The sequence below is a fragment of the Deltaproteobacteria bacterium genome, from assembly GCA_020848905.1.
GTDB lineage: Bacteria > Myxococcota_A > Polyangia.
On record JADLHG010000074.1, the window covers coordinates 1 to 53,522 of the forward strand.

The following is a 53,522-nucleotide window of genomic DNA, read 5'->3' on the forward strand; positions in this document are numbered from 1 at the left end:
GCGCTCGTCGACGCAGACAAGAACCTCGCGGCCGTGCAGCGGATGCCACCGATAGTGGACGACCCGCACCTCGGTACGACGCGCATTGTGACGTGTTTGTGCTCCAAAACCGACGGAAGCACTGCGTCGAGCGCGGCAAGTGGGTGCCGAGGCGTGAGCTCGATCCGTGCTCCTCGGCGCTCTATCTCGAGGGCGGCTGGAAGGACGTCGCGCCGGTGCCGCCCTCGGGAGAGCCTACGGTCGGCGAGCCACGAACCTGGCTCCTGCAAACGGGGTGGAAGCTTCGAGGGAAGCTGCGTACGGACGAAGTTCCGGGACGCTGAGCTTCGAGAGGACGGCGGCCGCGCTCGCGACCGCCTCCGGCGAAGCGGGGCCGCCTCGAGGCGCATGACCGATCATCGTGGATCACACCCGGCCAGCGCCGGGCCAGGCAGCCGCCACGGCCCCTACTTCGGCCGCACCACGAGCTCGGCGTCCCGGCCCACGGGGCGCGGGATAACCGCGATCACCGTGGCCGTCGCCGCCGTAACTACCGCCCCGAAGGCCGCCACCGCCCACCAGCGTCGGTACCAGGGGAGCTCCCGGCTCGTCAGCGGCCGCACCTTGGGGCGCGTGAGCCGCATCTCGCGGGCCAGCACCGGGAAGGCCGAGAGCGTGACGTCCACCCGCAGCGAGCCGTCGAGCTCCACCTTCACGAAGCGCACGAAGTCGCGATAGGACGGGTGCGTCACGCGCAGGGCGTGCGGCCCGACGGCGAGGCCGCTGAGCGGCGGCGCCGGACTGCGGCCCAGACGTCGGCCATCCACGTAGATCCACGCCCCGGCCACGTCGACCCGCACGTCGAGCGCCCCCACGTAGCGTTCGGGGAGCAGGAGCTGGTAGCCGAGCTCTCGAGCCGCGTCGCGCACCGCCCGCCTCGGGTCGAGCACTCCGCTCACCGCACGGAGCTGCCGCCCCTCTCCGTCGAGGAGCCGGAGGTAGACCACGAACCCTCCGCCCACGCTTCCCACGTCGCCTGTCACCACGAGCTCCGCGCCGACCTGTCGCGCGAGCTGCGCCACGCAGCGAGGTCGCTCGAGGCAATCGAGGTGCGAGCGTTTCTGGAGCTGCCGCTCGACCCGTCCCGGGCCGAGGATGCGGTGCGCGGGCAGCCCGCTGAACGCCGCCTGGAGCCACCGCTGCACCTGCCGCGCCTCGTCGGGTTTGATGCCGAGCTCTCCGAGGGGTGCGAGGAGCACCGTCGCTCCGTGCGCCGCGCTCCCGTGGACGAGCGCCAGCGTAAAGGCGACCGCGACCGCGCGAGCTATCGACATCGCGCGGGCTCCGCGTCGCAGTTGATGGCCCGGCTGCTCGAGAAGGCGAAGCCGAGTCCCGTGCCTAGCCCGGCCGCCACGACCCCTACCGCGGTCCAGAACCACCAGCGGGTGTACCAGGGCACCGGACGCACGCGTGGCCGGCTGGACCGACGCTTCGGCCCGAGTCGGGGCTGCTCGAGCGTCACCACCACCTGCGCCGTCTTCTGGAACCGGACCTGGACGGTCTGGATCGCGTCGGTGTAGCCGTCCTTGCTCAGCCGCAACGTCGCCGAGCCCACCTTGAGCCCGTGCTGCGTGGACAAGGGGGTCACCCCGAGCAGGCGGCCATCCAGATGCACCTGCGCCCCCGGCACGTTGGCCAGCACCGTCAGGGCGCCGAGGAGCTTCTCGGGCGCGACGAGCCCGTAGGCGGCCACGCGCACCGCCTCGATGAGCTGGTCCGGTTCGCCGCTCATGGCCTCTTGAATGCGCCGTACCTCCTTCTGCGACGCGACGTCGACCAGCTTCACGTTGAGCACGAAGCGCTCGGCCAGCCCGCCGACGTTCCCCGAGATGACCTGCTCGACGCCGAGGAGGCGCCCCACCTCGACCAGGCACGCCACCTCACCGGTGCAGTTCTGCAGCCGCGGCGCGCGCGCCATCAGGGCCTGGAGCCGGCGGGGCGACGGCATGGCCGCGTCCACGAGCCGCCCGAGCTCCATGCGCAGAAGCCCCTCGAGCCGCGCCACGATCTGCGGGTCCACGCCGAGCGGATCGATGCGGAAGACCGCCACCCGACCGGCGCGCGCGCTTCCCGCAGCTCCGACGACGAGCAGGAGCCCGAGGGCGGCGCCAGCCAGACTAGAGGGCATCAGCGCGTCCCGGCCTTGGGCACGGGCTTCGAGGCGGGCCCCGGCGCGGGGACGCCCGGGCGGGGCGTCGGCGACGGCGCGGGGACGGCGGGGGGCGGCGCGGGCTGCGGGCCCGGCGCGCCGCTCGGTCCTCCCTCGGCCCCCTCCGGCGGAATGATGTCCTTCTCCTCCTCGCGCCCTCCCTGGGTGCCGCCCCCGTCGGCCTTCACCGCAATCCCCGACGCGCTCGCGAAGCGAAACCAGAGGAGCTTGGTGAGCCACCAGATGCCGCCCCCCGGCGTGGCGTCGAAGCGTAACCCGACGATCTTGTCCGCCCCGAGCTTCTTCGCCTCCGCCACCAGCAGCTCGTTGACCGCCTTCTCCAGGTCAGCCTCGGGGATCCCGAGCGTGAAGAGGTAGAAACCCATGCACGTGGCCTGGAGGCCCGCCACGGGCTCGTAGCCCTTGGGGACGTGCACGACGTCGGGAGGCAGGCGGACCACCTCGAGGCTGCTACAGCCCGTCCCGAGAAGGAGAGCCAGGACGAGCAGCTGGCGGGGCATGGGCCTGGAGGTAGCAGACGGGCCCCGAGGCTGTCAACGCCGGGCCCCAAGGAACCACGAGGGTCAGAGCTCGGCTTCGATGCGCTCCGAGAGCTGGTCGATCGCGGCGCGGTCGAGCCGCGGGACGAAGAGGTGCGGCAGCTCGATCCGCGGCACGGGCAGGCGCACGGCCAGGCGGTCGAGGTACTCGCGATTGATGCGCCGGCGCGCGCGCAAGGTCTCCGCCGACGCGACGAGGTGTCGGAGGTCCCGGTCGTCCCCCACGCCGTCGCGCACGGCGTCCAGCGCCCCCGAGAGCGTCGCGTCCTCGTCGAGCTCCGCGGGATAGAGGGCGTTCACGACCAGCCGGTCCACGTCGATCTGCAGCTCGCTCCGCGCGGAGCGGTAGAGGTCGAGCGATTCGCTCACCGGCATCTCCTCGGCGAGCGTGGTGATCCACATGCAGGTCTGCTCGGGGTCCGAGAGCATCTCGCGGGCCTTGCGCGCGTCCCCCGTGAGCGGCCCCTCGGGGACGGCGTCCAGGATGACCTGCGGGATGCGCAGCATGCTGACCAGATGGCCCGTCGCGGGTCCGTCGAAGACCACCGTGTCGAAGCGCGGGCGGCCGGAGACGAGCTCGGTCGTGTGGTACCAGGCCTTGCCGATCATCGAGTATTCCTCGAGCGCCGGGAGCGCCCTGAGGAAGTAGCGCACCATGCGGTTCTCGAGGACCGCCTTGTAGACCGTGCGGAACTTGAGCACCATGATCCCCATCTCGCGGATCGCGGCCTGGGGGTTCATGTTCACGGCCCAGAGGTTGGGCTCCACGGCGACGATCTCCTCGCCGACCTCGCCGCCGCCGAGGAGCTGAGAGAGCCGCTGCTTGCAGCGCACGTGGGCGAGGAGCGTGCGTCGCCCCCGGCGCGCGAGTGCGGTCCCGAGCGCCACCGCCACGGTGGTTCGCCCCACGCCCCCCTTGCCTCCGATGATGACGAGTCGCCTATCGAGCATGGGACGGTGCGATCGGACCAACAGCCTCTGAGCGGGGTGAAGACGGGGGCGGAGCTTTGCAGCGGGGTCGAGAAGGTGTCAAGCGATCTGCAGCACCAGGCCCTCGTAGGCCGCGAGCGACTCGGGGAAGACCCGCCGACAGTCGGCCTCGATCTGGCGCACCTTGTTGTCGTCGTGGTCCGGGTCGTGGTGGAAGAGCACGAGCTTTCGCACCCGCGCCGCGCGCGCCACCTTGATCCCCTCCTCCCAGGTGCTGTGCCCCCAGCCGGTGCGCGCGAAGAGCAGGTCGCTCCCTGCGTACTCCTGCGGCGTGTACATCGCGTCGTAGACCAGCACGTCGGCCCCGTCGCAGAGGTTCACGAGCTTCTGGTCGAGCACCGAGTAGTGCTCGGTATCCGTCGCGATCACCACCGCGTGGCCGCCGAAGTCCACCCGATAGCCGAAGCAGCCGCCGGGGTGATTCAGCGCGACGGTCGTGATCACCGCGTCCCCACAAGCGACCGATTCCCCCTCGCGCAGGTCGTGAAAGCTCATCTGCGCCGCCATCTCCCCGAGGCTCACCGGGAAGTTCGGGTAGTTCATCTGCCCCGCGAGGGTCTCGGCGATCGTCGACGACAGCTTGCGCGCGCCGAAGAGGTCGAAGCGGTTCCCCTTCATGAAGGCCGGCGCGAAGAAGGGGAAGCCCTGGATGTGGTCCCAGTGGAAGTGGCTGAAGAACATCCGCGCCACGATGGGCATCTCCGGCGCGAGCTGCGCGCCGAGAGCCCGCAGCCCCGTCCCTCCGTCGAAGATCAGGATCTCGGAGCCGGCGCGCACCTCGACGCACGGCGTGTTGCCCCCGAAGTGCATGGTCGAAGGTCCCGGCACGGGGATGCTCCCCCGCACACCCCAGAAGCGGACGAAGAACATGCGCTCCTCCTCGATGAAACTCAGGTTGCCGGACCAGAGGGTGCGACGGTAGCACAGGGGAGCGCGGCTACTCCATGCGAAAGACGGACGGGATCTGGTCCGGGCCCTCGATGCACAGGTCCAGGTCGCGCAGCAGCCCGTCGGCGAGCGAGAAGATCCAGCCGTGCACCGCGAGCTCGCAGCCGCGACGCCAGGCGTCCTGAACGATCGTGGTGTGGCAGACGTTGGCCACCTGCTCGGCGACGTTCAGCTCGCACAGGCGGTCCGCGCGCGCCTCTTCGTCGACGATGGCGTCGAGCTCTCGCCGGTGCGCCATGTGCACGTCGCGGATGTGGCGCAGCCAGTTGTCGATCAGCCCGAGCGGCGTGGGCTGCAGGGAGGCGAGCACCCCGCCGCAGCCGTAGTGCCCGCAGACGACGACGTGCCGCACCCCGAGGACCTCCACGCCGTACTGCAGGACGCTCAGGCAGTTCATGTCGGTGTGCACCACCACGTTGGCCACGTTCCGGTGCACGAAGACCTCGCCCGGGTCCCGACCGATGAGCTCGTTCGGCGAGACCCGGCTGTCGGAGCAGCCGATCCAGAGCAGCGCCGGCCGCTGGATCGCGCTCAGCCGCTCGAAGAAGGCGGGGTCATTCTCGGTGCGCGCCGCGGCCCACGCCCGGTTGGCAGCGAAGCACTCGCGAAGGATGCGCATGACCGTCTCCTACCCGCTCTCGCGAGGCCCGCCCCGTCGGCGCGCGCTCAACTCGTCACCTCGCAGAGGAGGAACTTGAGGTACTCGCCCTCGGGGAAGCCCGGGAGCGTGGGGTGATCGGGCCCCGCCCCGAGGACCTGGAGCAGGCGCACGCGTCGGCGCTCGTCGAGAGCCGCGGCGGCGAGCGTCCGGCGCAGCTCGTCGACGGTCACGAGCTGCGAGCAGCAGGCGCTCGCCAGGAGGCCCCCGTCTCGCACCGTGCGGAGGGCCGCGCGATGCAGCTTGCGGTGCCCCTTGAGCGCGGCGTCCAGCTCGCGGCGCGAGCGGGCGAACTTGGGAGGGTCGACGATCGTGAGGTCCACGCTGCCGCGCGGCACCTCGGCCAGGTAGCGGAACACGTCCGCCTCGACCACGGGGAGCGCCACGCCGTTGAGCTCGGCGTTCCTCTGCGCCGCCGCGACCGCCCGCCCCGAGGCGTCTACCGCCGTGACCTCGAGCGCGCCGCCGTGAAGCGCGTTGAGAGCGAAGCCCCCCACGTAGCTGTAGCAGTCGAGCACGCGCTGGCCACGGGAGAGGCTCGCCACGAGCGCGCGATTCAGCCGCTGGTCGCAGTAGAGGCCCGTCTTCTGCCCCCCGAGGAGGTCCACGCCGTAGCGCACGCCGTTCTCGGACACCACGACCTCGCCCCCCTCGCCGTGGAGCAGGTGCGTGGTGGCAGGGATCCCCTCGGTCTGGGCGTAGGCCCCGGCGCCGATCTGCACGATACGCTCGGGCTCCAGGAGCTCGCGCAGCAGGGTCACGATCGCGTCGGCCAGGCGATAGAGTCCGAGCGCCGTGAACTGCACCGCCAGGCTCTTGCCGTAGACGTCCACGACCAGCCCGGGGAGGCCGTCTCCCTCGGAGTTGACCAGCCGGTAGGCGTCGGTTCCCTGGCCGGGGAGCCCGAGGCGCGCGCGCACCGCCAGCGCCGCGGCGAGGCGGCGACGCAGGAGCTCGCGGTCGATGTGCTCGTTCGGATCGCGCGAAAGGATGCGGGCCACGATGCTCGAACGCGGGTTCGCGAGCGCCCGCCCGATGAAGGCGCCGCTCGGGTCGATGACGTCCACCACGCCCCCCGGCTCGTAGCTCCCCTCCACGCGCTCGACGGCCTGCGCGTAGACCCAGGGGTGCCCGTACCAGAGGGGCTTCGCGCGTCCGCGTTTGACGATGAGCCGCGCCATCCCCCCCTCGTACCGCGGCCAGCCTCGGGTGGTCAACTCTCGCGGCTTCTGCAACACTTCGCGCGTGGCGCTCTTCGTCGATCTCCCCGCGGGCTACGACGCCCTCGCCCTGCGCACGCCGACCCTCCCGCCGGTCGCGCACACCAACTGCTACGTGATCGGGCACCGGCAGGCGATCGTGGTGGACCCCGGCTCCCCCTACGCTCCCGAGCAGGCGCGGCTGCTCGAGCGGCTTCACCGGCTGCGCGGCAGCGGCGGCGCGCTCCAGGCCATTCTGCTCACGCACCATCACAAGGACCACGTGGGCGGCGTTCTGGCCCTGGCGACCGCGCTGAAGGTGCCGGTGGCGGCGCACGCGGAGACCCTCGCGCGCCTCGCGGAGCTGGGTCGCGCGCCCTGTACCCCGCGCGAGCTCTTCGAGGGCTCGGTCCTCGAGGTCGACGGGCGCAGCATCGAGGTCCTGCACACCCCCGGACACGCCCCGGGGCACCTCTGCCTCTACGAACGCGCGAGCGGCGCACTCCTGGCGGGGGACATGGTGCCCGGTATCGGGACGACGTTGATCGATCCCAGCGAAGGGGACATGGGCGAGTACCTGGCCCAGCTCGAGCGGCTCGCCGCGCTCGAGCCGGGCGTGATCCTTCCGTCCCACGGGCCGGTGAAGCGCGACGGCGCCGCCTGGATCCGCAAGCTCATCCAGCACCGCCTCATGCGCGAGGCGAAGGTGCGCGCCGCGCTGGATACCCAGGGCCAGGCCCTCGAGACCGTCGCCCGGCTCGCGTACCCGGAGGTGCCCCCCTTCCTAGGGCCCCTCGCGGTACGCTCCGCGCTGGCCCACCTGATCAAGCTGGAGCGCGAAGGCCACGCGCGCCGCACCGCCCGCGGGGAGTGGCAGGCCTCGCCGCCGCGATCCCCGGCCGGGTGACCGCAGCGGCCAGCTGGCTGCTCGAGCGTCCTCCCCGGTCATCTCCGGCCTCCGCTGGTCGCGCGCCGCCGGCGACCCGCCAAGCAGGCACTGTCCCCGGCCTTTTCGCGCGGGCCCACCCGACGGGGAGCTTCCTCCGGCCCTCGTCCCGCGCGGCACGTCCCTTGCTCAGGGGCCGCTCCAGCGCGGCGCCGGCCTCGGGTTCGGCGTCGTCGCGCACCAGGACCTTCCTCGAGGAGCTCGCATGTCCTTCGCCCGATCGCTCGCCTTCGTGACCTCGGCCGCCCTCCTTTTCGGAACGGCCCAGCTTTCCCACGCCGAGCTGCCCAACCTGCGGGTCCTCGTGGGTCGGGCCGTGCGCACCATCTATTACAAGGGCCAGGTGGAGCGCGCCTTTCGCCAGGCCGAGGCGCTCGCCGCGCGCGTGCCCGGCGAGCGGCAGGCCACCTTCACCGCCGCGCTTGGCGACCTGCGGGCGGCCAGGCTGCCGACGCCGGCCCGGCTGAAGCTGCTCCAGACTCTCCTCGGCGCGCTCCAGCGCCCCGAGACGATCGTCTCCTTCGAGCGCCGCGTGGTGGACCAGTCCTTCGCCGAACGGGACGACCCGCACGAGTACCAGCGCTGGGAGCTCAAGACCCGGGTCGGCGACGCGGTGCGCACCAGCCAGCTCAAGTACAACGCTCGCGAGGTCGAGGCCGCCGTCGAAGGCGCCCTGCACCTCGTGAGCTACGGCACGCTGGGCGGCGCGCGCGGGGACCGCTTCGTCATCCACCCCGACACCGCGTGGCAGTCGATTCACAACGTCTTCGACGCCACGGGGACCTTCCTCTTCCGGGACCGCGTCCACGGCGAGAGCAGCCTCGGGCCGCTCCCCGGCTTCCGCAAGGTCCAGCCGAAATAGCCTTTCCCGCCCTCGCCGCTTCCGTCAGACTCGGAGCGACACTGCGAGGACCTCCATGACGCATTCCGCCCCGCGCGAGCTCGCCTCGGGAAACGCGATGGTGGCACGCGGCGCGCTCGACGCCGGGTGCCGCTTCTTCAGCGGCTATCCGATCACCCCCTCGAGCGAGATCTATCAGGTGATGATGCACGAGCTGCCGCGCCGCGGCGGGCTCGGACTCGCCGCCTCCGACGAGATCTCGGCCCTGGCCTACTGCGTGGGCGCCTCGATGGCCGGCTACCGAGCCATGACGGCTACCTCGGGACCCGGCTTCAGCCTGATGATCGAGACCATCCAGTACGCGGTGATGACCGAGATCCCCGTGGTGGTGGCCTTCGTGCAGCGCCTCGGACCCTCGACGGGCGGCGCGACGCAAGGCGGCCAGGGGGACGTGCTCCTGGCCGAGCACTGCACCTCGGGAGGCTACACGATCCCCGTCTTCGCCCCCGGCGACGCGCGCCAGTGCTACGAGCTCACCACCTGGGCCTTTCACTGGGCCGAGCGACTGCGCTCGCCGGTCGTGCTCCTCTCGGACAAGGAGGTCGGGATGACCATCGAGGGGATCGCCCCCGACGGCCTGCGCGCCCACCCGGTCGCCGCGCGCCGCCCCTTCGTGGGGGCCGTCCCCTACGTCCCGTACGCGTGCGATTGCCCGACAGAGGTCCCCGACTTCGCCCCCGTCGGCGGCGCCTCGCGCGTGGTGGCCACCGGCTCGGCCCACGACCCGCAAGGGCGCCTGCGCAAGAACGCCCCCGAGGTGCTCGCCATCCTGCGACGGCTCGAGGAGAAGGTGCGCGCGCACGCCGAGGAGCTGATCCTCGTGGACGCCGAGCCGGTCGAGAACGCCGAGACCCTCGTCGTGAGCTACGGCGTCTCCGCGCGGGCCGCCCGGCAGGCCTGCCGCGCGCTGCGGGCCAAGGGCCGCCGCGTGGCGTTCCTGCAGCTCCTGACGCTCTACCCGGTCCCCGAGAGGCAGGTGCTCGAGGCCGCGAAGGGCTGCCGGCACGTCGTGGTCGTGGAGGAGAATCTCTCGGGGCTCTACGCGGGTGTCCTCGAGGCCGCCATCGGACGCGAGCGGCTCGTGCGGCACGGCGGCCTCGGTGCGCCGATCACCCCGGCCGAGCTCGTCGCGCGCGTGGAGGTGCTCGGATGACGAACCCCACGCTGCGCACCGACCTCCCCCTCCCCTACTGCAAGGGGTGCGGCCACGCGCTCGTGCTGAAGGCGCTGGGCGCGGCCCTCGACGAGCTCGCGCTGCCGGCCGATCAGGTGGCCGTCGTGACGGACATCGGCTGCGTGGGGCTGGCCGACGACCAGTTCGCCACGCCGCACACCATTCACACCACGCACGGGCGCTCCACCGCCTTCGCCGCCGGGATCTCGCTCGCCGACGCCGTCCTCGGCCCGGCGGGGCTCAAGACCGTGGTGCTGATCGGGGACGGTGGTGCGATGATCGGCCTGCTCCACCTCGTGCAGGCCGCGCTCTACAACCCCGACGTGACGGTCATCGTGCACAACAACTTCCTCTTCGGCATGACCGGCGGCCAGGGCTCGTCCTTTTCGCCCATGGACTTCGTCACGGCCACCACGCCCGTCGGAAACTTCGTGCCGCCGCTCGACCTGGCGCAGGTGCTCCTCGCCAGCCGCGCCCCCTTCGTCGCGCGCAAGGTGGCGGGCGACCGGGACCTGACGCGCACGCTGGCCGACGCTATCGCGCACCCGGGCTTCGCCATGGTGGAGGTGCTCGAGCTCTGCACGGCCCACGCCACGCGCCATAACCCGCTCACGGGCGCCAAGCTGAAGGACGTGGCCGAGCAGGCGGGCTACGGCCTCGGGCTCCTGCGCGACGCGCCGCGGCCCACCTTCGGCACGGCGTATCGCGCGCAGGCCGAGAAGCTCGCCGCGAAGAAGCGGTCACCGGAGCTCCCGGCGGGACCCGTCGCGAGTTTGGACCGCCGGGTGGGCCTGGTCCTCGCCGGCACCGCAGGAGAGCGCGTGCAGTCGGCCGCCGGGCTCCTGGCCGAGGCCGCGCTGGCCGCGGGGCTGCACGTGACCCAGAAGAACGACAACCCCGTCACACAGGGCACGGGCTTCTCTGTCTCCGAGGTGGTGCTCTCCCCCGAGCCGATCCTCTTCACGGGGATCGAGGCGCCGGACGCGGTGCTGGTCGTGTCGCAGGACGGCGCGAAGGAACTGGCTCGTTCCGGCGTCTACGGGCGCGTGACCGCCGCGACGCGGCTCTTCGCCGACGAGAGCGTGACGCTGCCCGAGCTTCCGTGCGCGGTCGAGCGCCACCCGTTCCGCCAGACCGCGGGACCCAAGCGCGCCGCCCTCGCCGCCGTGGCGCGGCTCCTCGGCACCGAGCCCCTCGTGCCGCGCGAGACCTTCCTCGCCGCCAGCGACCTGCGGCACGGCAAGGAGGCCTCCGAGCTGCGCGCGCTCCTCGACCCCTTGCTGGGTTAGTTCCTCGAGGCTCGAACCATCGTGCGCACCACTACCCATCGGACCCTTCCTCTCCTCGCTCTCGGACTTTTCGCCTGCAAGAGCGGGACGCCCCCTCCGGACGCGAACACGACCGCGGACGCCGCGCGCGCCGACGCCCGGGTTCCCGACGCCCGGGCTCCCGACGCCGCCCCCGATAGCGCTCCGCCGGACGCGAACGCGCTGAAGAGCCCCCTCGGGCATCTGGACGCGGGCACCGGGGCGCCGATCTACACGATCTACGCCGCTCCGCTCGCGCGCAGCCGGTACCTCCTCGACGAGGGCTATCAGCTCACCTACGACCGCGTCGGCCTCCCCGTCGCCTTCCAGACCGACTATTCCGGACAGCTCGCCTTCGCCTTTCACCGCGGCGACGAGGTGGCCTTCTACGTCGACGAGTTCGCCGCGCGCCCGCGCGTGACCAAGAACTACGCCGACGCGGTGGAGCTCGTCTACGAGCCGCTCAGAGACCTCCGGGTCCGGCACGCCTTCGTGGTCCATACCTCGGGGCTCGCGCTTCACGAACTCACGTTCCAGAACGCCGGTTCGTCTTCCCTCACCTTCACCGTCTACCCGGTCTACTCCCGCGGCGGAAACGTGACGAGCGCGGCCGCCCGCCCCGCCAAGGACGGCGTCTCCTTCCGCCACAGCCAGGCCATGAACACCTGGACCGAGGCCACGCTGGCTGACTATCAGGTGGAGCGGCAGGACCTGGTGCTGCTGGATCGCCCCGCGGACAGCCTCGGCGGCTACGCGACCGAGCTGGCGCCGTTCTTCGGCCAGGCCAAGACGGGAGCGCTGAACGGCAAGCTCGCCACCACCACCTACGCCTTCGCGCTGGCGCGCAAGCTCGTCCTCGCGCCGGGGGCCACGACCTCGCTCCGCCTCGTGCGCGGCGTGGCCGAGGGCAAGGCTCCCGCCGAGGAGCTGGCGAAGGCCGCGACCGAGGTCTTGAAGAACGTGCGCCCGGCCCTCTCCTTCGCCGAGGCCGACGCCCTCTACGCGCGGGTCCCGGCCCCCGTCGGGCTCGGCCCCGATGAAACGCTGGCCTACTACCAGGCCTTCACGCTGGTGCGGCAAATGATGCTCCCCCCCGAGGGGCGCGCGAAGACCAACTACTACGTCTTCTCGCGCGAGCCGACCTGGAGCTGGGGACACGACGGCCAGGTCTTTCACGAGAGCCTGGTCATGCTGGCCTACGCGCACCTGGACGCCGAGAGCGCGATGGGCTCGCAGCGCGTCTTCATGCAGAACCAGCAGCCGGACGGCTACGTGAACTACCGCATCGGGCCGTACGTGGCGCAGGAGTTTCCGGTCAAGGGCGAGAAGACGAGCTCCGCGCCCTTCTTCGCCTGGACCAACTGGGAGGTCTACCGCATCACCAAGGACCAGACCTTCCTCGCGGAGGCCTACGCCTCGAGCCAGCGCTATCTGGCCTTCTTCATGAAGACCCGCGACAAGGACGGCGACGGCCTCTACGAGTGGGGGGGCCACGCGGTGCTCGAGTGCGTGCGGGATGGGGCCAACGTGGTCTGGCAGATGCTCGGCGGCACGGCCGAGGCCCCGCGCCAGGTCGAGGCGCTGGACCTGAACGTGATGCTGGTGCGCGAGCTGAAGTCCCTCGCCGACATGGCCGACGCGCTGGGCAAGAGCTCCGAGGGGACGGCGTATCGGGCGCAGGCCGAGGCGCTCGCCGGCCGCGTGAACGCCACCATGTGGGATGACGAACGCGGGTTCTATTACCACGTGGACAAGGCCACGAACCGCTTCGTCACCGACAAGGGCCTGGACCTGCGGCGCCAGGAGATCATCGGCTTTCTGCCGCTCTGGGCCGAGATGGTGCCCACGGACCGGCTGCCGCGCCTCCTCGCGCACCTCAGGGACACGACGAAGTTCTGGCGGCGCTACGGCGTGCCGACCCTCGCCGCCGACGACCCGGGCTTCACCCCGGCGGCCACGAGTTGTTGCCGCTGGAACGGCCCCGTGTGGCTGCAGTGGAGCTACCTCGTGCTGCGCGGCCTGCTCAACTACGGCTATACGGCCGAGGCCAAGGAGCTCGCCACGCGCAGCATGGCGGCCGTGCTGGCGCAGCTCCGGCGCACGCATCGCTTTCACGAGTCCTACAGCCCGGACCACGACACGGTCACCACCATCGCCCCCTACGTCTGGGACGGGATCCTGGCGCGCATGGTCATCGACGTGGCGGGGGGGCCGTAAGGGTGCTGGCCAGAACTAGGTGCGCAGGGATCGCGGCCCTGCTGCTCGTCGGCGGCGTGGTCTGCGCGTGCAGCACCTCCGGATCGAACACCGCGGACGGAGGTGCGCCGCTGGCTGACGGGAGCGTGCCCCGCGATGCGCTGTCGCAGACCGGGGACGCCGGCCTCCGCGCGGACGGGCCCGGCGGTTCGAGAGCCGACGGCGCGGTCTCGCCACCGCGCGACCGAGGCGCCACCTCCGACGCGCGACGCCCCTCCGACCTGGGCCCCGCCGGCACCACGCCCCAGGCGGTCTTCGTGCCGAAGCCCAGCGGGACCTGCCCCTCCTTCGCGGCCGGGCTGAACGCCTTCACCGCGGGCGGGCGCGCGCGGCAAGCCAAGGTCTGGATCTCGAGCGCCGCGACGCAGCTCGACGGTCCGCTCGTCTTCTACTGGCACTCGAGCGGCGGAACGCCCGACGAGGCGGCGTACGCGCTCGGCGCGGGCCCAATGAAGGAGCTCACGGACAAGGGGGGCATCGTCGTCGCCCCGGTGCGCGACCCCGCGTCGCAGCCCTTTCCCTGGTACCTGGTGCGCGGCACGGCCGACCACGACCTGCGCCTGGCCGACGAGATCCTCGCCTGCGCCGTGCAGCGCGTGGGGGTGGACCTGCGCCGGGTCCATTCCATCGGCATGAGCGCCGGCGCGGTGATGACCACGCAGATGAGCTGGCGTCGCTCGGGCTACCTCGCCAGCGTGGCCACCTACTCGGGCGGGCAGGAAGCCACGCCCCCGAACCAGGACCCGAGCAACCTCTTCGCTGCGCTCGTCTTCCACGGCGGGCCCACCGACACCTTCGGGAGCTACAGCTTCCAGGCCCTGAGCACCACCTATCACGGCGCGCTCGTCTCGGCCGGGCACTTCGCGGCCATCTGTAACCACGGTAACGGCCACGTCCTGCCCCCGAACGCCGGGACGCTGACCCTGACCTTCCTCCTCGCGCACCCCTTCGGCACGCGCCCCTCCCCCTACGCGAAGGGCCTTCCCGCCCCCTTTCCGGGCTATTGCACGCGGTAAGCGAGCGCGGACGGCATTCCGCAAGGAAGATAGACCGCGGCGCGTGGCTGCGTGACGCCGGACGCCGCTCTGGGCGGGCTGCGAGGTCAAGCCTGCCCCTCCCCGGGAATCGACCCCCGCTGTACCCGCCCCTTCGATCTTCAACGGCCGTTGGCGACCCGGACCGCCCGACGGCCCCGGCTTCTCCGACGGTTGCGCGGCCGACCGGCGTGGCGCAGGGCTTGCTCTCGCGCGAGGGATGCTCGTTCGCCACCGGCCCCTCGCGGGCCTCGCTCTCGGCGCGCTCTTCGGCCTGACCGCCTGCGTCCCTCGGAGCGAGGAGGGGACGCCGAGCGCCACCTGCCCCGGGGGAAAGTGCGACGAGGCGACCCCCGTCGAGGCGCTCTCGCAGCGCGAGAAGGAGCGGCTCTGCGTGCCGCCCTCGATCATGCTGCACTCGAAGAACCTGGCCGGGCTCAAGAGCCAGCTCATCCCGTGGCTCGTCGAGCAGGGCTACGCCACCATCACCTACGCCGATTACGCGCGCATCCTCGACGGGACGCTGAAGCGACCGCGACGCGCGGTGATCCTCTCCATCGACGACGTGCCGACCGACTGGATCCGCTCCGAGTTCAAATCCATGGTGGCAGAGCTCCTCAAGGCCAAGCTCACCACCGCGCTGGCGGTCAACACCACGCAAGCCCCCGAGGCGCAGAAGCCGAGCCCCACAGCCCCGTGGCAGGTTCTGCGCGACTGGCAGGCCGCGGGGATCGAGCTCGACTCGCACGGCACCGAGCACCTCAACCAGAAGTACTGGGCCGCGCGCGCCCTCGAGGGCAGCCGGCTCGGCGACGAGCGCCTGCGCTACCTCATCGACGAATCGTTTCGGCGGCTCGAGGTGGGCCTGGGACGGGCCCCGATGGCGCTCATCCTCCCCTTCGGCATTCCGGAGGCCGAGACCCCCGAGCTCGAGGTGGTGCGAGCGCGCGTGCGCGAGGCCGGCGGCGACCGCGCCGGTCGCTTCATCGTGGGCATCCCGAAGGGCCGCCTCGTGGCCCACCGCCGCGACGCCGCGGGCACGGTCACGATCGACTATCCCGTCTTCGTCGGCCGCGTGGAGATCCAGAGCACCAGGGACCGCACGGCCTGGGAGATCGTCCACTGGTATCGGAACACGCCGGCCTGCCAGGGCCTGGAAGAAGGGATCCGCGACGGCGGGGTTCTCGACGGGGGCCGCTGCGAGACCGGCGCCTGCGATGCGGGTCCGCACGACGCCGCACCGCACGACGCGTACCGGCCCGACGGCGCAAAGCGCGACGCCCGCCGTCCCGACGGCGCACCGCGCGACGCTGCGCCCCGCGACGCAGGCGTGCCCGATCAGGCCCTGCCCGACGCCCGCACGCGCGACGCCGGTTCCCCTTCCGCCCGATAGCCGCTCCTCTCCGAGAACCGCTTCCGCCCCTGCAGCGTCGGAGGCCACACCCCCGCGGACGGGCGACCGCCACACGGTCTTGCCTGGGCCGCTCCACCGAGATCCACCGACTTGCCCGCAGGGCGACGCGCGACCCACGCGGCACGTCGCTTGCTCTCGCCACCGGCGAACACCCTGTTGACTACGCATCCACGTAGGGAGGACTCCCATGCGACGGTATTCGTCTGCGACGGCCCCGAGCCTCGCGCTGCTTCTGGCCCTGACCCTCGGCGCCCCCGCGGCGTCGGCCTTCAGCCCGGCGCCCGGCAAGCGCACCCTTGTCGCTACCTCCGGGCCACGGCTCCTCACCGCCGACAGGAAGGCCTCCGCGCGCCTGAAGCTCGAGGCGCTCCGCCACAACGTATCGACCCTGTTCACGGCGCGCTTTCGGCCGGAGCGGCTGGCAGGCGGCGTGCGCGTAGAGGACCTGCCCGAGAGCACGTATCACGCCCCGCTCCCGGGCACCGCGCCGCAGAACAGCCTCGTCGCGCGCCTCGTGCAGTCGATCCTGGAGCGTCCGGCCCGGCTGGCCGCCGCGCGCCACCTCGAGCACGCCACGGGTCAGGAGGTGCTGGATGCCTGGAGTCTGCGCCTCGGGGGAGTCTCGCCCTTCGTCAGCAGGGCGCGTCCCGGCAGCGCGGGTCAGCTTCGCGAGCTCTGGCTGCAGAGCCACATCATGACGCTCACGCCGTAGCCCTGCCGTCCAAGCTCCTCAGCGCGCGCCCACCGCCGCCTGCCGGAGCAGCCGCGCCAGATAGCTCGCGACCCCCTGCTGCTGCGGTCCCGGCAGGCGACCCCGCGTGACCCCGAGGAGCGCCGGGTTGCCCGTCTCGACGGCGAAGTAGCGCCCCGCCGTGCGCGCGAGAGAGAGGTCGTTCACCTCGTCCCCGAACCCGGTCACCTGGCGCATCGTGAGGCCCATGCTCTTCGCGAGCGAGCGCGTGGCCTGCCCCTTGCTGGCCCCCGGCGCCGTGAACTCCACGAGCTTGCCCGATACCGAGTGGGTGCCGGGGTAGACCTGCAGCTTGGGAAGCGCCTTCGCGACCGCCTCCCGAAACCCGTCCAGGCGCGCGTCGGGGCCTTCGGCCGTGAGCATCAGCACCTTGCCGCCGGCCGCGCCGAGGGGACCTCGCACCTCCTGAACGCTGAGGGTGCGGCGCAGCCCCTCGATGTACTCCACCGCCTCGCGAAGCGGGTGCGGCTTGTACTCGCCGACCACCGTTCCGTCCGGTCGCAGCACCGTGGCCACCAGACACACCCCGTGGCGGTCGGCCTCGCGGGCGATCACGCGCTGCATGCGCCGGCTCACCGCCGCCACGCGCAGGATCTCCCCCGTCTCGAGGTTCTTCGTCAGCGCGCCGTGGAGGAGCATCACGGGCAGCGCGAGCCGCACGTCGCCGAGCACGCGCCGCATCTCGAGCTCGTTGCGGCCGGTAGCCACGCCGAGCTGCCAGCCGCGCCGCACGAAGAGGTTCATGGCCTTCTGGCTGTAGACCGGCAGGGGACGCCCCTTGAAGATCACCGTCCCGTCGAGATCGGTCACGTAGAGGCGGTCCTTGTCGGCCCGCCCGTTCGGCCGGCGTCCGCGCGTGGCGCCACCGCGCTCTGCGGCGAAAGCGCCCGCCGGCCAGCCCGCGCAGGCGAGGGCGAGGACGGCCGCGAGGCCCAGGCCCGTCCAGCGGGCCGGGAAGCGAAGGGCCGGGAGCGCGAACGCGAGATCGGTAGAGCGCGGCACGGATGCAGACAGCGGCATGGTCCTCGGCCCAGGTGCGAAGGGGAGTGCTCGGAGCGCACGAACGCGCCCGCTGGTAGGTAGCAAGGCCCAGGCCGCCTTCGTCGGCGGAGGGCGCCCAATGATTGAGATGAGTTCGACGGAACCACCGCCGCGTCGGCCCCGGTGGTCAGCGCGCGCGCAGCTCGGCTAGCCGGCGAGCCACCCAGATTCGGAGCACTGGCCGCGGAGGCCGGCATGCCGGGGTACGAACAGAACGATCAACCGGGATGGGGTGAGGACGAAGCGGGAGGAAACGGCAGCAGGGCGGGACGGCGAGCTACCACTTGATCTTCGAGAGGCGGGTGTGGTGGTGCGCGTCGTAGATCTTCCAGCGTCGGGCCTCGACCCAGTTGTGCACCGCGTGGATCCCGTTCAGCGGGCTCTTCAGGCCGAAGCGCTGTACCAATTCCGGCTTTGTCGCCAAAACAGGGAATTGCGTCACATTCCGCATTTGCTTCATGTGCAGCACGTAGGCCGCGACGTGCCCCACGGCGTAGGTGGCGAGCCCACCGATCGCGACGAGCACGTGGGGCACCGGGAGCTGCACCCCGAACATGGAGGTCAGGACAGCGCCACCGCCCGCCGCGAGGCCCAGGCCCGCGGCCACCTGGGAGATCTTGTGCCAGACGGAGAGACGCGCGTTGGTCTTGTCCACCTGCGCCATCTGCGGACCGAAGTGCTCGAGCAGCGCCTGCTCCTGCGCGCTCAACGGGCTCTTCTTGAAGGCCTCCCACCCGGCGACGCGACCGACCTGCGCGGGCGTGACGCCCTTCCAGCCCGCCTCGGCAATCTGGGCTGCAAGCTGGCGCTCCCGCTCCGGACTGAGCGGGGCGAAGACCGCCTCTACGTCCGTCGGCGCGGGGGGCTGACCGCCCTTGGCCCGGGCGGGGTGGAGCGGCAGTCCGGCAGTCAGTACCAGAGCGAGCCCCGGCACGAGGAGGCGAAGGATCGATCTCGATGCGCGCATGGTCGGCCTCGATGTAAGGGTCCAGCCGGCGCCGGTGGCGCATGATTGCCGCCTCCGCCGCCTGCAGCGAGGCTCCATAGCAAGCCCTGTGCCCGGACGGCCGTTCGATATCGCAGCGATTTCCGGTCGCGTGGCGCCCGGCGGAGGGCTAGGTGGCAGCCGCGGTGGCCGCTATCTTCCGTGAGCGCGCGAGCCCGCGCCAGCGGTCGAGCAGCGGCCACGGATGCGCCCGCACGAGCTCGTCGAGCGCCGCTTGCATCGTCTCGACGAGCTCCGCGTAGCAGCGCCGCACCGTGTCCTCGTCGCGCGCCGCACGCGCCTCGAAAGCTTCCCAGCGCAGCGGCGGCAAGAAGCGCAACCGAAGCTGCGCGGGCAAGGGCACGGTGGGAATGAAGCCCGGCACCACGCCCCACGGCAGGCCCGCCACGAGCGGAAAGACCTTGCTCCGCACGCGCCCGAGCGAGAGCCGTGCGGCGAGGCCTTCCCCGCGCGAAAGGACGCAGGTCGTGTCGTGGCTGCCGTGACAGACGACCGGCACCACGGGCACACCGAGCTCGAGCGCGAGCCGCGCGACGCCCGTGCGTCCGCCGAAGTCCACGCGACCGCGCTCCCAGATGGGACGGAAGGCCTCCCAGTCGCCCCCGGGGTAAACGAGCACCGAGGCACCGCGTCGCAGCGCGCGCCTCGCGTTGCGCATGCTGGCCGGCAGACCGCCCGCACCCCGTACGAACGCGCCGAAGCGGGGGATCACGAAGAGCAGATCGTGGCCGAGAAAATAGAGGGGCTCCTCGGGCCCGCGATGGGTGACCCACCAGTGCACGAGCGCGTAGGCGTCCGGCGTGTAGAGCCCCCCGGAGTGGTTCCCGACCAGCAGCAGAGGCCCGCGCGCAGGAAGGTTCTCCTCTCCTTCGATCACCGGACAAAACCAGCGCAAAAGCTGACCGATGCGCGGCGCCCACCGCGCGACGAGCGCGGGGTCGCGCTGGAAGCACTCGTCGGCACGGGCCCGTCCCATGCGCCGGGCGATCCCTCGCCACGGTCCACGCTCCCTCGGGGCCGAAGCCGCACGCGCCCCGTCAGCGTCCACGCCCCGGGCTCTCCGCGAGGAAGCGCAGCACCACGTCGTTGAAGCGCGCCGGCTCCTCGAGCATCGGGGGGTGCGCCGACCGCTCGAGGAGCGCGAGCGTGGCGTTCGGCAGGCCGCGCGCGAGCCGCTCGCCGATGCTCGGCGGCAGGAGCGGGTCGTGCCGTCCCCAGACGAGCAGCGTGCGCACGGCGATCTCCGCCAGCTCCTCGACGGGCCGAAGCTGGTCGAGCAGGCCGCGGCAGAGGCGCTGCTTCGCCTCCCGGTGGCGGTGAAACTCCTGATGCAGGAGCTCGCGCAGCACGAAGCGCGGGATGTAGCGCGGCCGGTAGAAGACCGTGTCCAGAAACCGCTTGAGGCCCTCCACGTCCGGGGGCACCAGCACCTCGGCGATGTCCTCGGGGTAGCCGAAGGCCGCCGCCACACGCTCGGCCTCCTCGACGGTGGGCTCCACCCCCGCGGGACCGACGAGCACGAGCTTCTCCAGTCGCTCCGGCTGCCGGAGCGCGAGCTCGAGCGCCACGAAGCCGCCGAACGAGACTCCCACGAGGTGCACGCGGCGAAGCCCCAGCCGGTCGAGCAGCTCGAGCACCGCCTCGGCGTGCGCCGCGGCCGAATCCATCCGGTGGCCATCGAGCGGCACGCTGCCGCCGAACCAGAAGAGGTCCGGCGCCACGACCGAGTAGTGCGGCGCGAACGCCCCGACCTGCTTCTCCCAGGTCTCGAGCGCGCTGCCGCCGAAGCCGTGGAGGAAGACCAGCGGCGGGCCGCTTCCGCCGCGGTAGTAGCGCATGCGCCCGGTACTGAGGAGCGCGCTGTGGGAGCCCAGTCCCACGCGGCGGAACTTGCGCAGCAGCATGGCGCGGAACAGCGTGAGCACCGGCGCGCCCGGACGCACCAGCGGGACGAGCGGCAGACCGGAGCGCGGTTCGCTCGGGCGGAAGCCCCAGCGTCGACCGGGCGGCACCTCGTGCGGCTTCTTGTGCGGCCTCCCCGGCACGTCCCGCCAGGATCTGCGCGTCATCCGTTGATCCTAGCCCACCGCGCCGCGGGGCGCCTCTTTCCGCTCCGTCGCGCACAGTCGGCGGCAGTCGTTCGACGCGCTGACGCGCCGCAGGGTGCGAATATCGAAGAGGCCCCGTCTCCCTCGCCGCGGGGCCGGCCCCCCACTCTGCGACAGCTTCCGCGGCTCTCCGGAACCTCGCGCGGCTGGCACGCCCGCTGCCTTGCTCGGAGGCGAGCGGTTCGGCCGAAACCTCGTCGGAGCAGCGCCCCCATGGCACTACGTCCTCGTCACGCACGCCCGACTTGCCTCCTCGGCCTGTCGCTCCTCCTCGTCGCCTGCGACCCGGGGCCGACGGCCACGCGCCCCTCGGGCTGGAGCGGACGACGCGCCGATCGCGACGACGATGGCCCCCCCATCGGCTCCGCGGCGGTCCTCGAACGGCCCCTCGCCGGACTCGCACCCCAGGCCGTCGGCTGCGGCGGCACCGCGCCCACCTCCACGCATCCGGCCTTCGAGCAGGAGCTCGTCGAGCGCGTGAACCGGGAGCGGGCGCTGCAGGGCCTTCCTCCGCTCGCGCGCAACGCGCGCCTCGACGAGGCGGCGCGGTATCACACGGCGGACATGGCGGCGGACGTCTACTTCAACCACGACACCTACGATCGGATCGGCGGCGCGCTGACCCGCGTCTGCGGCTTCGGAGATCGCGTGACCTCCTTCTACCCGAGCTGGGGCTGGCTGGGCGAGAACCTCGCGCTCGGGCAGGCCACTCCGGCCGACGCGATCGCGGCCTGGATGGGCAGCGCCGGGCATCGCGGCAATATCCTGCACGCGAACTACTGGGAGATCGGCGTGGGGTACTCCGCAGGGAACTACTGGGCGCAGGACTTCGGCACGCCCGGGGGTTCGTCCAGCACGCGCGTGGTGGTCAATGGCGAAGCCGCGAGCACCACCGACCCGAACGTCACGCTCTACGTCTACGGCACCTGGACCCAGATGCGCGTCAGGAACAACGACGGCGCCTGGTCGGCGTGGGTTCCCTTCGCCAACAGCTCCACCTGGCGGCTGCCGAACCTCCGCGCCACCCACCGCGTGACCGTCGAGGTGCAGCAGGCCTCGACCGTGGCCTCGGACGACGACACGATCTTTCTCGACGTGCCGGGGCCGAACCTCCCGCACAAGCTCTACCTGCCGATCATCATGCGGCTGTGAGAGCGCGCCGCGCCAGGCCCCGTCAGCGCGTCGGTTCCGGCGTGAGCGGGCCCTCGCCCCCGTAGAGGCGACGCAGCTCCTCGGTCACCACGCCACCGGCGAGCGTCACCGCGCGATAGGCATCCGCCCCCTCGGTGGCGATGCGACGCATCGAGGTCCGGTCCACCCGATAGAGACCGAACGGCTGCTCGAAGGCAAGAGTCCACTCGTAGTTGTCCAGCAGCGCCCAGTGGTAGTAGCCGCGGAGATCGACCCCTTCCGCGACGAGCCGGTGCGCCTGCTCGAGGTGGCGCACGAGGCTCTCGGCGCGCCGCTTGCCGCTGCGCGTGGAGATGCCGTTCTCGGTGATCACGAGCGGCAGAGCCGGGAAGCGCTTCGCGAAGGCCTTGCCCACCTGATACAGGCCCTGGGGCTCGTGCTCGTAACCCATGAGCGTGAGCTTGTTCGGGTCCGGCGTGGGGCACTTCATCAGCTTCAGCGCGCCGGGAACCACGCTCTCGATCAGCCCGTTGCACGGGGCGTACGTCAGCGGGGGGAAGATCGTCATCTTCGTGGTCGCCGAGACGTAGTAGTACTGCAGCCCGACGAAGTCCTGCTTCCCCTTCCAGCTCGGGTGCGCCTCGTCGGGCGTGCCGTCCAGGTTCGTGTCCAGCCCCCCCTTGGCCAGCGCGTCCACCATCAGGAGCTGCGAGAAGTACTCGCCCTGCTCGGCAGCCGCTCGGTGCTCGGCGTTCTTCGCGTCGGCCGGGACCCACCAGCTCACCGACTGCGCGAGCCCCACGAACGACGACGTGCCGTCCCCGTCGGCGTCCTTCTGATCCAGCCGCTTGATGAGGTCGTAGGCCCGCGCGTGGGCCTCGACGACGTTCCGGATCAGCGGCACGACGACCTCCGGCACGGATTGCCCCGCGAGACCTGGGGGAAAGGCTCCGTAGAGGTAGCCCAGCGGGATGAAGGCCATGGGCTCGTTGAAGGTGACCCACGTGTCCACGCGGTCGCCGTAGCGCGCCACCACCTTCTCGACGAACTTCAGCCACTCCTCCACCACCGTCGGGTTCGTCCAGCCGCACAGGTTCTCGTCGCGGATAGGCGGGGTCGCCGACATGCAGCCCTCGAGCTCGCGCAGGTCGAAGACCCACACCGGATCGGTGAAGTGGTGCAGCGTCACCGTCGGGCGGATGCCGCGCCGCTTGAGGGAGTCGAGGACCGCGTCGTAGTGCGCGAGCGCCTCCTCGCTGAAGACCCCGCGCTTCGGTTCGACCCGGCTCCATTCGATGCTGAAACGGTAGTGGCTGAGCCCGAGCTCCTGCACGAGAGCGGCATCGCCGTCGAACTGTCGATATCCATCGACCGCCTTGCCCGACGGTTCGCGGGTCTTCCCGGCGAAGCCCGGCAGGGTCTCGAACTGGTGCCAGTTGTTGTTCGCGTTGTCCCCTTCGAGCTGATGCGCCGCCGTGGCCGCGCCGAAGTGGAAGCCCGCCGGGAAGGCCAGGGCCGGGGGGCCGGCGCTCTGGCCATCGCAGCTCGCCCAGGCCCCGAGTCCGAGGCCCAGGCCGACGCAAATCAGGGCATACGATCTGACGGTCCGCATCACGCTCCCTCGTCTCACGTCGCCTCTCGCGGGCGACTCGACCCCTGGTACACTTCCGCGCTCCGGCAGTCTACAATAGGGGGAACATGACCGTCGGCAAGACTGGAGCTCCGGACCTCATCCCGAACGACGTGCTGACCCGCTTCCTGCGGCGGCAGATGCGCTGCAAGATCCTGCTCGTCGCCGTCTCCGGGGCCCACGCGGGGGGCTTCGCGAACCGGACCAGCATCCTCGAGCTGAAGGGGATCCACATCGAGCCCACCGAGAACCTGGTCGGGCTGGCGCAGGCCCCGAAGGCCTACAACTGGGTCGGAGAGTTCGAGGGCTATCGCATCGACTACTCCTCTCAAGAGCTCGGCCCGGCGCTGACGCAGCTCCTGCGCGGCGACGGATCGATCCTCGAGCGAATCCTCGCGCCGCGGCAGCTCGTGGACAGCCACGACCTGGAGCAGGTCCAGAAGGTCAGCCGCGGGGTGATCTGCCGGCGCTTTCACAGCTACTACCGCTCGTTCTCGCGCGGGGTGCAGCGCGAATACGAATCGCAGGAGCCGCGCAGCGTCGCGCACGTGCTCTCGGCGTATCGAACGGGCCTCACCGGCGTGCACCTGCTCCGCCGCGGAGAGCTGATCTACGAGCTCCAGAAGCTCGGCCAGCTCTACGGCTTCGGCAACATGCACGAGCTCATTCACATCAACAAGAACTCCGAGAACGCGGTGCTCGACCCGTGCAGCCTCTGGATTACGCGCCTCGCCAAGCTCCACGCGCTGGTGGAGGAGTCGGTGGAGGAGAGCCCGCTCCCCGTGGACCCCGAGCACCCGAAGCCCCTCGAGGACTTCCTCCTCGACATGCGCCGGCGCTTCTTCGACGCGATGACCGTCCAGCAGTAGCCGGGGGACGGGGCCGCGGGCCCCACCGGCTAGTCCAGCCAGGCGTGGGGGCCCGAGGGGGGCGCGACTGCCTCCCGCGCGGGGGGACGCCCGCGTCATTCCGAGGGGTTCCGTGGTCCGCCGGCTGGCACGTCTGTCGCATTGACTCGAGCCAGGTCACGCGACCTGGTGGTGCATGCCGCGAGTCTCGCACGCGATAGCGGTTCTGTTCGCCGGAGTACTCGGGGCGGTCGTACCCACCGGGCCCGCCTGGAGCGCGCGGCCCACCGGGCGCGAGCTCGGTCCGCTCACGGCTGGCGAGCGGCTGGCCCGCGCCGGCGAGCGCGCGAAGCTCGAGCACCGCGGGGCCCAGACCGCGCTCGTGACGGTCGTGGCTCCCCACTACGACACCCCCTTCTTCAACTTCAGCCTGGCCCAGCTCGGCGGCTACCTGCGGCACAAGAACCCCGAGCTCCGCGCGAGGCCCGACGCGGTGCGCTTCATCGAACCCGACATCGCGCTCACCCGCACGCCGGCCCTGGCCCACAGCGCCTCGTACACGCTCCGCGAGCTACGCAAGACCAAGCCGCACGTGATCGCGCTCTCGGCCAAGCTCCGCTCGACCGAGAACCTCCTCGCCCTGCTCGACGCGCTCAAGCAGGAGAGCTGGGCCCGCCGCTCGGTGATCGTGGTCGGCAACGTGACCGGCACGTTCGCCCACACCACGCTCTCGGCGAAGCACCCCGACGTGCTCTTCGCGCTCGGCGAGGGCGAGCTGACGATGAACGCGCTCTACCGGGCGGTGAAGGGCGGCCAGACCGACCTGTCGGGCATCCCGAATCTGGCCTACCGCGACGGCGGCGAGCTCCGCTACACCGAGCGCAAGGTGCTCGCCCTCGAGCGCCAGACCTGGCTCCCCGCGCTCGACATGCTGGACCTCGCCATCCGGAAGGGGGCCAACATCGCCATCGAGACCTCGCGCGGCTGCCCCGGCAACTGCACCTACTGCTGCATCCCGCAGTTCGACAAGGTGCAGACGGCGCAGGGGGCCACGCGCAAGGCCGACTGGCGGCACTTCCCCATCGCGCGCACGGCGGAGCTCTTGCGCCTGATGAAGGCGCGCGGCGTGGCGCACGTGCTCATCGTGGACAGCGAGCTCGGCACGCGCACGCCCAACTACCTGCGCCAGCTCGCGCGAACGCTGCTCAAGCAGGACAACCCGACCTTCGGCGTGGACATGCGCCTCGACGGGCTCGGCGCTCCGGGGATGGCGCGGCGGAACATTCGCACCATGAAGATGTTCCACCTGGCCGGGCTCCGCGACGTCTTCGTCGGGGCCGAGAGCGGCTCGGACAGCCAGCTCACGCGCTACGGCAAGGCGCTCTTGCGGCCAGCCGGCATGACGCAGGCGGAGATCAACGTGCGCGGCATCGACGTGCTGGTACGCGCCGGGCTGACCCCCGAGGTGGCGTTTCTGCCCTTCGACCCGCTCATGACCCGCAAGGAGGTGCTGGAGAACCTGGCCTTCCTCGAGCTGCGCATCGGGGGCAAGAGCAGGCGCGACCCGGGGCTGCCGATCCTCGAGTTCGTGAACGGCGCGCTGAACGCCATGCGCGTGCAGGTGGACACCCCGTACCTGCGGCTCGTCGAGAAGCAGGGACTCCTGCGCGAGCTCGCTCCCGAGGGAGCCTTCCACGAGGCGGACTACCTCGACCCCCGCATGGGACAGGTCGCCAGCCGCGCGCTCGCCTGGTACCGCGAGGTGATGGACGTGCGCTACCCGATCCTGCAAGTGGCGCGCTACCACGGAGACGGCGCGACCCGCGCCCGGGCCCGCGCGTTCGTGAATCGCATCCACAGCCTCGACATCCGCTACGTGCGGGCCATGCTCGCGGCGATGCCCGAGGACCGCTTCGACCGGCAGGTCGGGACCCTCGGCTGGCGCGCGGACAAGCAGCTTCTCGGCCCGGCACGCGCGCGCTGGGAGAAGGTGGCGAAGCAGGCCGCGCCGAGGCTGGATCGCGTGGGGGCCGCGCTGCGCCAGGAACGGAACGTCCTCCTCGAGGAGATGCGCGGCTTCCTCATGCCGCTGCAGGAGACGAAGCCCCAGGCGAAGCCCGCGCGCAAGACGAAGGCGGCGCGGGCGGCGAACCTTCCGAAAGCCGCGTAACCGTCACAGCCCTGAAACGGCGGATTGTCTAGCCAGGTCCTGCGTCACCAGCGACAGCGTCGATTCACGCAGCGTCGCGAGCACCACCGTCGACCCCGAGATCTCGCGCTGGCGCAATGCACGCGGCGTGGTCCGTCGGCAGATATCCGGCGGGCAAGCAGCTATTCACGAACCAGTACACTTCTCCGGTCTCCGCCCGCGCACAGACGGCAGCGGCGACCGTGGACACGCAGAAGGCGCAACCGTACGAGGGGACCCGGATGCGTTCTGGAGGATACGCGTCGTTCAGGCGCGTGCAGCCGGCCAGCCAGCCTCGCGGCGGCGAGTAGCCCTTGCACTCCGGGCCGACGGCTTGATGCTGGCCCAGGACGTCGCAGAATCGGTACGGCGCACCCGCGCACCCCTGACAGAAGAGGACGCAGTCTCCCGGTCCCTTGCACCCTACGCCCGGGGCGCCGCGCGTCACGCCGTCGCAAGGCCCACACTCGTAACAGGCCTTCTCGGGGACGAGCTGGCACTGCGAGAACGGGCGCGCCGTATCGGTGCGCTGGTCGGTGAGGTGCGGCACGGCAGCGTCCATCTTGGATGGGTCGTTCGTCGCGCAGCCGATGACCAGCAACGCTACGCCGATCAGCGTGACGACCGTCAGTCCGGCGGCGCCGCTGGCCCCCAGGGCACCTGTGATGGACGACCTCATGGCGCACTCCGCTTAGGGGACAACGGTGGTGCCGGAGTACTTCACCCAGGCAAGCCCCGCGTACTCTGTTTGGCTGCCGTTGCAGGTCTGCCAGGTCCCGGAATAGGCGACCTCGAGCTGGACCTGCACAGGGGTCGAGTAGGGGTTCGTGTACTCCAGCATCTCCAGGCTATTAGTGTAACTGAGGCGCAGGTCGAAGTCCACGGCATGGAGATTCGTGCTGTTTTGCACGCAGTGGGTCCAACCCAGTGCCGCGCGCCCCGCGGAACGTGATCCCCTTCTGGCCCCCCAAATCACGCCGCCGATCCCCTGGGGCCCGAACCCCCAGGGCACCCTTGCCAGGTGCAGCGGCCTGAGGTAACACCTCCCCGAGCGGGCGGCGTAGTACGGACCACGGCACGGCAGGTCGCCGGCCGATGGCCTAAAGGTGTGGGCCCCATGGCAGGCTCGATGGAGCTACTCCCTCCCCCAGCAGAGCCGGATGCGGTGATGGCCGGTCCAGATGTGGCAGCAGAGGGCCCCCTCCTGGGGCAACGCTACCTGCTCGACCGGGAGCTGGCGCGCGGTCCGGCTGGGACGCTCTTTTCCGCGCGGCATCAGCTCCTCGGCCACGCGGTCACGGCGCGCCTGGTACCCGACGGGCTCGCGGGGAGCGCCCCCGAGGTCGCCGACTTCCTGCGCGAGGCCCGAGAGGCCGGCGCGCTCCGGCACGCCCACATCGCCGAGGTGGTGGACTGCGGCCGCGACGCGCAGCACGGCGTGTTCCTCGTGCTCGAGCACCTCGCCGGCCGGTCGCTCGCGACGGCGCTCCTCGAGGACGGCCCGTTTCCGTCGTCGCGCGCCCTGCCCCTGCTGCGGCAGCTCGCCCAGGCCCTGCAGGTGGCGCACGCGGCGGGCCTGGTGCACGGGGCCGTCACGTTGCACTCGGTCTTCCTTTGCGCCTCCCCCGAGGGCTCCGAGCGCCTGAAGCTGCTCGACTTCGGCCTCTCGCACCTCGGGCCGTTTCCTCCGCTCACCGAGGCCGAGCGCACCGTCGACGGACGCACGCCGTACCTGGCTCCCGAGCAGTGGCGAGAGACCCGCGCGACCGATCCGCGGGTCGACGCCTTCGCCTTCGGGGTGGTGGCGCACGCGCTTCTGACCGGGCACCTGCCGGGCGCGTACGAGTCCACCCCCGCCGGCGAGAACGTCGCCGACCGTGACGCGGCCTCGCTCCTCGACACCTCCGTGGGTCAGCACCTCCCCGAGGTCGCACAGCTCATCGCCGAATGCCTCGCGCCGGAGCCCGGCACGCGCCCCTCCTCCTTCGCCGAGGTGGCGCAGCGTCTGGTCTCCGGCTCCGCCTCCTCCCCCGACGACGACGAGGACGAGGAGCTGGCCGGTACGATGGCGGGTAGCTACCGGCTCGTCCGGCTCCTCGGCTCGGGGGCCATCGGCTCGGTCTGGCTGGGGATGCATCCGGTGATCGGCTCCAAGGTGGCGGTGAAGATCCTGCACCGGCACATGTGCCAGTCGCCCGACGTGGTGCGGCGCTTCGCCGTCGAGGCGCAGGCCGTCAACCGGATGCAGAGCCCCTACGTGGTCAAGATCTTCGATTTCGGCAAGCTCCCCGACGGCCGCGACTACGCCGTGATGGAGCTGCTCGAAGGCGAGACGCTGGGCTCGTGGCTCCTGCGCGAGGGCCCGCTCCCCTGGGAGGACGCCCTGCCGCTCGTCGCGCAGATCGCGAGCGCCCTCGCCGTGGCCCATCAGGTGGGCGTCGTGCACCGCGACCTCAAGCCCTTCAACGTCTTCCTGTGCGCCGAGGAGGACGACGTCCGGGTGAAGGTGCTGGACTTCGGCATCGCCAAGCTGCTGGACGACGAGGGGCAATCGGCCTTCAACACGCGCGCCGGCATCTGCCTGGGCACACCGGCCTACGCGGCTCCCGAACAGCTCGTCCCCGACGGCGACGTCGGGCCGGCAGCCGACATCTACGCCCTCGGGCTCGTGACCTACGAACTGCTCGTCGGGCGCGTCCCGTACTCGACGAGCATGAAGGAGGTCATCCACGCCAAGCTGACCGGCGAGCCGCCGTCGCTCGCGGCCTACGCCGACGTGCTGGACGCGCGGATCGTCGCGCTCGTGGACCGCATGCTGTCGCACCGCCTCGAGGACCGGCCCTCGAGCATGAACGAGGTGCTGGAGAGCCTGCGGGAGCTGGGAGCGTCGCTGCCTCGGCCGCAGGGCGACTCGCTCGCGCGCACGCCGTCGTGGCCCGGCGAGCGCCGCTCTCCGACGGGACCCGTGCCGAGTTCGCTCCGAGAGGAGAGTCGCAGGCTCCGCGTGGGAACCGGGCCCGCCCCGCGAGCGGTGGAGGCCGGGTCCGCCCCGGTGCGTGCCGCTCCCATGCGCACCGCTCCCGCCCCGTGGATGGCCGGCGCCGCCGCACCAACGCGCGCCGGCGCCGCGAGCGAGGACGCGGGATCCGACGCAGACCGGGACCGGGAGCTCGTCCGGAGCCTGCGTTCCTCCACCACCCGCTCGCTGCCGAGCTGGCGGACCTTCGTCGTCGTCGCGCTGCTGGGCGCTGCCGGGACGCTCGGGGCGTTTCTGCTCTTCGGCGACGAGGAACGGCCTGCGCCCACTCCGCAGCCCCCTCCGGCCGCCGTCGCACCGGTCGCGCCCCAGACTGCGGCGCCCGTGGTCGCGGAGGCCAGCAAGCCCGAGCGGCCGGCAGCTCGCGGCGCCCGTTCGGACGGCATTCTCTTCTCGCTGCGTAGCGAGCCCGACGAGGCCGAGGTGTGGGTGGACGGCGCGCACATGGGGCTGACGCCGCTGAAGGTGCGGCTCGACCCGAAGCGTCCCCCGCGCGACGTGCGTGTACGCAAGGCGGGGTTCAAGGAGTGGCGCCGCGCGCTCCGCGGCCACGGGCCTCATCGACTCACGGCGCGGCTCGTGGGCGAGGACGGAACGCGACCCGCGAAGGGGCCGGCGGGCGGCTCCGGCAAGACCAGCCCCGGCACCGAACCCGTTCTGCAAGACCCCTTCGAGGACTGAGCGCGCATGCCCGCACGCTGCTGGATCGCCGGGGCGCTGGCCCTGACTCTCGCCCTGGGATGCGCCCAGGCCCGCGCCGAGAACGACGCTCCCGAGGAGAGCGGCGCGGTCCAGACCTACTGGCGCGAGGGGCGGCGGCTCTTCGCGGCGGGGCGGTACGCCGAGGCGCAGGCGCAGTTCGCGCAGGGCTACGCCCTCTCCCACCGCGCCGCGTTCCTCTTCAACATGGCCGAGTGCGCGCGGCTCGTGAAGGACGCGCCGCAGGCCCGGGGTCTCTACCTGCGCTACGTGAAGGAGCATCCGAAGGGCAAGCGCCGCGAGGACGCGCTCTCCCGATGCAAGGCTCTCGCCGTCGGCCCGTGCGACGTGGAGCACGCGCCTCCCTATCCGGGGCACGCTCCCCCCGAGAAGGCGACGCCCACCTCGGCGCCGGTCTCCCCTGTCGCGCGCGCGGAGGAGTCCCCCGCCAGCGCCCCGTCGGCCTCGCAGCCGGTGGCCGCAACGTCCCAGCCGGCGGTCGCGGCCGTGCCTCTCGCCGTGCCGCCCGCCCCGCCTCCTGCGCGCTCGCGTCGCTTCTACCAGCGCTGGCCCTTCTGGGTGGGCGTGGGAGCCGGCGTGCTGACGATCATCATCGCCGCGGCGGCCGCGGGAACGAGCGGCGATCGCGTCGCCACCGTCCCCGGCGATGCCACGCTGGACTGGCGGAGGTAGGCCCGTGCTCTGCCGTCGGCCCGCCGTGCGTGTCGTGTTCGCGTCGCTCCTCCTCGCCGCGTGCGGCCAGGACGTCGTACCGACGGCCGTGCGCCTCACGGTGGAGTTCGACCTCGGCTGGAAGCTCGATCAGCTCCTCGTCGAAGGGAGCGCGCTCGGCGCGGAGCCAGGCCCGAAGCTCTCTCACACCCCGGAACCCCCGACGCCGCTCGCGAGCGGCTACAAGGTGGTGCTGCTCCTGCCCGAGAGCTGGGCCGAGCGCGAGACGACTCTCACCGTGACCGGCCTCGCCGCGGGCAAGGGAGTGGCGCAAGGGCTCACCCGGCAGACCCCGAAACTCGGCGTGGTGCTCGAGGCCACGGTGCGCCTCGAGAAGACCGCGTGCCCGACCACCTGCACGCTCGGCCTCGCCGAGTGCGTCGGGGATCGCACCCGCGTCTGCCAGAAGGGCATCGACGGCTGTCCCGCCTGGAGCGCTCCTCACGCCTGCCCGTCGCAACGGCCGTACTGCAGCAGCGGGAGCTGCGTCGCGACCTGCGCCGACGAGTGTCCGACGGCGGCAGCGCGCCGCTGCACCGCCGGGGGCTTCCGCGTCTGCGGGCAGCACGACTCCGACCCCTGCCTGGATTGGGGTCCGTCGACCTCGTGCGGAACGGGCGAGGAGTGCCGCGAGACCGACGGGGCCTGCGTGCCGAGCTGCGCTTCCGGCACCTGCACCTGTTCGGGCGACGAGACCCAGCCCTGCACCGCCGTCGGAGAATGCCGGGACGGGGTGCGTCGCTGCGAGAACGGCCAGTTCGGGCCGTGCACCTGGCAGGTGGCCCCCGCCCCCGAGACCTGCGACGGCAAGGACAACGACTGCGACGGCAAGGTGGACGAGGCGGAAGAGCTCGTCCCGCTCCCGTGCGAGAAGGTGGCCGGCGTCTGCGCCGGGGCGCTGAAGAAGTGCGGGGGAGCTGCAGGGTGGCTTCCGTGCAGCGACGCCGACTACCGGAGCGTGGCGCAGGCCGCGGGCGCGAGCTACGAGGTCACCGAGACGGCGTGCGACGGCCGCGACAACGACTGCAACGGCAAGGTGGACGAGCCGGCTGCGTGCTGCAAACCGGACTGCACGAACAAGGCCTGCGGCGCTCCCGACGGGTGCAACCGCCTCTGCCAGCAGGGGGTCTGCGCCCTGCTGAACAGCGTGTGCCGCAGCGGGCAATGCGGCTGTCTCTACGCGAGCTGTGGGGCGGCCTGCTGCGCGGCGGGGCAGATCTGCGCGGGGACCGGCTGCTGCGCGCCGTCGTGCGGCACGCGCGTCTGCGGTCCCGACCCGGTCTGCGGCTCCTCCTGCGGGACCTGTCAGCCCGGTCGGCGCTGCACCCCCCAGGGGCAGTGCGAGAAGTGCAAGCCCTCCGGCTGCTGAACGTCGGCTGCGCCGCGCCCTGCGCTCACCGACGGCCCTTGATGACGCCGTCGAAGCTCATCCAGACCTCGCGAACCGCGCCGCGCCGCGCTGGCGCGTGCTCCTCGATCCGAAACTGATACCGAGTCAGCCGCGGGGCCTGCAGGTCGCGATGATGCACTTCCTGGATCAGGTCGAAGGGGCTCCCCGCCTGCGCCGCTCGCTCCGCGAATCGACCAATCTGTTTCCCGAAGTCCAGGCCCCCGATCATGTCGCGCAAGAGGAACACCTCGGTCGTGCGGCCCTTCGGATCCGTCGACGTGAAAGAGAGGCGATTGAAAACCTGCTCGTGGGTGCCAACGGTGGGCAGCCCGTCCCCCGGGCCGACCTGCGAGAGCAGCTTGAGCGTCCGCTGGACCAGCGGCAGCGGCAGCTGCATCGCCGGGCTCTCCTCCGACCGCATGAGCAAGGCGCGGGCCTCGCGGAGGCTCCCGGCGAGGCGGCGTTCCCCCGCGTCCCGAGACTTGCCGAGCGTTGCGATCCGCACCTCTAGCGCCCTAGATGCCCGGCGAATAGCGGGATAGTAGCGATACCGGTGAAGAGTGCTGACGAGGTCCCACTTCGCCTCGTCCGCGGCCCGCGGCCATTCCCTGGGGTGAAAGACCGTGTAGACGAACTGGGCCAGGCTCTCGATCGGGTTGCTGGCCTGCGCCCGCCCCGATGCCAGTACGAGCACGATTGCCATCACCCCCGAGATGCACCAACCACGCCGCATGTCGCCCTCCTGGAGAGGATCCCCGGTCGGTCGTCGTCGCTGCCTACTTGCAGCACTTCATGATCGTGTTGCCCACCGCGTTGCACGCGCCGAAGGAGACACCCGTCTTGCCCGTCGGGCAGATGGGCCAGATGCCGAGGATCCAATCGGCCTGGACGCACTGCCCGCCGAGCGCGGCGCAGTTCAGCTCGTCGCTGTTGCCGGTAACGGGCGCACCGCCCGTGCCGGTACCCGTCCCCGTGCCGGTACCCGTGCCCGCCGGCGCGGTGCAGCTCGCTTGATTCGCCGCGACGCAGCCCGTCGCCTCGTTCCAGTAGGGCTTGGGCTGAAAGCACACACAGCGGCCGTTGTAGCTGTCCTGGGTCGTGCCCTGCCCGCACACGTGGAGATTCGCCTGGCGGCACTGCTCGTACGCGGCGTCCTCGGCGGGGCAGCGCGACGGCTGACAGGGGCAGTTGGTCCAGATCCCCCCCGTGTAGACGCACTTGCCGTAGGGCGTCTGGCCCACCGGGTCGCACTGCTGGGCGGTGGGCTGCTCGACGGACCAATCGCTGCTGTTCATCGGAATGGTCATCACCGCCGCCTGCAGCTCCTTGATGTCCTGCGGCTGCGACACCACGTAGCGCTGCACCTGCGAGTCCTGATAGAGCAGGCTCACCCACTTCCCGCAATCCACCTTGGCGTCCACGAGACGTTGCGTCGTGTCGGCCAGGTCGTTGGTGTAGGTGACGCGGCAGCCTCCCTGGACGCGGCAATGCCGCTTCCCCTGGCTGGGGATGGTGCTCGGGATCTGGATCTGCGAGCGCGATACGTCGGCCCGATACTGCCACTGGCTGTTGCCGGGACCGATATCGAGAAAGAGAAACTCGTTGCCCGTCGGGCCCTGATTGGCCCACGACACCGCATAGCGGTATACGCCGCCGCCCAGGTGTTTACGCACATAGGCCGGCACGAGCTTGCCCCAGCTAGCCTGCTCCTGAACCGTCATCGAGAAGTTGTTGTTGGGCGCGGAGAGGTCGTACGAGCGGTAGACGGGGCAGTTCGTCCCCTGGCACTCCACCCACTGGACCCAGGACTGGGTGGCGTAGGTGCCCGCACCCGGAGTCGGGACGCCGCCGCTGTTGCCGGAGGCCCCGGAGCAGCTCGTATTCGTGATCCACTGCCCCCCTGGACAGCAGTAGACCCACTGGTTCGCGCCGTTCGTGCAGTAGGTCGCACCGGCCAGGTAGCTGCCCGAGCAGGACCCGACCGTCCCGAGCCGCGCCGTGCAGCTCGAGCTCGTGGTGGGGTTCGTGGTGACCCCGCCCACGCCGCAGCGCCCCCCGCCCGGCGAGATGTAGCTCTGGCTCGGCACGCAGAAGCAGGTGTTGGGGTTCGTCGACCCGCAGCACTCGCCTTCGTAGCAGTAGTTGGAATCGCGGCAGGTGTGGATCATGCGCCCGTAGACATCCGTGGCGCACGTCCCGTTCGTCGCGACGGGTGGCTGATAGGGGGCCACCGGCGTGCCCTGCGGCGCGGGCGGAATGGTCTGCCCCACGCAGTTCCCGTCGCACATCCTCGACCAGATCGCGCCCGGAGCGCAGGTCGTGCCGGGCGTGCGGTACGGGTTCGCGTCCCAGGTGGGCGCGGCGCAGGTGCAGCCGCTGCCCGTGATCACGCACGGGTAGGTCGTGGCATCCGACCGACGGCGGGTCAGCTCCCCGACCTGCTCGTCTTGCACACCACCGCACGCCGTCGCGCTCGCGGCGGCGAGGAACAGCCACATCCTTCTGATTTGGCGCATCGTGCCCTCCCGGGGGTCCTGCCTCGACGTGGATAGTGAGGCGCGCCTGTGCAACGGCGGTGCCGGGTCGGCTGGGCGGCTAATCAGTCGGCATGACGGGTGAAGTTCGTCGCCGCGGTGGATCCCCCCTCTCCCGAAATCGGAAGCGCGTGGTCCGATGGCCAGTGACCGGGGCGGCCAGGGCCTGGCCGCTCGAGGGCGTTAGCGCGCGCAGACGCACCGAGCCGGCGGGGGCCCCGCGCGCGCAGACGCACCTGGGCGCGAGGGAAGAGAAGCACGCCCCAGAAGAAGGAGCGCAGCGTGGGCATCAGCCGCCAGGGGGCCCGCAGCACCCGCCCCCAGAGGCGCAGGTTCAGGAGCAGGATGAGCAGCGGATGGCGCCACATCACGCGCATGGCGTTCCAGAAGACGTGGGCCACGAAGCGCAGCATGTAGCGCCGATAGAAGCGGGCCAGCTCGCGCAGCGGCAGCTCCGGGGTCTCCGCCATGGTCGGCGCGAGGAGCAGGTGCGGGATCTTTCCCTCCGCGTGGAGCGCGGCGGTGTCCACGAGGAGGCCCTGCTGCTCGCTCTGCGCGTGGAGCGGCGTGCCCGCGTAGGGCTTGAAGATCGAGAAGAACGGCACCGTGCCGTGGCGCCGGAAGCGCTCGAAGGCAAAGCGGTAGGTCTGCCGGACCGTGGCCCAGGTCTCGCCGGGCAGCCCGAAGATGAAGAGGGCGTTGTGGTCGATCCCCGCCGCGGAACAGGCGGTGAGCGTCCGATCGAGGTCCGCGAGGTCCAGCTCCTTGCGCACGATCGTGTCGAGCACGGTCTGCGAGCCGGACTCCACGCCGAACATCAGGTAGACGCACCCCGAGCGGCTGCAGAGGTCCACCAGCTCGGCGTCGAAGCGATCCGCGCGCACGCCGTTCGGCGTGTCCCAGGTGAGGCCCAGGTCGGCCTCCACGAGCTCTTCGAGCAACCGGCGGAGGCGCGGTCGATCGAGGGCCAGGTTGTCGTCCTCGAGGTGGACGTGGCGCACTCCATGGTGCCGCGACAGAGTGGTGAGCTGCTCGAGCACGTACTCGGGGCTGTGGGCGCGGAAGGCCTTGCCCATGGTGACCGGGACCGAGCAGAAGGTGCACGGGTAGGGGCAGCCGCGGCTCGTGGCGAGGTAGATCGCGCGGTCGGATCCCGGGTACTCGACGCTGATGCGCGAGGGGAAGCCGCGCCGCTTGAGCTCGAAGTAGCGCTCGAGCTCCACGTCGGCCCAGTCGAGAACGTAGTCGTCGAGCCGAGGTACCAGCTCGGGGGCGTTGCGCGCGAGCTCTCCGTCGGGGCGGCGCACGACCAGGCCCGGGGCAGAGGTGAACGCGTCTCCGCGTCCGACGGCGGCCAGCACCGCCTCGAGAGCGCGCTCCCCTTCCCCGACCACCGCCGCGTCGAGTCCCGGCGCCGCGGCGAGGTAGCGCTCGGCGTGCATGGAGACGTCGCTCCCGCCGGCGAGCACCACCGCGCCGGGGAGGGCCCTGCGCAGCGCGGAAATCGCCTCCACGGCCTCGTCGAAGAAGACCTCCGCGGCGACCCCCACGCCCACCACGTCGGGGGCGAAGGCGGCCGCGCGCGCGGCGACGCTCTCCGCATCCAGGCCGAAGCGCACGGGGCCCTTCGCCCGCCGGAGGGCCGCGTAGTCGGGCTCGGCCAGCGCGTCGAGTATCTGGACCTCCACGCCCGCAGCCCGACGCGCCGCCGCCGCGAGATAGAGGAGGCCGAGCGGAACCCCGACCCAGGGCCCGTCCGGGTAGACCAGGCTCGCGAAGCGTCCCGCGGGGCGCACGAGCAGGAGGCGCAGGGGTCGGGTCACGGCGCCACCGCGAGCGCGCGGCCGGGTGCGAGAGCGGGCTCCCGGCCGAGGCAGCGTTGCCAGAGCGAGGTCGGCGCGCGACGGGCGTCGAGGCCGATCTCGAGGCCGGCCTGCCGCGAGCTGAGCTCGACCACCTTGCGCCAGCGCAGCACGCGGCTCCGCTCCTCGAGGCGTACCTGCAGGTCTCCGGCGAGCGTCTCGTAGTTCACGAAGCGACCCCCGTCCGGGGTGTCGAGCTCGATGGGCAGAAACGCCTCGAGCGGCGCGCGCGCCTCGACGGTGATCCGGCGGCGACCGTCGCTCGCTTCCACGCGCCAGCCCCCCGGAAGCGGCTCGACGCGCGTCCCGTGCAGGTCAGTGCTGCGAAAGGCGTGCACGCGTCCCTCGTGGCGCAGGCCCACGCAGACCACGCTTCCCACCTCGACGCGGCGCATGGCGCGCGGAAGACCGCCGCCCACGACCAGCGCCGTCTCCGGCGCGTCGGCGAAGGTGTTGCAGGCGATCCAGAGCCAGTAGCGGGGAAAGGAGCTGCCCCAGTTGTGGTCCTGGTAGCCCGGGGCGCCGACGAGCTCGAGCCGCTCGCCGTCGAGCTCCACCACGCCGCTCACCCGCGCGTCGGCCTGCGCCGGGTGCCAGTGGATGTTCGACGCCGCGGGAAACCACGACACCCAGCCCGTGGCGGGAAAGCGCCAGCGCGTGGCGAAGCCGAGGTCCCAGCGCGCGCGATGGCCCTGCCCCGCCACCTCGCCGACCGCGCGGCAGGCCGTGGCGTGGCTCCGGCCGACGCGCACGTAGGTCGAGCTCGACGAGGCCTCGAAGCTCCGCACGGGGAGGCGCTCCACGAGGAGGAGCTTGCGGCGCGGAGCCCCGAAGATCAGGAAGGCCTGGCTCGCCCCGCTCCGCCCGGCGACGTCGGTGGGATTCACCACGCCGTAGGCGGCGAAGATCGCCTCGCCCGTGGCCGGCACGACGGCCTTGTAGTACCACCACTCGAACCAGGGCTGGCGGGCGGCGGGCCCGCGCGCATCGAGAGCCGACCGCCCCATGTAGACGTTCTGCGGGTCGACCTCGTGCGACCGGTCGCGCAGCAGGCGAACGGCCGGGGACCGAGGCGGCCCTTCCGCCGCGCGCACCCCGACCGCGCGCCGGTCTGCGACCCGGGGCGTGTCCGTGACATCCATGCTGGACTCTCCGGCTGCCGCCCCTGTGCACGCGGCGTGCCGCCCGGGACCGGCCCCCGCGCTTCGGGCCGGCGCCCCGCCCACTCTCCATGAGGCTGGCTCAGCCGCTGGCCTTTTCGACGTGGCCCCGCAGGCGGCGGCGGGCCGAGGTCCCGCGACCTCGCGCAACGGGCACCTGGCCACCGGCGCCACTCCGTCGCCGGCGACCGCTCAGGGCCGAAGGGGCCTCGCGCCCGGGCGCGTCAAAGGTAGTGCCCGCAGCGGGCCGGCGTCCCGCCGGGACCTGGCCCGAGGCAGGTCTCGAAACCGGCCGTGCGGCAGTCCACGGTATGCTTGCGGCCGTCCACGCAGACCACCAGGCCATCCTTCGCACACTCCCCCGCGAACGAGGCGTTGCACGCGTTGCCCGTCGCGCGACAGGGCAGGGTCCCGAGCGCCGTCGGATCACACGCGCCCGCCAGGAGGTTCTGCCCGCAGTCGACTGTGGCCAGCCTGCCCCCCACGCAATACTCCGCCAGGCCCCCGGTGCACCGAGGCCGCTCCGTCTCGCTGCACGCCGCGCCGGTCCCGCGGCAGAGCTGCGCCGAAGGAGTGCTCACGCAGGCGAGCCCGCTCGGGGCGCAGTCGAAGTCGAACGCCGCTCCGGCGCTGCAGTGCATCCCCTGGCTCCCCCTGCACTGGGTGAAGAGCATCGCCTCGCACGACGTCTTCGCGCAGGCTGCCCGCTGCATCCCCGTCGCGAGCGGCACGCAGTCGCTTCCGAAGCTGGCGCAGTCGAGCGAGCCAGCGCTCGTCACGACCGACGATCCCTTGCACGCCCCGCCCTCGACGATTCGCGAGAGCGCGAACAGGGTACCTCCAAAGCAGGCGCTCAGGGCCTTGCAGTCCGTGGCCCGCGCCGCGCACGAGAGGAGGCGATCGGCCAGCAGCGGATCGGCGTCCGAGCGCAGCCCCGAGGCGTACCAGTTCCGACGAGCGAACGCCGCCACGCAGGCCGAGGGGGTGCGCGGCATCCAGGTCACGGAGTTCGGAGAGCAGCTCACGGCGAGCGCACAGGCTCGCGCCACCGACGCGGGGAAGCCAGGGAGCACCGCGGAGCCACTGTCCGGCGAGGCCGCGTCCCCCCGCGCGTCGGCCCGCGCCTCGGCGTCCACCGCTGCCCCCGACTCTCGCGGCGCGGCGTCCCTCCCGCCGTCGAACGCCACGAGCCCGGTCCGCGCGCCGCAGCCGCACGCCCCGAGCCAGAACGCCACCATCATCACGCGCGCCGTGCCTTTCATGGGCCGAACGCTACCACAACGTCCCCGCGCCTGGCGGGCCTGGAGCACCAGCCTCATCGCGCGCCGCCCGGTTCTCGGGTCGCGCTACAATGATCCTCGATGCGTTCCCTGCCGCCGCGCGTTCTCCTCCTCGCGCTCTGCTCCCTCGTGGCGCAGGGGTGCACGAGCTCCGTCCCGGCGCCGAGCGACGGCGGCGCGATCGACGCCCTTCACGACGCGGGCCGCCCGGACGGTGCATCCGACGGCGCTGCACCGCTGCGCGACGGTACGACCGATCATCGGCTCGCGTTCGACGGCAGGCTTCCCCCCGACGGCCCGCGCCCCACCTCTCCCTGCTCCACGCCCCCCGCGCCGCTCCTCTCCGAGGACTTCGAGGGCACGCTCGCCGCCTGGACGGTGGCCCCGCACGCGCCTCCGGTCAACGAACCCGTCCTCCGCGCCGGCTGCGGCTACCGGAGCAATCGGTGCCTCGCGCTCGTCTTCGGGGACGGCTCGAACGCCCAGCACGTGATGATCTCGCGCAGCCTCCCCGGCAGCACCGACCTCCTCGTCCGGGTCTACTTCTACGACGATATGGACCCCACGCTCGGGTCGATGATCGAGGTGTCGAACGCAGCCGGCACGGGGGGGCTGGGCCTCGGGGTGGTGACGTCGCTCTATCCGTCGAGCTACGCGATCCGTTTCAACACCTTCGCCGGAACCAAGGACACGAAGGTCCCGCGCTCGGCCGGGTGGCACCTCTTCGAGCTCATCGTCACCGGCCAGGGGAGCTACGGGAAGGTGGACAACGTCCTCTTTCGCGAGGTCAACCCGAGCCTCACCTCGGCGAGCAAGGTCTCCTTCGTGGCCACCTGGAACCTCACGGGCCAGGCGATCTACGACCAGCTCGCGGTCCACCCGATCGACCGACGCCCCTGGCCCGCGCGCCTCTGCAGCGAGCTCGGCGCCTTCTACGACACCTACGGCAAGACCGACTTCAGCCCGCTCTATCCGACCCTCGGCACGGCGCTCCACAGCAACGACCTGCGCTCGCTCTTCGACACCGCCGGCGCCTTCGCCATCTACGGTCAGCGGGCCTCGGACGCGACGGCCCGGGCCCGCGGCAAGCAGCTCTTTCTCGACGGACTCGCGCACGGGCAGTGGGGCAAGATCAACGACTGGGCGCGCGGCGTGGCCCTCTCGTCGGTTGCGCGCGCGGCGCACCTCCTCTGGGCGGAGCTCGACGCGGCGACGCGGGCCAAGGTCCAGCAGCTCATGTTCGACAACGCGCAGCTCTACCTGGCGCGACTTCCCGAATCCGGCCACGTCGGCGACTCCAAGGCCGAGGAGAACGCCTGGCACGCCGACTTCCTGGCCGCAGTGCTGGTCTATTTCCCGGGCGTCCCGAACGCGGCCGCGCTCGAGGCCAAGCTGCGCTGCTTCGCCTATCACAGCATCACCCGCAGCACCGACGCCGCGTACTGCGGCCTGAAGACCCAGACCGTCTACGACACCTTCCTCCTCGAGAACCACAACAAGACGAGCCCGATCTACGCCGCGTCGACCATCCACCTTCTGGCCAAGCCCTATTTCACCTTCCGCGCCGCCGGCAGAGCCACCATCCCGGCCGAGCTCAGCCACAACGTCGCGCCCCTCTATCAGAAGCTCGCGACCTTCGTCGACCCGAACACCTTCCACTTCGTGAACGCCCCTGCCGACTGGAGCGGCGCGACCAACTCCTTCTGCAACAACCCCCTCGTCCTGGCCTACGCGGAGGCGCTCAAGGCGCCACCGGCGCTCGCCCTGCAGGACCTGTTCTCCAAGCGCAGCCTCTTCTACCGCGACCTGCCGAGCGAGTGGGTCAAGGCCCCGCCCGCGCGGCTCGCGAGCTTCAACCAGCTCGATCCGACGAGCGACGGCTATCGGTGGTTTCTGGACGCCAACGCGGCGGGAGGGGTCTTCGCGACAGCCATGGACCTGCTGGTCCCCTGAGCCCTGACGGGAAGGATCGCGGCCAGGGCGACCGCGTCTACAGCATGTTCAGCTCGAGCTTGGCGGCCTCGGTCATCAGGTCCGGCGACCAGGGCGGGTCCCAGACCACGTCCACCACCACCGTCGCGACGCCCGCGATCCCCTTCACCCGCTCCTCCACCTCGCCCGGCAGGCTCCCCGCCACCGGGCAGGCCGGCGAGGTGAGCGTCATGACGACCCGCACCTTGCCCGCCTCCTCGACGGCCACCTCGTAGATCAGCCCCAGGTCGTAGATGTTCACCGGGATCTCGGGGTCGAAGCAGGCCTTGAGCACCTCGACGACCTGCGCCCGGATCCCCTCTTTGCTGGTGGGTCCTATCTCCACGGCCATCTCCTCGCGCGTCACTCGGTGGTCACGGGCGCGCCCTCGTGGCGCAGCGCCGCCTGGAGGGTGTGCCACGGCAGGGTCGCGCACTTGACCCGCGCCGGGTACTCGCTCACGCCGCTGAACGCCTCCAGCTTGCCCAGGTCCACGTGGGGCTGCGCCTCGGCGCGCTCGCAGCTCTTGCACGGCTCGCCGGTCACGAGCTGGTGGAAGCGTTCGAAGAGGTCCTCCACCTCGGCCAGCGTCTTGCCCTTCAGACTCTCGGTCATCATCGACGCCGAGGCCTTCGAGATGGCGCAGCCCGACCCCACGAACCCGATGTCCTTCACCACGCCGCCTTCGAGGTCGAGATAGATCGTGACCTGATCGCCGCACAGGGGGTTGTAGCCGTCGGCGTGGCAGGTGGCGCACTCGAGCGCGCGGTAGTTCCTCGGCCGCTTGTTGTGGTCGAGAATCATCTCCTGGTAGAGGTCCCTCAGGTCGGAGCTCACGCGAACACCTCCCGTACCTTGTGGAGCGCTCGCACGAGCGCGTCGATCTCCCCCCGCGTGTTGTAGAAGGCCAGCGAGGCCCGCGCCGTGGCGGGCACGCCGTAGTGCTGCATCACCGGCTGCGCGCAGTGGTGGCCGGTCCTGATCGCCACCCCTTCGCGGTCCAGGATGGTCCCGATGTCGTGCGGGTGTATCCCCTCGAGCGCGAAGGAGACGACCCCCGCCTTCTCGCGCGCGCGGCCGATGAAGCGGAGACCCGGCACCTCGCCCAGCGCCGCCTCCGCGTAGCCGAGCAGCTCGTGCTCGTAGGCCGCCGCCCGTTCCACCCCCACGCGCTCCAGGTAGTCCACCGCCGCGCCGAGGCCGATCACGCCGGCGATGTGCGGCGTCCCCGCCTCGAACTTGGCCGGCAGGTCGGCGTAGGTCGTCTTGGCGAAGGTCACCGATTTGATCATGTCTCCGCCCCCCTGGTACGGGGGCATGGCCTCGAGGAGCTCGGCCCGCCCGTAGAGCACCCCCACCCCGGTCGGCCCGAAGAGCTTGTGCCCCGAGACGGCGTAGAAGTCGCAGCCGAGCGCCTGCACGTCCACCTCGAGGTGCGGGGCCGCCTGCGCTCCGTCGAGCAGCACCACCGCCCCCACCGCGTGCGCCAGCTCGACGGCGCGCCGCACGGGGTTCACCGTGCCGAGGGCGTTCGAGACGTGCACGAGCGAAAGGACCTTCGTACGCGGTCCGACGAGCCGCTCGAGCTCGTCGAAGCGGAGCTCCCCCGCGTCGTCGAAGGGACAGACCTTGAGGACCGCCCCGTGCGCCTCGCACGCCATCTGCCACGGCACGATGTTCGAGTGGTGCTCCATCTCGGAGATCACCACCTCGTCACCGGGGCGCAGGTGCTGCCGGCCGTAGCTCGAGGCCACGAGGTTGATCGCCTCCGTCGCCCCGCGCGTAAACACGATCTCCCGCGCGTACCGCGCCCCGAGGAAGCGCTGCACCTTCGCCCGGGCCGCCTCGAAGGCCGCCGTGGCGCGCTCGCTCAGCGCGTGCACCCCCCGATGCACGTTCGAGTAGTCGCGCGCGTAGACGCGCACCATCGCGTCGATCACCGCCTGCGGCGTCTGCGCCGAGGCCGCGCTGTCCAGATAGACCAGCGGTCGACCGTGAACCTCCTGGTGCAGCGCCGGGAAGTCGCCTCGCAGCAGCTCGACCTCTCCGGCCGATAGCGGCCGCACCAGCTCGTGGGGCGCGTGCGGCGGGCAGGGCTCGCCCGGGACGCTCGGCCGGCGCTCGCACTCGTCGCAGTCGGGGGAGAGATGCGGGGTCCAGGGGGTGGCCATCACTACCTCAGCTCTCCAGCAGGCCGGCGTGCAGACAGCCCTCGAGCTGGCTCCGCAGGGCCGGCAGGCGCACGGCGTCGACCAGCTCCTGCGCGAAGGCCGCGACCAGCATGCGTCGCGCCTCGGCCTCGCCCACCGCGCGCGCGCGCAGATAAAAGAGCTGCTCCTCATCCAGATGTCCGACGGTGGCTCCGTGCGTGCAGCGCACGTCGTCCGCGAAGATCTCCAGCTGCGGCTTGGTGTAGATCTGGGCCTCCTCCGAGAGCAGCAGGTTCATGTTGCGCTGCTTGGCGTCGGTCTTCTGCGCTCCGGGCCAGACGTAGATCTTGCCGTTGAAGACCCCCTTCGCCCCTCCGCCGAGGATCCCCTTGTAGAGCTCGTGACTCGTACACGACGGCTGGCCGTGGTCGATGCGCGTGTGGTTGTCCACGTGCTGCTCGCCCCCCGCCAGGTAGAGCCCGTTCAGGCTGCACTCCGCCCCCGCCCCGTCGAGCCGCACCTGGAGGTCGTTCCGCACGAGTCCGCCCCCGAAGGAGAAGCTGTGCGAGACAAAGCGTGCCGCCCGGGCCAGACTCACCTGCAGCGTGGCGACGTGCAGGGCCGTAGCTCCCTCGCAGAGGACCTTGTGATGCTCGACCGAGGCCCCCTCGCGCACCACTACCTCGGAGACGACGTTGGTCCAGCTCGGCGCCGCCCCGAAAGAGAGGTAGCTCTCCACGAGCTTCACCTGGGCGCCGCGCTCCACGACCACGAGCTGCCGCGGGTGCGAGGCGGTCGGGGCAGCCTCCCCCGTGGCCACGTGAAGGATTTGGATGGGCCGTTCTAGAACGACTCCCGGAGCCACGTACACCAGCGCGCCGTCCTGCATCAGCGCCGTGTTCAGCGCCACGAAGGCCTGCTGCGCGAAGCTGGCGTGCCGTCCGAGCTCCTCCGTCGTGGGGTGGGGTTCTTTGCCCAGGAGGGCCTGCCCCAGGCTCCGCACCTCGACCCCCGCGGGGAGGTCCGAGAGGCGCGAGAGCGACCAGGCCGGCACACCCCCGACGAGCACGAGCACCGGGCAGGCCGGCAGCACCCACGGCGCGAGCTGCTCGGCCGTCACCGCGGAGGCCGCCTGCTCGTCCCGCGCGACGTACCTGTGCCGGGTGATCGGCGCGACGCTCGTGTACTTCCACTCTTCGTCCTTGACGGTGGGAAAGCCCAGCTCGCCGAAGCGCGCCATGGCCCGTTCGCGCTGCTCTCCCACCCAGGGGGGCTCGACCCCGGCCACGCTCCGCTTCAGCTCACCGAAGGCCTGCTCGACGTACGCTCTGGCTTCCATCTCTGCCGCCTACGCCTCTGCAGCCTTCTCGACCCAGCCGTAGCCGCGGGCCTCCAGCTCGAGCGCGAGCTCCTTGCCCCCCGTGCGCACGATGCGTCCGCCGGCGAGCACGTGCACCACGTCCGGCACGATGTAGTCGAGCAGCCGCTGGTAGTGCGTGATCACCAGCATGGCCCGCTCGGGGCTGCGCAGCGCGTTCACGCCGCGCGCCACGACCTGCAGCGCGTCGATGTCGAGGCCCGAGTCGGTTTCGTCGAGGATTGCGAGCGCTGGCTCTAGAACGGCCATCTGGAAGATCTCGTTGCGCTTCTTTTCCCCGCCGGAGAACCCCTCGTTTACCGCGCGCTTGAGCAGTGCGTCGTCGAGCTCCACCAGCTTCATGCGCTCGCGGACCAGCGCGAGGAAGTCCATCGCGTCGAGCTCCGGGAGGCCGCGGTGCTTGCGCACGGCGTTGAGCGCCGTCTTGAGGAAGTAGGAGTTGCCCACCCCCGGCAGCTCCACGGGGTACTGGAAGGCGAGGAAGATGCCGGCACGCGCGCGCTCCTCGACGGGCATGGCGAGCAGGTCCTGGCCGAGGTAACTCACGCTGCCGCCGGTGACCTGGAAGGTGTCCCGCCCCGCGAGCACCTGCGCGAGCGTGCTCTTCCCCGAGCCGTTCGGCCCCATGATGGCGTGGACCTCGCCCGGACGGACGGTCAGGTCGATCCCCTTGAGGATCGGCTTCCCCTCGACGCTGGCCTGCAGATTGCGAATCTCGAGCATCTTCTGTCTCCGTCGTGCCGGCGCTAGCCGACGCTCCCTTCGAGGCTCACCCCGAGGAGTCTCTGAGCTTCCACCGCGAACTCCATCGGCAGCTCGCGGAACACTTCCTTGCAGAACCCGTTCACGATCATCGAGACCGCGTCCTCCTTCGAGATCCCGCGCTGCCCGAGGTAGAAGAGCTGGTCCTCCCCGATGCGCGAGGTCGTGGCCTCGTGCTCCACCTTGGCCGTCGGGTTCTTCACCTCGAGATAGGGGAAGGTGTGCGCGCCGCACTTGTCCCCGAGGAGGAGCGAGTCGCACTGCGAGTAGTTGTGCGCGCCCACGGCGCCCTTGTTGATCCGCACCAGGCCGCGATAGCTCTGCTGCCCTCGCCCGGCGGAGATCCCCTTCGAGACGATGGTGCTGCGGGTGTGCTTGCCGAGGTGGATCATCTTGGTGCCCGTGTCGGCCTGCTGCAGGTGGTTCGTCAGAGCCACCGAGTAGAACTCGCCGACGGAGTGGTCCCCCTGGAGGATCACGCTCGGGTACTTCCAGGTGATGGCCGACCCGGTCTCCACCTGGGTCCAGGAGATCTTGGACCGCTCGCCGCGGCACGCCCCGCGCTTGGTGACGAAGTTGTAGATGCCTCCGCGCCCCTCCTCGTCGCCCGGGTACCAGTTCTGCACGGTGGAGTACTTGATCGTGGCGTGGTCGAGCGCCACGAGCTCCACCACCGCCGCGTGGAGCTGGTTCTCGTCGCGCATCGGGGCCGTGCACCCCTCGAGGTAGCTCACGCTCGCCCCCTCGTCGGCGACGATCAGCGTGCGTTCGAACTGTCCGGTCTTCGCGGCGTTGATGCGGAAGTAGGTGGAGAGCTCCATCGGGCACCGCACCCCTTTGGGCACGTAGACGAAGGAGCCGTCGGTGAAGACCGCCGAGTTGAGCGCGGCGTAGAAGTTGTCGGTGTGCGGGACCACGCTGCCGAGGTACCGCTGCACCAGCTCCGGGTGCTCGCGCACCGCCTCGGAGAAGGAGCAGAAGACGATGCCGAGCTCGGCCAGCTTCCCCTTGAAGGTGGTGGCCACCGAGACGCTGTCGAAGACCGCGTCCACCGCCACGCCGGCCAGGATCTTCTGCTCGTGGAGCGGGATGCCGAGCTTATCGTAGGTGGCGAGGAGCTTCGGGTCCACCTCGTCGAGGCTCCCCTTGGTGGCCTGGGCCTTCGGCGCCGAGTAGTAGACGATGGCCTGGAAATCGATCGGCGGGTAGTGCACGTTGGCCCACTTCGGCGGGCCGTCGCGCAGGGTGAGCCAGTAGCGGTAGGCCTTGAGGCGCCACTCGAGCATGAACTCGGGTTCGTCCTTCTTGGCCGAGATGACACGGATGATCTCCTCGGAGAGGCCGGGCGGAACGGCATCCGCGTCGATGTCCGTGACGAATCCGTACTTGTATCGCTGCTGCGCCAGGTCTTGAATGAGGGTGCTATCGGAACTCATAGGGCTTCCTCTCCTCGCGCGCTCGCCGGGCCGGCCGCGAGCGACGCGGAGGCCCGGTGGGGCTCGGCACGGCGCGGGAGCGGATGGGCCATCTCCTCGAGAGTGATGTGATCGAGCGCGTCCCGGACGGCCTCGTCGATGCGGCGCCAGTTCCCGCGCGTGGGGCAAAAGGGCTCGCGTCCGCAGCCCGTGGCGTTCACCGCGCACTGCGTGATGGCGATCGGCCCCTCGAGCGCGGTGATGATCTGTCCGACGGTCACCTGCGCGGGCGTCCGGGCCAGCCGATAGCCGCCGTTCACCCCGCGGTGCGAGGTGAGCAGCCCGTCCCGGGCCAGGGCCTTCAGGATCTTCGTGACCGTGGGCAGCGGCAGGGAGGCCTCCTGCGCCAAATCGCGCGCGGAGAGCACGGGGTCCTCGGGCAGCCCCTTCGCAAAGAGCGTCATGAGGACGATTCCGTAGTCGGCCTGCTTGGTCATGCGCATCATGAGGTCGTCTCCGTGGGATCCTCTCCGGGCGTCCTCGGCCGTCGTCGAACGCACCAGGCTCCGACGACCGCGCTCTTTACTAAATGGGACCCGTCAAGTCCAGTACCAAAAATGGTCTATATCCGGCCCACACAAATAGTACTGATGTTGGTCTCTATTGCAACCTGGGCTGGTGCGGGCTGTTCGCAGCCGTCCGGCGGGGACGCTGACGCCGGGGCCCAGGACGGCGGCGGCCTGCCGAGTAACCGGATATTTCACGCGAAAGGCCCGTTCGAGCGGCTCGAGCTTCCCCCGGGCGCCCTCCGGCTGCGGCGCCTCTTTCCGACCGCGTCCGCGCCCGGGGAGCGCTTCCCCGGCTGCCTCTGGGCCTCGCCCCTGCTGCACGGCACGGGCCCCGCCGCGGTAGTCGTGGCCGCGGAGAGCGGTGGCACCATCGCGGGGCTCGACCCCGAGACGGGCCGGGCCCGCTTCCGCGTGCAGCTCCCCGCCGGGAAGGACGAGGACCCCTTCGCCATGGCCACGCCGGTGTTTGTGGGGGATCAGCTCGTCGTGGCCTATCACACGGTGGACCCGCCGGCGGGCGAGTCCCCCGGCGCGCATTCTCACCACCCCTCGGATCCGCGACGACGGCAGCTCGCCGCCGTGGTGGACCTCGCCGGTCGACGGATGAACCCGGCGTACCCGCCCCTCGAGCTCCGGGCCGAAGTCCTCGGCCACGGCCGCCCACCTCGCGTGCCTTTTCTGGCCTCGAATTCCCTCGCTCGTGGGGCGCTCGTGCACGCGACGCCGCGCGGCGATCCCGACGGGCGCGTGTACGTGACCTACGGTAACGCGCAGGACCTCCAGCCCTGGCACGGCTGGGTCTTCGAGCTCTCGCTCGGGGCGTGGCGCGCGCGCGGCGCCGGGGCCGCGATCTCCTCGGTGCTCGTCACCACACCCGAGAGGGAGTGCGGGCCCCCCGGCTCGTCGGGCTCGCGCACCCGCATCTGCGGCGGCGGGCTCTGGTCCCCGTCGGGACCGCTCCTCGTGCCCGACGCAAAAGAGGGCTACGCGCTCATCCTCTCGCCCGGCAACGGTCAGCTCGACCTGTCGCGCCGCGACTACGCGAACACGCTGATGCGGGTGCGACCGGGCCTCGACTTCGACCCCGCTTGCCACGCCGAGGCGTGCGCACGCTTCGACCCCGACGAGCCGAGCCCGGCCTGCGTCGCGTCGTGCCGGGACCTCTTCGTGCCGCGGCTGCTCCCCGGGCAAGCGCCTCCGCGGCCGGCGAATGGGCTGTGCGACGGGCTGACCCTCTTTCAGTGCTGGGAGCGCATGGACTACGTCGGGGGCAGCACGCCGGCGAGGGTCCTCCTTCCGTCGGGGCGTGCGGTGCTCGCGTACCCGACGAAGGACGGGCACGTCTACCTCGTGGACGAGGCGCAGCTCGGGACCCTCCACGACCGCGCGCAGGCGGTGGAGATCTGCGGCGCGCCCGGAGACAAGTGCCTCTGGGGCTGGGCCGGAATGATCGTCACGCAGCCGGCGGTCGCGGCGTCGCTCGCGGAGCCGCTCCTCCTCGTGCCGACCTTCATGCCGGACGCGACGCACCCCGCGGGCGTGGTGGCCTTCGCCGTGGTGGAGCACGACGGTCGACCGCGGCTCGAGCGAAGGTGGGAGGCGCCCCCGTTCCACACGGAGGCCGCGCGACAACGCTTCCGGCGACACCCCTCGCGGCTTCGGCTGGCGCGGGTCGGGCCGTCGCACGAGGAGGTCGGGTTCCTCGTCGAGACCGGCGAGCCGGGGCAGAAGGGTCGCCTCCTCGCGGTGCGCGCCGCCGACGGCGCGATCCTCGCGGACGTGCCGCTCGCCGGCCCGGGGGTGCGCTTCTCGCTGCCGCTCGTGCGAGACGACGTGGTGTACGTGGGGTCCTGCGATTCGGACAGCGGGCCGAGCCACCTCGAGGCCTACCGGGTCGAACGTCTCGCCGCTGCGGCTGCCCCTGCCCCCGCCCCGGCGCAGGCTCAGTAGCCAGGCCTCTCAGCCCCGGAGCCCCGGAAGGCCCCCTTAGGAGGCCAAAGTGCCGAGATCGCACGCTCGAGCCGGCGGCACGGGGCCTGCTTTGGTGCCAGGGGATGTCGTTGTCGCACCCCCGCATCGTGCTGCGTCTCGCCCGGCTGATGCCGCTCGCCGGGATCGCCGGACTCGTCGCCGCGGCGCCGGTGCAGGCCCGACAGGGGGATCGCCAGCCCGCGGCCGAGCAAGCGGTCCTCATGTCGCTCAAGCCGGTCTGGGCCGAGCGCATGTTCGTGACCGGCACGAAGCGCTTCGAGCTGCGCAAGAACCGCCCCGGCTGGCACGAAGGCACCCAGGTGCTGATCTACGCCTCGACCGACGACGGCAAGCAGCAGCCGCGGCGGGTGGCGAAGCGCGCGCTCGTCGGGAGCTTCGTGACCGGCAAGATCTACGAGGGCTCGCCCCTCGAGCTGTGGCTCACCCTTGGCGCGGCGGCCGACGGCGTCGAAGGATACTTCCGCGACGTGGAGCGCGGGTACGCCATCGAGGTCACCGACCCTCGGCGGCTCGCGCGCCCGGTTCCGCTCGAGGAGCTCCGAGAGCGCGCCCCCGGCTTCGTCCCGCCGCAGAGCCTGCAGTACCTCCGCCCCGGCGAGGCCACGCTCTGGCAGGCCCTCGAGGAGAGCCGTCGAGGCTCCGGGCCCGAGCCGCAGCCCGCGCGAGTGCGAGGACCCCTGGCCGCCGACGACCCGCGCATCGAGGGTGCGCCGCCGCGCCGGGCCGCCGCCAACGCGCAGCCGCTCTTCGTCTACCACCCGGACGTGGTCTTCGCCCGCCAGGGAGGCGCCCTGCGCACGACGGCGCACACCAAGCCGCGCGAGGTGCACGACGCGCTCCTCGCCGAGGGCCTCGCGGCCGCGGCGCAGATCCTGCGGCCCGGTCGACTCTCCGTCGAGGATCTCTTGCGCGCTCACAGCGCGCGCTACGTGCAAGCGGTGCTCACGGGCGAGGGGCGCCTGGCCATGACCCAGGGCTTCTTCGGCGGCTGGGCCCCCGAGGTCGCGCGGCACGCGCTGGCCTCCGCCGCGGGAAGCTACGAGGCGGCACGCCTGGCCCTCGATCGCGGAACCATCGTCGGGCACCTGGCCTCGGGGAGCCACCACGCGAGCCTGCACATGGGCGACGGCTTCGGCACCTTCAACGGACCGGTGGTGGCGGCGAAGAAGCTGCAAGCCGAAGGTCGCGCGCGACGCGTGTTGATCGTGGACGGGGACCTCCACTTCGGCAGCGGCACGAGCCAGCTCACCCTCGGTGACCCGAGCCTCGCGTACTATGCCGTCTACGGCGTGCCCACGGGGAGCGTGCGCGAGACGACCACGAACGTGGCGCGACCGGTGCCGCGCGGGGCCTCCCCCGAGGAGTACCTGGCCACCTTCGCGAGCGGCCTCGAGGAGCTCGTCGATCGCTTCCAGCCCGAGGTGATCCTCTATAACGCGGGGGCGGACCCCTATCACTCGGACCCCGTGAACCGCGCCGCGAACCTGCAGGCCGGGCGGCGCACGCTCTTCCTGAGAGACACCTTCCTCTTCGCGCTCGCGCGGAGTCGGGGCATCCCCGTGGCCTGGGAGCTCGGCGGCGGCTACACGCCGGACCGGCGTCGCCTGGTGGAGCTCCACCTGAACACCGCGCGCGCGGCCAAGGAGGTGCTGGCGCAGGTTCGACCCGGCACCGCGCTGCGGCGCGTGGCGGGGATGGACGCGATGACCTGGTCGGTGCAGCACGGGGCCCCCACCTTCCCGCGCTGGCAGGTAGGGCAAGCGCGCGCGCAGGAGCTCCTCGGACCCGGGCCCGAGGCGGTCCCCGAGGAGCGCCTCGTCAAGCTCGTGCGCGGACGAACCCGCGGGCTCACGCCGCGACCGGGAGAGATCGCCGAGCGCCAGCTCGAAGAGGCCATGGGCGAGCTCTTCGGCGGTCCGCCGCGCCCGCGCCGCGCACCCGCGGAGGCGCAGGTCGAACAGGTCGGCGACGGGGATTTCTGCCCGCTGCCCGAGCGGCCGGCCCCCGCTCCGCGGCGAGCGCCCGCCAAGCCGCGCTAGCGCACGGCGACGACGCGCAACGCCGGCGCTCGTCGCTCCCCGCGGCACCTACATTGCGGCACAGATCGTCCTGGTCCCCACCTTGCATTTCACTCCCGCGTCGCCGACGCGACCCGGGAGGCTCGATGCAGCCCAGCAGGAAAGACAGCCCGTCCCCCGAGCAGCCAGCCGCGGTCAGCCCCTTCTGGTGCGCGGTGGCCCCGCGCGAACGCGTCGGGCCGCGGCTTCTGACCCCGCCTCGAAGCTCTCCGCCGAGGACGCTCCCACCGTCGAGAAACGTGGTCCAGAGCCGCCACGTGGGCGCGGTCACCGCGCCGGGCTACGAGGCGAAGCACCCGGGCCCCGGCCGCACCTCCACGGCGGAGGTCGCGCGCCTCGCGAGGCAGTCGCTGAAGGCGCCTCCGCCGCGCGAGGACTCGGTCCCGCAGACTGGGGGCACGATCCCCATCCCGGGGGCGGATGGAGTCCCACCCGTAGCGCCCGCGCTACCCGCGGGGATCGCGCCACCGCCCCTGCCGATGGGCCTGCTCCCGCCCGCGCACCCGAGAAACGCGACCACGACGGGCGCGACCATCCCGGCGACCAGCGCGAGCACGCGAGCGGCACGCCGCATCGCACGCCTCGTCGAACGAGCGCACGAGCGCCTGCGACGCCTCGAGCTCCACGCCCGCGCGAGAGGGCTACGCGCGCGGTGGATGGGCCTTCCGCGGAGGACCCGCTGGGCCGCGGGGGTCGGCGCCGGGGTGAGCCTGGCCATCTTCTCCGTCGCGCTGGGCCTCGCGCTGCGGGGTTCCACGGCGCAGGCCAACACGACGCCGCTCGTGCTCGTCCCCCAATCCAGCGCAGCCGCAGACGACGGCGAGACGCGCAGCCCGACGCCGCGGAGTGGCCGCGCGCTCCGTGCGATCGCACCTGGACCCGCGCTGGGTAGCCACGTCGGGCAACGCGTCCCGGAATCTCCGCAGCAAGCCCTCGAGACCAGCGCCGAGGAAGATCGCGCGCTCCGCCAGCCCCGCCCCCGCGCGCCGGTCGCCCCGAAGGGCGTGCGCATCCGCTACGACCGCGCCCGCGACGTCGTGGAGATCTACCTGCCCGACGGCGCGGAGACGCAGGTCGAGCTGAAGCGCGACCCGCAGCCGAAGAGCCGCGCGAAGGCCGGCAAGCGCCCCACCCGACCGCGGCGCTAAACCCGGTCTCCCTGGCCCCGATCCATCCCCCCGAGATGCGCTGCCCATGGGACCGCTCGCCCACCTGCGGCCCGCGGCCCCGCCCCTTCCGCTCTGCAGCCTGAGGATCCGCTGCCTTCTGAGCGAACCGAGCGCCTGGCGTGCGTGGACCGGCGCTTGCACATTCGCCCCGCCGATGCGCAACGGAGACTCGATGAGACACGGAAGCTTCGCGACGCTGCTGCTGCTGAGTCTGACCGCCTGCCCCGGGTCGAACCCCGCGCTCGACCCGGCCCTCAACGCGGGAGGGGAAGACCCCTACGCGGCCTGCACGGACCCCGAGAAGTGCTGCCCCGAGGCGCAGCGCACCTGCGTTGGGAGCCCCGACACGGGGCTGGTGTGCAGCTGCCAGTCGCTCTGGGACTGCAGCAAGAACCCGAGCAAGTGCGAGTCCGAGATCCCCACGCCACCGCCAGGCGGAGGGGCCTGGAGGTGCACCTGGAGCGAACAGAAATACACCTGCGCGCAGAGCGGCGAGGCGAACACTCCTCCGCCCTCGGGCGGGGGCTGGAGCTGCAGCTTCGACAGTAAGAGCGGCGCGTGGATCTGCACGATGACGTACGTGCCGACGCCCACCAACCAGCCCGGAGGCACCGGCGGCTGGAGGTGCTCCGTCGTGGAGGAGCTGAAAAAGCTCGTCTGCAAGAAGATCGAAACCGCCACGCCGGGCCAGGGCCCCGACGCCGGCACGGGCTCGACTCCCACGCCGCCGCCCACCAGCCCTCCGCGACGCGACGGAGGCTTCAAGTGGCCGCTTCCCACGCGCCCCGACGCAGGAACGACGACCCCTCCCCCGACGAGCCCCGGCACCGAGTGCATCCCCGGGCAGAAGATGTGGTGCGACGGCGAGCAGTACTGCGGCTGGGGGATGGTGGAGTGCCTCGCCGACGGCAAGTGGAAGAGCAAGCTCGTGAACGGCAGGCGCGTCATCGACTGTCAGGAGCGCTCCGACGGCAAGCGGCCGAACACGCCGTGCGCCTGCTACAACGTCTACTTCGAGCCCAAGTGCTGCGAGCAGGCGAACTGCATCCTCCCCGCGGGGACCGAC

The 53,522-nt window shown here is 71.6% G+C and carries 46 protein-coding genes; 20 read left to right on the forward strand and 26 right to left on the reverse strand.

What is annotated here, in order from left to right; genetic code table 11:
• Positions 1-92 precede the first annotated feature (92 nt).
• Positions 93-323 carry a hypothetical protein gene (locus IT371_29860; GenBank protein MCC6751897.1) on the forward strand — a complete coding sequence of 77 codons (231 nt, stop codon included), beginning with the start codon at positions 93-95 and terminating at the stop codon, positions 321-323.
• A gap of 123 nt (positions 324-446) precedes the next feature.
• On the opposite strand, the gene IT371_29865 is transcribed toward IT371_29860, so the two are convergent.
• The 7 genes from IT371_29865 to IT371_29895 all read right to left on the reverse strand — a co-directional run bounded on the left by IT371_29865 (position 447) and on the right by IT371_29895 (position 6,525).
• Positions 447-1,313, reverse strand: a complete 867-nt coding sequence (locus IT371_29865) for a PEGA domain-containing protein (GenBank protein ID MCC6751898.1) — start codon at positions 1,311-1,313, stop codon at positions 447-449.
• Positions 1,304-2,167, reverse strand: coding sequence for a PEGA domain-containing protein (locus IT371_29870; GenBank protein ID MCC6751899.1), 864 nt, complete (start codon positions 2,165-2,167; stop codon positions 1,304-1,306). Before IT371_29870 ends, IT371_29865 begins: the two co-directional genes overlap by 10 nt.
• On the reverse strand, positions 2,167-2,709 hold the full coding sequence (locus IT371_29875) for a hypothetical protein (protein ID MCC6751900.1): 543 nt from the start codon (positions 2,707-2,709) through the stop codon (positions 2,167-2,169). The genes IT371_29870 and IT371_29875 overlap by 1 nt, the downstream gene beginning before the upstream one ends.
• 63 nt (positions 2,710-2,772) lie before the next feature.
• On the reverse strand, positions 2,773-3,699 hold the full coding sequence (locus tag IT371_29880) for an ArsA family ATPase (GenBank protein ID MCC6751901.1): 927 nt from the start codon (positions 3,697-3,699) through the stop codon (positions 2,773-2,775).
• A 78-nt stretch (positions 3,700-3,777) separates the two neighbouring features.
• A complete protein-coding gene (locus IT371_29885) occupies positions 3,778-4,608 on the reverse strand; it encodes an MBL fold metallo-hydrolase (GenBank protein MCC6751902.1) in 831 nt (276 codons plus the stop codon).
• 67 nt (positions 4,609-4,675) lie between these two features.
• Entirely contained in the window at positions 4,676-5,305 is a 630-nt protein-coding gene (gene can / locus IT371_29890) for a carbonate dehydratase (protein MCC6751903.1), read from the reverse strand.
• A 47-nt stretch (positions 5,306-5,352) separates the two neighbouring features.
• Positions 5,353-6,525 (reverse strand): class I SAM-dependent rRNA methyltransferase, encoded by a 1,173-nt coding sequence (locus IT371_29895; GenBank protein MCC6751904.1) that lies wholly within the window; start codon positions 6,523-6,525, stop codon positions 5,353-5,355.
• Here IT371_29895 and IT371_29900 point away from each other — a divergent pair.
• The 8 genes from IT371_29900 to IT371_29935 all read left to right on the forward strand — a co-directional run bounded on the left by IT371_29900 (position 6,512) and on the right by IT371_29935 (position 16,287).
• The gene (locus tag IT371_29900) at positions 6,512-7,450 is read left to right on the forward strand and encodes an MBL fold metallo-hydrolase (GenBank protein MCC6751905.1); all 939 of its coding nucleotides are present in this window, start codon (positions 6,512-6,514) and stop codon (positions 7,448-7,450) included. The two genes, IT371_29895 and IT371_29900, sit on opposite strands and share 14 nt — an antisense overlap.
• A gap of 244 nt (positions 7,451-7,694) precedes the next feature.
• A complete protein-coding gene (locus IT371_29905; GenBank protein MCC6751906.1) occupies positions 7,695-8,351 on the forward strand; it encodes a hypothetical protein in 657 nt (218 codons plus the stop codon).
• A 55-nt stretch (positions 8,352-8,406) separates the two neighbouring features.
• A complete protein-coding gene (locus tag IT371_29910) occupies positions 8,407-9,543 on the forward strand; it encodes a pyruvate flavodoxin/ferredoxin oxidoreductase (protein ID MCC6751907.1) in 1,137 nt (378 codons plus the stop codon).
• The gene (locus tag IT371_29915; GenBank protein ID MCC6751908.1) at positions 9,540-10,853 is read left to right on the forward strand and encodes a 2-oxoacid:acceptor oxidoreductase family protein; all 1,314 of its coding nucleotides are present in this window, start codon (positions 9,540-9,542) and stop codon (positions 10,851-10,853) included. The genes IT371_29910 and IT371_29915 overlap by 4 nt, the downstream gene beginning before the upstream one ends.
• Before the next feature lie 21 nt (positions 10,854-10,874).
• Positions 10,875-13,088: a hypothetical protein gene (locus IT371_29920; GenBank protein ID MCC6751909.1), complete on the forward strand. Its 2,214-nt coding sequence runs from the start codon at positions 10,875-10,877 to the stop codon at positions 13,086-13,088.
• 2 nt (positions 13,089-13,090) lie between these two features.
• Positions 13,091-14,143 (forward strand): hypothetical protein, encoded by a 1,053-nt coding sequence (locus IT371_29925; protein MCC6751910.1) that lies wholly within the window; start codon positions 13,091-13,093, stop codon positions 14,141-14,143.
• 238 nt (positions 14,144-14,381) lie between these two features.
• Positions 14,382-15,554 (forward strand): polysaccharide deacetylase family protein, encoded by a 1,173-nt coding sequence (locus tag IT371_29930; GenBank protein ID MCC6751911.1) that lies wholly within the window; start codon positions 14,382-14,384, stop codon positions 15,552-15,554.
• Between the two features lie 208 nt (positions 15,555-15,762).
• Entirely contained in the window at positions 15,763-16,287 is a 525-nt protein-coding gene (locus IT371_29935; protein MCC6751912.1) for a hypothetical protein, read from the forward strand.
• A gap of 18 nt (positions 16,288-16,305) precedes the next feature.
• Here the strand turns inward: IT371_29935 and IT371_29940 are convergent, their stop codons facing one another.
• From IT371_29940 to IT371_29955, 4 genes are all read right to left on the reverse strand, one after another.
• Positions 16,306-17,346: an HAD family phosphatase gene (locus IT371_29940; protein MCC6751913.1), complete on the reverse strand. Its 1,041-nt coding sequence runs from the start codon at positions 17,344-17,346 to the stop codon at positions 16,306-16,308.
• Positions 17,347-17,644: 298 nt separating this feature from the next.
• Positions 17,645-18,334, reverse strand: a complete 690-nt coding sequence (locus tag IT371_29945; protein ID MCC6751914.1) for a hypothetical protein — start codon at positions 18,332-18,334, stop codon at positions 17,645-17,647.
• 148 nt (positions 18,335-18,482) lie between these two features.
• The gene (locus tag IT371_29950) at positions 18,483-19,349 is read right to left on the reverse strand and encodes an acyltransferase family protein (GenBank protein ID MCC6751915.1); all 867 of its coding nucleotides are present in this window, start codon (positions 19,347-19,349) and stop codon (positions 18,483-18,485) included.
• 61 nt (positions 19,350-19,410) lie between these two features.
• The gene (locus IT371_29955) at positions 19,411-20,442 is read right to left on the reverse strand and encodes an alpha/beta hydrolase (GenBank protein ID MCC6751916.1); all 1,032 of its coding nucleotides are present in this window, start codon (positions 20,440-20,442) and stop codon (positions 19,411-19,413) included.
• A 252-nt stretch (positions 20,443-20,694) separates the two neighbouring features.
• Here IT371_29955 and IT371_29960 point away from each other — a divergent pair, with 252 nt between their 5' ends.
• Positions 20,695-21,633: a CAP domain-containing protein gene (locus tag IT371_29960; protein MCC6751917.1), complete on the forward strand. Its 939-nt coding sequence runs from the start codon at positions 20,695-20,697 to the stop codon at positions 21,631-21,633.
• Between the two features lie 22 nt (positions 21,634-21,655).
• On the opposite strand, the gene IT371_29965 is transcribed toward IT371_29960, so the two are convergent.
• Entirely contained in the window at positions 21,656-23,224 is a 1,569-nt protein-coding gene (locus tag IT371_29965) for a glycoside hydrolase family 1 protein (GenBank protein MCC6751918.1), read from the reverse strand.
• 86 nt (positions 23,225-23,310) lie between these two features.
• On the opposite strand from IT371_29965, the gene IT371_29970 reads away from it, so the two are divergent.
• Both IT371_29970 and IT371_29975 read left to right on the forward strand, forming a co-directional pair.
• On the forward strand, positions 23,311-24,111 hold the full coding sequence (locus IT371_29970; GenBank protein MCC6751919.1) for a nucleotidyltransferase domain-containing protein: 801 nt from the start codon (positions 23,311-23,313) through the stop codon (positions 24,109-24,111).
• Between the two features lie 175 nt (positions 24,112-24,286).
• Positions 24,287-26,260 (forward strand): hypothetical protein, encoded by a 1,974-nt coding sequence (locus IT371_29975; GenBank protein ID MCC6751920.1) that lies wholly within the window; start codon positions 24,287-24,289, stop codon positions 26,258-26,260.
• A gap of 64 nt (positions 26,261-26,324) precedes the next feature.
• Here the strand turns inward: IT371_29975 and IT371_29980 are convergent, their stop codons facing one another.
• Both IT371_29980 and IT371_29985 read right to left on the reverse strand, forming a co-directional pair.
• Complete coding sequence (locus IT371_29980) at positions 26,325-26,957, reverse strand: hypothetical protein (protein MCC6751921.1); 633 nt, start codon at positions 26,955-26,957, stop codon at positions 26,325-26,327.
• Positions 26,958-26,969: 12 nt separating this feature from the next.
• Positions 26,970-27,188, reverse strand: coding sequence for a hypothetical protein (locus IT371_29985; protein ID MCC6751922.1), 219 nt, complete (start codon positions 27,186-27,188; stop codon positions 26,970-26,972).
• 207 nt (positions 27,189-27,395) lie between these two features.
• Here IT371_29985 and IT371_29990 point away from each other — a divergent pair, with 207 nt between their 5' ends.
• The 3 genes from IT371_29990 to IT371_30000 are packed head-to-tail and all read left to right on the forward strand — an operon-like array spanning position 27,396 to position 32,115.
• On the forward strand, positions 27,396-29,996 hold the full coding sequence (locus IT371_29990) for a serine/threonine protein kinase (protein ID MCC6751923.1): 2,601 nt from the start codon (positions 27,396-27,398) through the stop codon (positions 29,994-29,996).
• Between the two features lie 6 nt (positions 29,997-30,002).
• Positions 30,003-30,707, forward strand: a complete 705-nt coding sequence (locus tag IT371_29995; protein ID MCC6751924.1) for a hypothetical protein — start codon at positions 30,003-30,005, stop codon at positions 30,705-30,707.
• A 4-nt stretch (positions 30,708-30,711) separates the two neighbouring features.
• Complete coding sequence (locus tag IT371_30000) at positions 30,712-32,115, forward strand: hypothetical protein (GenBank protein MCC6751925.1); 1,404 nt, start codon at positions 30,712-30,714, stop codon at positions 32,113-32,115.
• Positions 32,116-32,140: 25 nt separating this feature from the next.
• On the opposite strand, the gene IT371_30005 is transcribed toward IT371_30000, so the two are convergent.
• The 5 genes from IT371_30005 to IT371_30025 all read right to left on the reverse strand — a co-directional run bounded on the left by IT371_30005 (position 32,141) and on the right by IT371_30025 (position 38,954).
• Positions 32,141-32,869: a hypothetical protein gene (locus tag IT371_30005; GenBank protein ID MCC6751926.1), complete on the reverse strand. Its 729-nt coding sequence runs from the start codon at positions 32,867-32,869 to the stop codon at positions 32,141-32,143.
• 43 nt (positions 32,870-32,912) lie between these two features.
• Positions 32,913-34,652 (reverse strand): hypothetical protein, encoded by a 1,740-nt coding sequence (locus IT371_30010; GenBank protein MCC6751927.1) that lies wholly within the window; start codon positions 34,650-34,652, stop codon positions 32,913-32,915.
• An 83-nt stretch (positions 34,653-34,735) separates the two neighbouring features.
• On the reverse strand, positions 34,736-36,493 hold the full coding sequence (locus IT371_30015) for a cobalamin-dependent protein (GenBank protein MCC6751928.1): 1,758 nt from the start codon (positions 36,491-36,493) through the stop codon (positions 34,736-34,738).
• Complete coding sequence (locus IT371_30020) at positions 36,490-37,674, reverse strand: hypothetical protein (GenBank protein MCC6751929.1); 1,185 nt, start codon at positions 37,672-37,674, stop codon at positions 36,490-36,492. The genes IT371_30015 and IT371_30020 overlap by 4 nt, the downstream gene beginning before the upstream one ends.
• Before the next feature lie 242 nt (positions 37,675-37,916).
• A complete protein-coding gene (locus IT371_30025; protein MCC6751930.1) occupies positions 37,917-38,954 on the reverse strand; it encodes a hypothetical protein in 1,038 nt (345 codons plus the stop codon).
• Between the two features lie 99 nt (positions 38,955-39,053).
• On the opposite strand from IT371_30025, the gene IT371_30030 reads away from it, so the two are divergent.
• Positions 39,054-40,925, forward strand: coding sequence for a hypothetical protein (locus IT371_30030; GenBank protein MCC6751931.1), 1,872 nt, complete (start codon positions 39,054-39,056; stop codon positions 40,923-40,925).
• A 37-nt stretch (positions 40,926-40,962) separates the two neighbouring features.
• Here IT371_30030 and IT371_30035 read toward each other — a convergent pair whose 3' ends face one another.
• Genes IT371_30035 through IT371_30065 form a run of 7 tightly spaced genes read right to left on the reverse strand, consistent with a single transcriptional unit; the run spans position 40,963 to position 47,154 of the window.
• The gene (locus IT371_30035; GenBank protein ID MCC6751932.1) at positions 40,963-41,295 is read right to left on the reverse strand and encodes a DUF59 domain-containing protein; all 333 of its coding nucleotides are present in this window, start codon (positions 41,293-41,295) and stop codon (positions 40,963-40,965) included.
• An 11-nt stretch (positions 41,296-41,306) separates the two neighbouring features.
• The gene (locus IT371_30040; protein MCC6751933.1) at positions 41,307-41,780 is read right to left on the reverse strand and encodes an SUF system NifU family Fe-S cluster assembly protein; all 474 of its coding nucleotides are present in this window, start codon (positions 41,778-41,780) and stop codon (positions 41,307-41,309) included.
• Positions 41,777-43,114 carry a cysteine desulfurase gene (locus tag IT371_30045; protein ID MCC6751934.1) on the reverse strand — a complete coding sequence of 446 codons (1,338 nt, stop codon included), beginning with the start codon at positions 43,112-43,114 and terminating at the stop codon, positions 41,777-41,779. Before IT371_30045 ends, IT371_30040 begins: the two co-directional genes overlap by 4 nt.
• A 7-nt stretch (positions 43,115-43,121) precedes the next feature.
• Positions 43,122-44,432, reverse strand: coding sequence for a Fe-S cluster assembly protein SufD (gene sufD / locus IT371_30050; GenBank protein ID MCC6751935.1), 1,311 nt, complete (start codon positions 44,430-44,432; stop codon positions 43,122-43,124).
• A gap of 9 nt (positions 44,433-44,441) precedes the next feature.
• On the reverse strand, positions 44,442-45,194 hold the full coding sequence (gene sufC, locus IT371_30055) for a Fe-S cluster assembly ATPase SufC (protein MCC6751936.1): 753 nt from the start codon (positions 45,192-45,194) through the stop codon (positions 44,442-44,444).
• A 23-nt stretch (positions 45,195-45,217) separates the two neighbouring features.
• Positions 45,218-46,669, reverse strand: a complete 1,452-nt coding sequence (sufB, locus tag IT371_30060) for a Fe-S cluster assembly protein SufB (GenBank protein MCC6751937.1) — start codon at positions 46,667-46,669, stop codon at positions 45,218-45,220.
• Positions 46,666-47,154 (reverse strand): SUF system Fe-S cluster assembly regulator, encoded by a 489-nt coding sequence (locus IT371_30065; GenBank protein MCC6751938.1) that lies wholly within the window; start codon positions 47,152-47,154, stop codon positions 46,666-46,668. The genes sufB and IT371_30065 overlap by 4 nt, the downstream gene beginning before the upstream one ends.
• A 144-nt stretch (positions 47,155-47,298) precedes the next feature.
• Here IT371_30065 and IT371_30070 point away from each other — a divergent pair, with 144 nt between their 5' ends.
• The 4 genes from IT371_30070 to IT371_30085 form a co-directional block, all read left to right on the forward strand.
• Complete coding sequence (locus tag IT371_30070; GenBank protein ID MCC6751939.1) at positions 47,299-49,167, forward strand: hypothetical protein; 1,869 nt, start codon at positions 47,299-47,301, stop codon at positions 49,165-49,167.
• Between the two features lie 104 nt (positions 49,168-49,271).
• Positions 49,272-51,248: a hypothetical protein gene (locus IT371_30075; GenBank protein MCC6751940.1), complete on the forward strand. Its 1,977-nt coding sequence runs from the start codon at positions 49,272-49,274 to the stop codon at positions 51,246-51,248.
• Between the two features lie 278 nt (positions 51,249-51,526).
• A complete protein-coding gene (locus tag IT371_30080) occupies positions 51,527-52,435 on the forward strand; it encodes a hypothetical protein (GenBank protein ID MCC6751941.1) in 909 nt (302 codons plus the stop codon).
• A 193-nt stretch (positions 52,436-52,628) separates the two neighbouring features.
• A partial coding sequence (locus IT371_30085; protein ID MCC6751942.1) for a hypothetical protein occupies positions 52,629-53,522 on the forward strand: 894 nt, incomplete at its 3' end.

What these genes read in the sequence shown, in the direction of transcription:
- IT371_29865 (MCC6751898.1), bottom strand. Translation starts at nt 1,313, where the DNA reads ATGTCGATAGCTCGCGCGGTCGCGGTCGCCTTTACGCTGGCGCTCGTC.
- IT371_29870 (MCC6751899.1), bottom strand. Translation starts at nt 2,167, where the DNA reads ATGCCCTCTAGTCTGGCTGGCGCCGCCCTCGGGCTCCTGCTCGTCGTC.
- IT371_29875 (MCC6751900.1), bottom strand. Translation starts at nt 2,709, where the DNA reads ATGCCCCGCCAGCTGCTCGTCCTGGCTCTCCTTCTCGGGACGGGCTGT.
- IT371_29880 (MCC6751901.1), bottom strand. Translation starts at nt 3,699, where the DNA reads ATGCTCGATAGGCGACTCGTCATCATCGGAGGCAAGGGGGGCGTGGGG.
- IT371_29885 (MCC6751902.1), bottom strand. Translation starts at nt 4,608, where the DNA reads ATGTTCTTCGTCCGCTTCTGGGGTGTGCGGGGGAGCATCCCCGTGCCG.
- can (MCC6751903.1), bottom strand. Translation starts at nt 5,305, where the DNA reads ATGCGCATCCTTCGCGAGTGCTTCGCTGCCAACCGGGCGTGGGCCGCG.
- IT371_29900 (MCC6751905.1), top strand. Translation starts at nt 6,512, where the DNA reads ATGAGCCGCGCCATCCCCCCCTCGTACCGCGGCCAGCCTCGGGTGGTC.
- IT371_29895 (MCC6751904.1), bottom strand. Translation starts at nt 6,525, where the DNA reads ATGGCGCGGCTCATCGTCAAACGCGGACGCGCGAAGCCCCTCTGGTAC.
- IT371_29905 (MCC6751906.1), top strand. Translation starts at nt 7,695, where the DNA reads ATGTCCTTCGCCCGATCGCTCGCCTTCGTGACCTCGGCCGCCCTCCTT.
- IT371_29910 (MCC6751907.1), top strand. Translation starts at nt 8,407, where the DNA reads ATGACGCATTCCGCCCCGCGCGAGCTCGCCTCGGGAAACGCGATGGTG.
- IT371_29915 (MCC6751908.1), top strand. Translation starts at nt 9,540, where the DNA reads ATGACGAACCCCACGCTGCGCACCGACCTCCCCCTCCCCTACTGCAAG.
- IT371_29930 (MCC6751911.1), top strand. Translation starts at nt 14,382, where the DNA reads ATGCTCGTTCGCCACCGGCCCCTCGCGGGCCTCGCTCTCGGCGCGCTC.
- IT371_29935 (MCC6751912.1), top strand. Translation starts at nt 15,763, where the DNA reads ATGCGACGGTATTCGTCTGCGACGGCCCCGAGCCTCGCGCTGCTTCTG.
- IT371_29940 (MCC6751913.1), bottom strand. Translation starts at nt 17,346, where the DNA reads ATGCCGCTGTCTGCATCCGTGCCGCGCTCTACCGATCTCGCGTTCGCG.
- IT371_29945 (MCC6751914.1), bottom strand. Translation starts at nt 18,334, where the DNA reads ATGCGCGCATCGAGATCGATCCTTCGCCTCCTCGTGCCGGGGCTCGCT.
- IT371_29950 (MCC6751915.1), bottom strand. Translation starts at nt 19,349, where the DNA reads ATGGGACGGGCCCGTGCCGACGAGTGCTTCCAGCGCGACCCCGCGCTC.
- IT371_29955 (MCC6751916.1), bottom strand. Translation starts at nt 20,442, where the DNA reads ATGACGCGCAGATCCTGGCGGGACGTGCCGGGGAGGCCGCACAAGAAG.
- IT371_29960 (MCC6751917.1), top strand. Translation starts at nt 20,695, where the DNA reads ATGGCACTACGTCCTCGTCACGCACGCCCGACTTGCCTCCTCGGCCTG.
- IT371_29965 (MCC6751918.1), bottom strand. Translation starts at nt 23,224, where the DNA reads ATGCGGACCGTCAGATCGTATGCCCTGATTTGCGTCGGCCTGGGCCTC.
- IT371_29970 (MCC6751919.1), top strand. Translation starts at nt 23,311, where the DNA reads ATGACCGTCGGCAAGACTGGAGCTCCGGACCTCATCCCGAACGACGTG.
- IT371_29975 (MCC6751920.1), top strand. Translation starts at nt 24,287, where the DNA reads ATGCCGCGAGTCTCGCACGCGATAGCGGTTCTGTTCGCCGGAGTACTC.
- IT371_29980 (MCC6751921.1), bottom strand. Translation starts at nt 26,957, where the DNA reads ATGAGGTCGTCCATCACAGGTGCCCTGGGGGCCAGCGGCGCCGCCGGA.
- IT371_29990 (MCC6751923.1), top strand. Translation starts at nt 27,396, where the DNA reads ATGGCAGGCTCGATGGAGCTACTCCCTCCCCCAGCAGAGCCGGATGCG.
- IT371_29995 (MCC6751924.1), top strand. Translation starts at nt 30,003, where the DNA reads ATGCCCGCACGCTGCTGGATCGCCGGGGCGCTGGCCCTGACTCTCGCC.
- IT371_30005 (MCC6751926.1), bottom strand. Translation starts at nt 32,869, where the DNA reads ATGCGGCGTGGTTGGTGCATCTCGGGGGTGATGGCAATCGTGCTCGTA.
- IT371_30010 (MCC6751927.1), bottom strand. Translation starts at nt 34,652, where the DNA reads ATGCGCCAAATCAGAAGGATGTGGCTGTTCCTCGCCGCCGCGAGCGCG.
- IT371_30020 (MCC6751929.1), bottom strand. Translation starts at nt 37,674, where the DNA reads ATGGATGTCACGGACACGCCCCGGGTCGCAGACCGGCGCGCGGTCGGG.
- IT371_30025 (MCC6751930.1), bottom strand. Translation starts at nt 38,954, where the DNA reads ATGAAAGGCACGGCGCGCGTGATGATGGTGGCGTTCTGGCTCGGGGCG.
- IT371_30030 (MCC6751931.1), top strand. Translation starts at nt 39,054, where the DNA reads ATGCGTTCCCTGCCGCCGCGCGTTCTCCTCCTCGCGCTCTGCTCCCTC.
- IT371_30035 (MCC6751932.1), bottom strand. Translation starts at nt 41,295, where the DNA reads ATGGCCGTGGAGATAGGACCCACCAGCAAAGAGGGGATCCGGGCGCAG.
- IT371_30045 (MCC6751934.1), bottom strand. Translation starts at nt 43,114, where the DNA reads ATGGCCACCCCCTGGACCCCGCATCTCTCCCCCGACTGCGACGAGTGC.
- sufD (MCC6751935.1), bottom strand. Translation starts at nt 44,432, where the DNA reads ATGGAAGCCAGAGCGTACGTCGAGCAGGCCTTCGGTGAGCTGAAGCGG.
- sufC (MCC6751936.1), bottom strand. Translation starts at nt 45,194, where the DNA reads ATGCTCGAGATTCGCAATCTGCAGGCCAGCGTCGAGGGGAAGCCGATC.
- sufB (MCC6751937.1), bottom strand. Translation starts at nt 46,669, where the DNA reads ATGAGTTCCGATAGCACCCTCATTCAAGACCTGGCGCAGCAGCGATAC.
- IT371_30065 (MCC6751938.1), bottom strand. Translation starts at nt 47,154, where the DNA reads ATGATGCGCATGACCAAGCAGGCCGACTACGGAATCGTCCTCATGACG.
- IT371_30070 (MCC6751939.1), top strand. Translation starts at nt 47,299, where the DNA reads ATGTTGGTCTCTATTGCAACCTGGGCTGGTGCGGGCTGTTCGCAGCCG.
- IT371_30075 (MCC6751940.1), top strand. Translation starts at nt 49,272, where the DNA reads ATGTCGTTGTCGCACCCCCGCATCGTGCTGCGTCTCGCCCGGCTGATG.